This is a genomic window from Leptolyngbya sp. FACHB-60 (genome assembly GCF_014695775.1).
Lineage (GTDB): Bacteria > Cyanobacteriota > Cyanobacteriia > Phormidesmidales > Phormidesmidaceae > Nodosilinea.
Map to the genome: position 1 here is coordinate 1 of NZ_JACJOX010000034.1, position 56,416 is coordinate 56,416.

The 56,416-nt window shown below is 54.6% G+C and carries 44 protein-coding genes and 1 pseudogene; 27 read left to right on the forward strand and 18 right to left on the reverse strand.

Features of this window, described 5'->3' with window-relative positions:
• Both H6F57_RS13800 and cas12k read right to left on the reverse strand, forming a co-directional pair.
• Positions 1-188: IS630 transposase-related protein (locus H6F57_RS13800; RefSeq protein ID WP_190624969.1), on the reverse strand; the 188-nt coding region annotated here is incomplete at its 3' end.
• Between the two features lie 57 nt (positions 189-245).
• On the reverse strand, positions 246-1,601 hold the full coding sequence (cas12k, locus tag H6F57_RS13805; RefSeq protein ID WP_190626331.1) for a type V CRISPR-associated protein Cas12k: 1,356 nt from the start codon (positions 1,599-1,601) through the stop codon (positions 246-248).
• A 1,070-nt stretch (positions 1,602-2,671) separates the two neighbouring features.
• Here cas12k and H6F57_RS13810 point away from each other — a divergent pair.
• From H6F57_RS13810 to H6F57_RS13830, 5 genes are all read left to right on the forward strand, one after another.
• Positions 2,672-4,747, forward strand: coding sequence for a site-specific DNA-methyltransferase (locus H6F57_RS13810; protein WP_242024849.1), 2,076 nt, complete (start codon positions 2,672-2,674; stop codon positions 4,745-4,747).
• 81 nt (positions 4,748-4,828) lie between these two features.
• Positions 4,829-5,644, forward strand: coding sequence for a hypothetical protein (locus tag H6F57_RS13815; RefSeq protein WP_190626332.1), 816 nt, complete (start codon positions 4,829-4,831; stop codon positions 5,642-5,644).
• Between the two features lie 53 nt (positions 5,645-5,697).
• Positions 5,698-8,883, forward strand: coding sequence for a DEAD/DEAH box helicase family protein (locus tag H6F57_RS13820; RefSeq protein WP_190626333.1), 3,186 nt, complete (start codon positions 5,698-5,700; stop codon positions 8,881-8,883).
• Between the two features lie 439 nt (positions 8,884-9,322).
• Positions 9,323-10,537 carry a hypothetical protein gene (locus H6F57_RS13825; RefSeq protein ID WP_190626334.1) on the forward strand — a complete coding sequence of 405 codons (1,215 nt, stop codon included), beginning with the start codon at positions 9,323-9,325 and terminating at the stop codon, positions 10,535-10,537.
• Positions 10,538-10,849: 312 nt separating this feature from the next.
• Positions 10,850-12,352, forward strand: a complete 1,503-nt coding sequence (locus tag H6F57_RS13830; protein ID WP_206753717.1) for an ATP-binding protein — start codon at positions 10,850-10,852, stop codon at positions 12,350-12,352.
• Here H6F57_RS13830 and H6F57_RS13835 read toward each other — a convergent pair whose 3' ends face one another.
• Together H6F57_RS13835 and H6F57_RS13840 are read right to left on the reverse strand one after the other, a co-directional pair.
• Complete coding sequence (locus tag H6F57_RS13835; protein WP_190626335.1) at positions 12,353-15,568, reverse strand: UvrD-helicase domain-containing protein; 3,216 nt, start codon at positions 15,566-15,568, stop codon at positions 12,353-12,355.
• Positions 15,555-18,332: a PD-(D/E)XK nuclease family protein gene (locus tag H6F57_RS13840; protein ID WP_190626336.1), complete on the reverse strand. Its 2,778-nt coding sequence runs from the start codon at positions 18,330-18,332 to the stop codon at positions 15,555-15,557. Before H6F57_RS13840 ends, H6F57_RS13835 begins: the two co-directional genes overlap by 14 nt.
• A 287-nt stretch (positions 18,333-18,619) precedes the next feature.
• Here H6F57_RS13840 and H6F57_RS13845 point away from each other — a divergent pair, with 287 nt between their 5' ends.
• The 4 genes from H6F57_RS13845 to H6F57_RS13860 all read left to right on the forward strand — a co-directional run bounded on the left by H6F57_RS13845 (position 18,620) and on the right by H6F57_RS13860 (position 23,497).
• A complete protein-coding gene (locus tag H6F57_RS13845) occupies positions 18,620-18,820 on the forward strand; it encodes a hypothetical protein (RefSeq protein WP_190626337.1) in 201 nt (66 codons plus the stop codon).
• 133 nt (positions 18,821-18,953) lie between these two features.
• Positions 18,954-22,718 (forward strand): HEAT repeat domain-containing protein, encoded by a 3,765-nt coding sequence (locus H6F57_RS13850; RefSeq protein ID WP_190626338.1) that lies wholly within the window; start codon positions 18,954-18,956, stop codon positions 22,716-22,718.
• Between the two features lie 147 nt (positions 22,719-22,865).
• On the forward strand, positions 22,866-23,129 hold the full coding sequence (locus H6F57_RS13855; protein WP_190626339.1) for a hypothetical protein: 264 nt from the start codon (positions 22,866-22,868) through the stop codon (positions 23,127-23,129).
• 32 nt (positions 23,130-23,161) lie between these two features.
• On the forward strand, positions 23,162-23,497 hold the full coding sequence (locus H6F57_RS13860) for a CU044_2847 family protein (RefSeq protein WP_190626340.1): 336 nt from the start codon (positions 23,162-23,164) through the stop codon (positions 23,495-23,497).
• A gap of 113 nt (positions 23,498-23,610) precedes the next feature.
• Here the strand turns inward: H6F57_RS13860 and H6F57_RS13865 are convergent, their stop codons facing one another.
• Positions 23,611-24,210, reverse strand: coding sequence for a ribonuclease III domain-containing protein (locus H6F57_RS13865; protein ID WP_190626341.1), 600 nt, complete (start codon positions 24,208-24,210; stop codon positions 23,611-23,613).
• A 25-nt stretch (positions 24,211-24,235) separates the two neighbouring features.
• Positions 24,236-24,397 (reverse strand): hypothetical protein, encoded by a 162-nt coding sequence (locus H6F57_RS13870; protein ID WP_190626342.1) that lies wholly within the window; start codon positions 24,395-24,397, stop codon positions 24,236-24,238.
• A gap of 171 nt (positions 24,398-24,568) precedes the next feature.
• On the opposite strand from H6F57_RS13870, the gene H6F57_RS13875 reads away from it, so the two are divergent.
• The 3 genes from H6F57_RS13875 (at position 24,569) to H6F57_RS13885 (ending at position 25,917) form a co-directional block, all read left to right on the forward strand.
• Positions 24,569-24,931 (forward strand): hypothetical protein, encoded by a 363-nt coding sequence (locus H6F57_RS13875; RefSeq protein WP_199289661.1) that lies wholly within the window; start codon positions 24,569-24,571, stop codon positions 24,929-24,931.
• Positions 24,928-25,239: a helix-turn-helix domain-containing protein gene (locus H6F57_RS13880; RefSeq protein ID WP_190626343.1), complete on the forward strand. Its 312-nt coding sequence runs from the start codon at positions 24,928-24,930 to the stop codon at positions 25,237-25,239. Before H6F57_RS13875 ends, H6F57_RS13880 begins: the two co-directional genes overlap by 4 nt.
• Positions 25,240-25,338: 99 nt before the next feature.
• On the forward strand, positions 25,339-25,917 hold the full coding sequence (locus H6F57_RS13885; protein WP_190626372.1) for a hypothetical protein: 579 nt from the start codon (positions 25,339-25,341) through the stop codon (positions 25,915-25,917).
• A 126-nt stretch (positions 25,918-26,043) separates the two neighbouring features.
• On the opposite strand, the gene H6F57_RS13890 is transcribed toward H6F57_RS13885, so the two are convergent.
• From H6F57_RS13890 to H6F57_RS13900, 3 genes are all read right to left on the reverse strand, one after another.
• Complete coding sequence (locus H6F57_RS13890; RefSeq protein WP_190626344.1) at positions 26,044-26,553, reverse strand: TniQ family protein; 510 nt, start codon at positions 26,551-26,553, stop codon at positions 26,044-26,046.
• 2 nt (positions 26,554-26,555) lie between these two features.
• Positions 26,556-27,371 carry an AAA family ATPase gene (locus H6F57_RS13895; protein ID WP_190626345.1) on the reverse strand — a complete coding sequence of 272 codons (816 nt, stop codon included), beginning with the start codon at positions 27,369-27,371 and terminating at the stop codon, positions 26,556-26,558.
• Between the two features lie 149 nt (positions 27,372-27,520).
• Entirely contained in the window at positions 27,521-29,053 is a 1,533-nt protein-coding gene (locus H6F57_RS13900; RefSeq protein ID WP_190626346.1) for a Mu transposase C-terminal domain-containing protein, read from the reverse strand.
• A 778-nt stretch (positions 29,054-29,831) separates the two neighbouring features.
• Between H6F57_RS13900 and H6F57_RS13905 the strand changes: the two genes are divergently transcribed.
• Positions 29,832-30,425 carry a DUF1517 domain-containing protein gene (locus H6F57_RS13905; protein ID WP_190626347.1) on the forward strand — a complete coding sequence of 198 codons (594 nt, stop codon included), beginning with the start codon at positions 29,832-29,834 and terminating at the stop codon, positions 30,423-30,425.
• A gap of 597 nt (positions 30,426-31,022) precedes the next feature.
• Positions 31,023-31,352 (forward strand): hypothetical protein, encoded by a 330-nt coding sequence (locus H6F57_RS13910; RefSeq protein ID WP_190626348.1) that lies wholly within the window; start codon positions 31,023-31,025, stop codon positions 31,350-31,352.
• Between the two features lie 241 nt (positions 31,353-31,593).
• Here the strand turns inward: H6F57_RS13910 and H6F57_RS13915 are convergent, their stop codons facing one another.
• The 3 genes from H6F57_RS13915 to H6F57_RS13925 all read right to left on the reverse strand — a co-directional run bounded on the left by H6F57_RS13915 (position 31,594) and on the right by H6F57_RS13925 (position 34,790).
• On the reverse strand, positions 31,594-32,076 hold the full coding sequence (locus tag H6F57_RS13915; RefSeq protein WP_190626349.1) for a hypothetical protein: 483 nt from the start codon (positions 32,074-32,076) through the stop codon (positions 31,594-31,596).
• A 127-nt stretch (positions 32,077-32,203) separates the two neighbouring features.
• Complete coding sequence (locus H6F57_RS13920) at positions 32,204-33,511, reverse strand: tetratricopeptide repeat protein (protein WP_190626350.1); 1,308 nt, start codon at positions 33,509-33,511, stop codon at positions 32,204-32,206.
• Between the two features lie 121 nt (positions 33,512-33,632).
• The gene (locus H6F57_RS13925; protein WP_190626351.1) at positions 33,633-34,790 is read right to left on the reverse strand and encodes an aminotransferase class V-fold PLP-dependent enzyme; all 1,158 of its coding nucleotides are present in this window, start codon (positions 34,788-34,790) and stop codon (positions 33,633-33,635) included.
• Between the two features lie 7 nt (positions 34,791-34,797).
• On the opposite strand from H6F57_RS13925, the gene H6F57_RS13930 reads away from it, so the two are divergent.
• A complete protein-coding gene (locus H6F57_RS13930) occupies positions 34,798-35,382 on the forward strand; it encodes a hypothetical protein (protein WP_190626352.1) in 585 nt (194 codons plus the stop codon).
• On the opposite strand, the gene H6F57_RS13935 is transcribed toward H6F57_RS13930, so the two are convergent.
• Positions 35,379-37,469 carry a diguanylate cyclase gene (locus H6F57_RS13935; protein ID WP_190626353.1) on the reverse strand — a complete coding sequence of 697 codons (2,091 nt, stop codon included), beginning with the start codon at positions 37,467-37,469 and terminating at the stop codon, positions 35,379-35,381. The genes H6F57_RS13930 and H6F57_RS13935 overlap by 4 nt on opposite strands.
• A 486-nt stretch (positions 37,470-37,955) precedes the next feature.
• Here H6F57_RS13935 and H6F57_RS13940 point away from each other — a divergent pair, with 486 nt between their 5' ends.
• Positions 37,956-39,368, forward strand: a complete 1,413-nt coding sequence (locus H6F57_RS13940; RefSeq protein WP_190626354.1) for a Rieske 2Fe-2S domain-containing protein — start codon at positions 37,956-37,958, stop codon at positions 39,366-39,368.
• A 71-nt stretch (positions 39,369-39,439) separates the two neighbouring features.
• Here the strand turns inward: H6F57_RS13940 and H6F57_RS13945 are convergent, their stop codons facing one another.
• On the reverse strand, positions 39,440-40,204 hold the full coding sequence (locus H6F57_RS13945) for a DUF2993 domain-containing protein (protein ID WP_190626355.1): 765 nt from the start codon (positions 40,202-40,204) through the stop codon (positions 39,440-39,442).
• A gap of 492 nt (positions 40,205-40,696) precedes the next feature.
• Between H6F57_RS13945 and H6F57_RS13950 the strand changes: the two genes are divergently transcribed.
• The 5 genes from H6F57_RS13950 (at position 40,697) to H6F57_RS13970 (ending at position 46,096) form a co-directional block, all read left to right on the forward strand.
• Complete coding sequence (locus H6F57_RS13950; RefSeq protein WP_190626356.1) at positions 40,697-42,037, forward strand: DUF4912 domain-containing protein; 1,341 nt, start codon at positions 40,697-40,699, stop codon at positions 42,035-42,037.
• Positions 42,038-42,193: 156 nt separating this feature from the next.
• A complete protein-coding gene (locus tag H6F57_RS13955; protein WP_190626357.1) occupies positions 42,194-42,925 on the forward strand; it encodes a 2-phosphosulfolactate phosphatase family protein in 732 nt (243 codons plus the stop codon).
• 173 nt (positions 42,926-43,098) lie between these two features.
• Complete coding sequence (locus tag H6F57_RS13960) at positions 43,099-44,526, forward strand: NAD(P)/FAD-dependent oxidoreductase (protein WP_190626358.1); 1,428 nt, start codon at positions 43,099-43,101, stop codon at positions 44,524-44,526.
• A gap of 271 nt (positions 44,527-44,797) precedes the next feature.
• Complete coding sequence (locus tag H6F57_RS13965) at positions 44,798-45,526, forward strand: 16S rRNA (uracil(1498)-N(3))-methyltransferase (RefSeq protein WP_313933583.1); 729 nt, start codon at positions 44,798-44,800, stop codon at positions 45,524-45,526.
• Positions 45,527-45,640: 114 nt separating this feature from the next.
• Positions 45,641-46,096, forward strand: coding sequence for a Fur family transcriptional regulator (locus tag H6F57_RS13970; protein WP_190626360.1), 456 nt, complete (start codon positions 45,641-45,643; stop codon positions 46,094-46,096).
• Positions 46,097-46,174: 78 nt separating this feature from the next.
• On the opposite strand, the gene H6F57_RS13975 is transcribed toward H6F57_RS13970, so the two are convergent.
• From H6F57_RS13975 to H6F57_RS13990, 4 genes are all read right to left on the reverse strand, one after another.
• Positions 46,175-46,786, reverse strand: coding sequence for a hypothetical protein (locus tag H6F57_RS13975; RefSeq protein WP_242042958.1), 612 nt, complete (start codon positions 46,784-46,786; stop codon positions 46,175-46,177).
• A gap of 16 nt (positions 46,787-46,802) precedes the next feature.
• Positions 46,803-48,302, reverse strand: coding sequence for a cryptochrome/photolyase family protein (locus tag H6F57_RS13980; protein WP_190626361.1), 1,500 nt, complete (start codon positions 48,300-48,302; stop codon positions 46,803-46,805).
• A 147-nt stretch (positions 48,303-48,449) separates the two neighbouring features.
• Complete coding sequence (locus H6F57_RS13985; RefSeq protein WP_190626362.1) at positions 48,450-48,776, reverse strand: DUF3082 domain-containing protein; 327 nt, start codon at positions 48,774-48,776, stop codon at positions 48,450-48,452.
• Positions 48,777-48,909: 133 nt separating this feature from the next.
• On the reverse strand, positions 48,910-50,358 hold the full coding sequence (locus tag H6F57_RS13990) for a YdiU family protein (RefSeq protein WP_190626363.1): 1,449 nt from the start codon (positions 50,356-50,358) through the stop codon (positions 48,910-48,912).
• A 209-nt stretch (positions 50,359-50,567) separates the two neighbouring features.
• Between H6F57_RS13990 and H6F57_RS13995 the strand changes: the two genes are divergently transcribed.
• The 6 genes and pseudogenes from H6F57_RS13995 to H6F57_RS14020 form a co-directional block, all read left to right on the forward strand.
• Entirely contained in the window at positions 50,568-51,269 is a 702-nt protein-coding gene (locus tag H6F57_RS13995; RefSeq protein ID WP_190626364.1) for a 2,3-bisphosphoglycerate-dependent phosphoglycerate mutase, read from the forward strand.
• A gap of 96 nt (positions 51,270-51,365) precedes the next feature.
• Positions 51,366-51,551, forward strand: coding sequence for a hypothetical protein (locus tag H6F57_RS14000; protein WP_190626365.1), 186 nt, complete (start codon positions 51,366-51,368; stop codon positions 51,549-51,551).
• 209 nt (positions 51,552-51,760) lie between these two features.
• On the forward strand, positions 51,761-52,906 hold the full coding sequence (locus H6F57_RS14005; protein ID WP_199289662.1) for a HAMP domain-containing sensor histidine kinase: 1,146 nt from the start codon (positions 51,761-51,763) through the stop codon (positions 52,904-52,906).
• 421 nt (positions 52,907-53,327) lie between these two features.
• Positions 53,328-55,058 carry a diflavin flavoprotein gene (locus H6F57_RS14010; protein WP_190626366.1) on the forward strand — a complete coding sequence of 577 codons (1,731 nt, stop codon included), beginning with the start codon at positions 53,328-53,330 and terminating at the stop codon, positions 55,056-55,058.
• A gap of 76 nt (positions 55,059-55,134) precedes the next feature.
• Positions 55,135-55,659: a phosphate-starvation-inducible PsiE family protein gene (locus tag H6F57_RS14015; RefSeq protein ID WP_190626367.1), complete on the forward strand. Its 525-nt coding sequence runs from the start codon at positions 55,135-55,137 to the stop codon at positions 55,657-55,659.
• A gap of 88 nt (positions 55,660-55,747) precedes the next feature.
• Positions 55,748-56,302 (forward strand): annotated as a pseudogene (locus tag H6F57_RS14020) (MBL fold metallo-hydrolase); the annotation flags it as partial.
• Positions 56,303-56,416: the final 114 nt, after the last annotated feature.

The window sequence follows — 56,416 nt, forward strand, 5'->3', positions numbered from 1 at the left end:
TTGTGGCTATGGCCCTGCTGGTAACCTTGCTTCGGGGCAACCTCCCCATTGCCGCGATACTGGTTGTGCCATTCCGTAAGGGTGCTACGGGCAATGCCCAGCAGTTGACTGACGGCAACTTTGGATTGGCCTGACTCAATCGAGGCAATCACTTTCTGGCGCAGGTCAAGGCTGTAGGGAGCTGGCATCACTATAGTCCTCTCGATATCCTGTCATTCTGCCTGACCGAACCCTTATACGGATTGCTATAGCACCTCTTGGGTGAGGGCATTGACAATAGCAACCGTAGCGGGCTTGTCTAGGCCCATGCTGACACCTACCAGAATGTCTGCCCTGGGTTGATAAGGCGGGCGGCTGGGGCGGGGGTAGGGCGTCTGTAGCCGCTCAATAGTGGATTCTAAACGTCGCACGTAGCCCTGTTGGGTTTTGGAGAGGGCTGCCTTGGTGTTCATGGATTCCAGCTTAGTGGCGGTCTTGGCAGCTTTGTCTGTGATTACCTGCTGGGTGCCTTCTAAAGTCCACAGGGCGGTGTCTACAGTGCAAGACAGGTTGAGGTGGTAGCAGTTCCAAGGCTCTGGTTGGTCTTGATGCTTTTTAGAAGGAATCCACGACAGCCGGGCCGCTCGCAGGGTAAAAAGACTGGCTGAGTGGCGATCGCCCCCTGCCTTTTTAGTCTCTTGATCTACCCAAAACCGTTCAAACCAGGGGTAGTGAGGCTTGTCGCAGTAAATCTTGAACCTATACTGGCTGACGCCTTGACCTTGAAAGCTCACCAGTAAGCGGCCCTGTTCATCCCTTGACCAAACAAGGCTTTCGGCAGTTTCGTAGATGATGGGAAAAGGGAGGGTAGCAGATTCGCGTGTAAGTGCTTGGTGCCAGGCGCTGTAGCTCTCATCATCTAAGGGGGGAGCTTGGATGCTCTGGACGAGGGCTTCGGCCCGGATGTTGCCAGTTAAATCGCGGCCTTTGGGGAGGCTAGCCTTAAGTTGAGCCCCTAGCCGCTGGATAGTAATTTCGGCTTTTTGGTAACGCTTTTCAAGAGCTTCTAAGTTTTCTATTTCAGGTTCTAGTTTGGCGCTGCGCTTGAGAAGATAAGCCAGGGCATTTTGGCGCAGGGCTTGTTTGGCCTTGCCATATTCCTGCAACAAGTGTTTGAAGGGGTCTAGATCCTCGACGGTTTTGAGGATGCGAGCTGCGGTGGCCTGTAATTTCTCCAGGCTGCACTTGGCGTTATCGGCCAGAGCGGTGTCGGGTTGGAGAATATTGAGCCAGCGGCGTTTGCCCTCTAGCCGCCACTGCTTACGGCGTTGCAGGCTGAGCCAGCTTTTGAAGGTATAGGTGACTTGCTTTTGGGCTGAGATGTAGTACCAAACAGGTTGATTGCTGAAGCGAGGGTCTTGCTTGAGGGTGTCGATGAGCGTTTTGGCGGGGGCGTTAGACAGGTTGCCCCGGCGCTGCCAGGTAACAAAGTCTGGATGCTGGGAAATCTGGCGGAGAACTTCATTAATGAGTGGGGTGTTGCGCTCGGCCATGAGGTGCCAAATCGCTTTACGGGTGGCTTCTGGGGCAACTAGACGGCAGCGAATCGTCTTTAGACTCATTAGTTTACACGTACTACTCGGCGCTGTTAGTTTAGCGTTTCAGCGAGAAATTACATAGGGCCTGTTAGCTAGGTCAAGGTCTGTAGACATGGCTCTAGAGGCTTTTCAACTAGGGGACAGCGAGGGCGCAAGTGGAATACTTTATTTTTTGTGACGACTTTGTAACGGCATGACGCTAGATTCCGAATAAATACCCACATGCGTGAGCAGCCTATTAAATTAGGGGCATCCTGAAATCGGCTGGGCTCAACGAAAAATAGGCTAGGGCTATACCTTAAAGCCCCGGTAAGACAAGTCGAGCCCCACATGCCAGACAGACAGCCCAAGACGGAGAACGACGCCGTCCTCGGCTAGTAGATATTTAGGAATCATGCTCAATGGCCCGATCAAAGCCCCGGAAGCTGCCAGAAAACTACAAGCACCCCGAAGCAGATAGCCTTTTACGGCCCGATGTGGGCACCCAGCCACAGTTTCCTAAGAAGAAGCGCAAGCCGCCTCAGACATATCGTTACGACTCGTCGCTATCGCCAGCGCTAGATTGGGATGAGAACCCCGCACGTGAGCAAGCTGAATCTCATATTGCTGACATAGAACAGCGACTATCTCAAATCAGTATGAGGTTAGCGCAGCTAAAGTCATTGAACCTGAAGGAAATTGAGCAAGAAGATTTAGAACGCCAGTTGCGTGATTTACACCAACAAGTTTTAGAGCATCTGTCTAGTGCAAACGTAGCACTTAGCAACCTCAAAAATATGAGCCAGCCGTTCCTCAACTGGGCGGGCAAGGCGGAGCGGCTGTCGTTTGAGGTGCCGACGCTGCCGCTGTTTATCCATGAACGGCTTTCGACTAAAGCGATTATTGAAACGCTGCTGGGCCATAAGAAAGGCGGCAACCAGCTTAGTCTGTTTGAACTGTTTGGCGACCCGCAGCACTCGATTGTAGACCAGGCACTAAAAGCCTACGAGCACCGTGACAAGTGGATCAATCGCATGATTTTGGGCGACTCGTTGCAGGTGATGAACTCACTGCTGGAGTATGAGGGTCTGGGCGGACAGATACAGATGATTTATATGGATCCGCCCTATGGGGTGAAGTTTGGCAGCAACTTTCAACCGTTTGTGCGTAAGCGAGATGTAACACACAACGACGATGACAATATGACCCGCGAACCAGAAATGGTGCAGGCATATCGAGATACGTGGGAGTTGGGATTACACAGCTATTTGACTTATCTGCGTGATCGGCTGCTGCTGGCAAGGGATTTATTAACGCCCAGCGGCAGTGTTTTTGTTCAGATTAGTGACGAGAATGTTCATCATGTTAGAGAACTGATGGATGAGATTTTTGGAAAGGAAAATTTTTGCTCGTTACTGATATGTCGGAAAACAAGTGCGTTAAATAGCCCACTTGCAAAAGTAAATGTTATACCGGCTAGTGCCGATTTCTTGCTTTGGTATTCTCGCGATAGAAGCAAGTTAAAATATAAGCAGCTTTATATTGAGAAAAAATTAGATGGAGATGGTGGGGATCATTATCGACAGGTTGATTTACCTGATGGAAGCTCTAGGAGTCTACATCCAAAGGAGATTGCCAATCCTAATCTCTTACCTCCTGGTTCTAATATTTTTCAGAATGACAACTTGATTTCTCAGGGCTACTCTGAAAAACTCTCTCGGACTTTTGAATATGAAGGAAAAGTTTTCTCTCCGGGAAATAACTCTCATTGGAAAACAACGATTGAGGGATTGAAAGTATTAGCGCAAAGAAACCGACTATCCATCACAGGGAAAACACTCCGATACAAGAGGCACTTTAATGATTTTCCTGTCATGATGGTGAATTCTATTTGGGACGATGTTGGGGCAGATCAAAATAAGGCATATGTTGTACAAACTCCAATAGCGATTATCTCTCGCTGCCTCCTCATGACCACCGACCCCGGTGATCTTGTTTTAGATCCAACCTGCGGCAGTGGCACTACCCCCTATGTGGCTGAACATTGGGGCCGTCGTTGGATTACTGCTGACGTTAGCCGAGTGCCTCTCGCTCTAGCGCGGCAGCGCCTCCTTACCGCTACCTTTCCCTATTACGTTCTCAAAGATGAAGCCCGTGGCCCTGCGGGAGGTTTTGTATATAAACGTAAGCAAAACCGCAAAGGCGAAGAAGTCGGCGGCATCGTTCCCCACATCACCCTCAAAAGCATTGCCAACAACGAACAGCCTGATGAGGAAGTACTGGTAGATCGCCCAGAAAAAGACAACAACTATACTCGCGTCACCGGCCCCTTCACCGTTGAAGCCGTTATCCCTACCCCCATTGACGCTGACACTGACACTGACGATGAAATCGCCCCTGCCAATGATGCCTCGCTGTCCTTTGACGATCGCATGCTTGAAGTGCTGCGCAAAAGCCCCGTGCTGCGGCTAGAAGGCAACCGCACCCTAGACTTTCAGCAGGTACGCAAACCCGCTAAAACCCTATATCTCTCTGCCGAAGCTCTGGTCAAAGCCAGCGACAGCCACTCCCCTAGCCTAGAAGACGTGGTAGACGAAGCCCTAGAGCACAACAGTGACAGGCTACCGCTGTCGCTCAAGCCCGTGGCCTTTGTCTTTGGCCCGGAAAATGGCCAAATTGTAGAGCGCACCGTCTACGAATCTGCCAAAGAAGCAGCGGCCAAAAATTACAGCCACCTCTACGTTATTGGCTTTGCCATTCACCCCAATGCCCGCCGACTGATCGACCAGTGCGACGACATTGTGGGCATACCTGCCACCTACGTGCAGGCCACCCCCGATCTGCTCATGGGCGATCTGCTCAAAAACATGCGCAGCAGCCAGATCTTCAGTGTTTGTGGCCTACCCGAAATCGCCGTCCATGCCGCAGAACATCTAGAAGATGCCCCCCGCTACCAAGTCGAGCTGCTGGGCCTAGATGTGTTCGACCCCGGCACCATGGACACCTACCACCGAGGAGCTAATGACGTACCCGCTTGGTTTCTCGACACCGACTACAACGGCCTCTGCTTCCACGTCTGCCAAGCCTTTTTCCCTCGCACCTCCGCCTGGGATCCTCAAAAAAGCCCTCAAAGGCACCTACGAAGATTCCGTGTGGGAGCACCTGTCCGGAACTACCAGCGCCCCCTTTGAAGCAGGCGACCACCGCCAGGTCGCAGTCAAGGTCATTGATGATCGCGGCAACGAATTGCTGGTGGTTAAGGAGCTAAAACCATGAATGACATACCGATTGAAACTGGTTTTTATATTTCTTATCAACAGTCATCTGTAGATGAGAAAACATTAGAGAATCTTCGACAGACTTCCTTCCGATTTGGCCCATTAGAAGAACGTTCTTATGATTCAAAATCTGGGGCTATAGACTTAGGTGGCATAGTCACTTTTGGGCTTGGAGGCTTGATGACTTTAACGGCTGCAACTTTTGTTCGCCAGCCTATCAACGAATTTATGAATGGCTTTTGGAATGAGCTTTTAGGCGAAGGCTTCTTCAAGTCTAAGGGTGCCGACGCAGCAGAATTTATCAAGATGATTGCACCTAGGATAGCTAGGACCCAAAAGCTTAAGATCGATTATTATTTGTACGAACTATTTCAAACCGTTGTCTTTAATCAGCTTGACAATCAAGGTGCATACGAAATCTATCAAGAAGTTGATGTTAATGGAAAGTACATCACTTTTTTTGTTGTCTTAAATCATTATGATATGACAACGGATTTGATTCTGAATTTGTCTGACTCTTTCCTTAAGGCAGTAGCTTATCTTAGGAATCATGGTATCCCAAACGACAATCCTGGAATAGTACAGCTCTACCCTGACTGGGAATCATGCACATGGAGGTATCTTTTCATCCCTTCTAATAATGCTTTTGGCAAATTCATTGATACTTATATAGACTTGACTGATGGAAAAATTTATTCCATCAATTCACCGCGTGATTTCGTTGAAAGATTTAATGTTAAGCCACAAGATAAGTTTAAGTTAATTATCAGCCCAAGAAATGGCGATCAATTTCTTCTCGATGACCTTTAAGTAATTTGATAATTCTTTGTGGCTCTTTGAGGCCGTAATTCTTATTTGGCACCATGACCTACGAAGTCGATACTCCCATCCTCAATTCGCCCTTTGACAAACCAGACCGCTATTGGTTTATCCGCGAAGGCGAACCACCTCATCTCCGCGATGGGCGGCGGCCTTCCATCGTCTATCCACCCAGAGATCAAACCAAACCCTGGGATACCCGCAACGACATCCTTAGCCCCTGCAAAGAGCTGCCCTTGGGCCATGAGCATCGCGGATTTGACAACGCCTACCTAATGGCCCTGGTCAACCAAATTCGCGATCGCCTAGACGAATGGCGGGCCGAAGGCTACCCCGGTGTCACCCGCACCACCCTAGAGCTGCTGACCCTATGGAATGATCCTGACCGCGCTACCCGCCTGTTCTTTGCCCAGCGAGAGGCCGCTGAGGCCGTTATCTTTTTGACCGAGGCTCGGCCTGACTTGCGCCAGGGCATTAACGTGCCCACCGATGACCCCACCGAGCAGCAGTGGCAAGACGGCATTCGCGCCTTTACCCGCTACGCCTGCAAAATAGCTACGGGTGGCGGCAAAACCACCGTCATGGCCATGCTGGCCGCTTGGAGCATTCTCAACAAAGTCAACGATCGCGGCGATGCCCGATTTTCTGACGTAGTGCTGATCGTGTGCCCCAACGTCACCATTCGCGATCGCCTGGCCGAACTCAACCCCGACCTGGGCGAAGCCAGTCTCTACCGCACCCGCGAACTGGTGCCGCCCCACCTGATGGATAGCCTGCGGCGGGGGCGCGTACTGGTGATGAACTGGCACATGTTTGAGCGGCGCACACCCCAGACCGCCGGTGATGCCCCAGCCAAGGTGACGCGAGTAGGCGTACAGGTACAAACCACCGAACTCATTCGCATTGGCGACAAAAACACTACCGCCCGAGGTCGTCGCTACCTCGACCTCGACACCTACCGCAAGCAAGTTGCCCTGGGGCAACTGCGCGTTGCCGACGGCGGCGAAGACTACGACACCCAGGGCAACCTCAAAGCAGCCAAGGTCGTTTCCTTTCGCTACCTGGAGAGCGAAACCGCTTGGATCAATCGTATCCTAGGGCGCGAAGTGGGCGGCAAACAAAACATTCTGGTGCTCAACGACGAAGCCCACCACGCCTACCGCATTCACCCCGAAGAGAAAGACGACGACCAGGCCGCCCTCTGGGAAGATGAGGCCGAAGAAGACGAAGACTACCAAGTACAGGAAGCCACCATCTGGGTAGAAGGGCTCGACCGGATCAACAAGCTGCGGGGCATTAACCTCTGTGTTGACCTCTCCGCTACCCCCTACTACCTCAGCCGCATGGGGCGCAATGCCAACAAGCCTTTTCCCTGGGTGGTGTCAGACTTTAGCCTAATGGATGCGATCGAGGCGGCGCTGGTCAAGGTGCCTCAGCTCGCTGTGCGTGATAGCACCGGCAAAGACGTACCCGGCTACTTCAACATCTGGAAGTGGATCATGGAGCAGATGAGCACCAAAGAGAGGGGCAGCAATAAGGCCAACCCCAAACCAGACTCAGTACTCAAACACGCCCAGCACCCAATCACTATTTTGGGAGCCGAGTGGGCGGCACTAACGGAAGAATGGGCCAACGACCCTGAGCGAGAAGATCCACGCCCGCCTGTGTTTATTGTGGTGTGCAAGAATACTGCGATCGCCAAGACCATCTACGAATGGTTGGCAGAGAACAAGCAGGCGTCGAATATCTCCCCTTGTAAAATCCCTCTCTTTCGCAATACCGAAGACCGGGTGAACACCATTCGCGTCGATTCTAAAGTGGCCCAGGAGATGGAATCTGGAGCCTCAGCCTCCGATGAAGCCAAGTGGATGCGCCTTACCCTCGACACCGTAGGGCGTATGACCTGGCCCAGCGATCGCCAGGGTCGCCCCATCTACCCCGAAGACTTTGAAGCCCTCGCTCAAAAGCTCAAGCGGCCTCTGCACCCGCCTGGGCGAGATATTCGCTGTATTGTCTCCGTAGGCATGCTCACCGAAGGCTGGGACTGCAATACCGTTACCCACGTCATCGGCATTCGCCCCTTTATGTCACAACTGCTGTGTGAGCAGGTAGTGGGTCGAGCCTTGCGCCGTGCCGACTATACCCTCAATGACAAAAACCAGTTTGAAGAGGAAGTAGCCAAGGTCTTTGGAGTGCCCTTCGAGATCATTCCCTACAAGGCCAACCCCAATAACGCTAAACCCAAGAAGCAAAAGCGGCACCGAGTCTATGCTGTGCCTGGCAAATCCCAATATCGCATCGAGATTCCCCTAGTGCAGGGCTACACTCAGGCAGTCAAAAACCGAGTGCGGGTTGATTGGGATTCCGTTAGCTCCCTAGAGCTTGACCCCTTTAACATCGCCCCCGAAGTTGAAATGAAGGCCACCATCCCCAATAACCAGGGCCGCGCCTCCCTCTCTGGCCCCGGCAAGCTAGAGAGCGTTAACCTCAACCCCTTCCGCAAGGGGCGGCGGTTCCAAGAGCTGGTGTTTGACCTAGCCAGCACCCTCACCAAAACCTACATGGGCAGCGGCACCTACGAGGCCCCCGCCCATGTGCTGTTTCCGCAGTTGAGGACGATCTGCGATCGCTACCTGCACGAAAAGGTTAAACCCATCAAACCCGCTGACATCCTAGACGTGTTTCTGTCACCTTACTACGGCTTTGTGGTCGATCAGCTCACCCAGTCCATTCGCCCCGACACCGACGAAGGCGAAACCCCAGAAGTCCCCAAATACGAAACTCATCGGGGCCTTTGCACCACCGACGATATTGACTTCTGGAGCAGCAAATCGGTTCGAGATGTTATCCATTGCCATGCGAACTACGTAGTAGCCGACACCCACCAATGGGAGCAGGCAGCGGCATACATCATTGACACCCACCCTGGCACCGCAGCCTTTGTCAAAAATGAAGGACTGCGGTTCACCATCCCCTATCTGGGCAAAGACGGCTACCCTCATGACTACATCCCCGATTTCATCATTCGCCTGAAGACCGACGAGCCCCACCACTTCATCCTTGAAACCAAAGGCTGGGACCCTCAGCGAGACTTAAAGAAAGCAGCAGGTCAGCGCTGGGCTGCTGCCGTTAATGCCGATGGCCGCTACGGTCACTGGCAATATGAGATGTGCCAGCTCAAAGATGTCAGGCAGCTCATGGACGAAGCTTGGGAGATAGCAAAAGCCTAGAGCACAAAGATTTAAGGGGACGTTGCTGTACCTAGAAGACCTGGTGGCTCCAAATCAATGCGTAACTCCTCAGTAACCTGCTCAATGTCGGCGGGTGACAGGTAGTTCAGCAGATAAGCTACTAAGTCCTCTTGCCTGTTTTGACCAGAAACCATGCGGTAGACGGTTATAGAGCGTTTCAGCGCCTCTAGACGTTCGCTATCCCGGCTAAGGGGGTAGTTGGGTACTTAGCAAATCAGATCAAGATTTCTTTACACAGAAAATACTGATTGTTTCCGTATTTTTAGTTCGAGCAAGGGAAATATTAAAGAGGACATACTCCTTCAGATCGCCGAGCAAGATCACGTGTATTGATTTTGGTGAGAAGTAAATAGTAGGTCGTATCTCATGCTCAGGTGGAAGTAATCATAACTGAGAACGTTTTTTGGGGCTAGGTTATATGACTCGATCTGCTGATTACACAATTAAAGGCTTTCTATACCAATTTCATCAAACTATATTTGAAATTTTAGGATCAGAGGATGATCACCAAATTACAGTTGAAGGCATAATTGAAGATATTGATATTACAACGCCTACAGGTATTACAGCAATACAGTGCAAGTATCACGGCTCAAGTGGGAATTTTCAAGTAAGCACTATCTATAAGCCTTTGCTACAGATGCTTCAGCATTGTTGCGAAAATCAAAGTAGCGATATTAGATATGTTCTGTTTGCTCATTTTTCAATAATTAGTGATCCACCACCAAACATTGGCAAAGCTGAGTGCGAGAGTGCTCTGAAATCGACAAATAAAGATCTTAAAAAGTATGTTGACAAAATTTCTTCTGCCATTAATATTGACAATTTTCTAAGCAGATTCGAAATGAGATTTGGTCCTAGTTACGATATTTTAGTACAAAAAGTTAACGATGCACTCAGAGCAAATGGCATCCCTGAGGATTCAATTGAGACACTTGCCTATCCAAATGCAGTGAATGCTATTGCTGCAGTCAGTATCAAGCATGATCCAAATGAACGAAAAATCACTAAGAAGCAGTTCCTAGAAAACTTAAAAGAAATTCGCCAAACAGCCATCACTCAGTGGACAATGGCTCTAAAATCAAAGGAAAAGCTGCTTGCTGCTAAACGCAAGCAGCTTAAGACCAAGTTCGATGCCAATAAGTGTCGTCGTTACTTCATAATTAATTCAAAAAGCATAGAAGACTTTGATGATGAAATTGTAAAATTTATTAGAGGATATCGCAACAAATATCACTGGAAGACAGCACATTTAGAGACACCTCTAATCTGCCTTACATGTGAATATAATGATATCCAGGGAATACAAAAGCGCTTGCATCTACAAAAAGTAATTGCCGAAGATGGTTATATCGGTGGCTCTTTTGAAGAAGGTAGATTTTTCCGAGAGCCACTTCGAGGCAAGCCTGTAAGCGGAGTTGCCGCCCCTGAGTTTCATTTTCGAATTATTAGTTGGGAGGATAACCAAAAAAATGGCAACGTATTAAATAAACAAAAAGGTCAGTATTTGTTTGCTTTAGGTGAGATTGAAATTAGTTCTCTCGATATACAGGATGTCGAAGTAGAGCTTTTACGAGGAATGAACATGAAAGAGTTTCAGTATGTTATTGGCTTAAGTGATTCACATGAATGAAGTTAGTGAACATACCAATAGGATTGGGCAAGTCGTATCCTGCTCCCCTGGACTGATAACAGTTTTTATAGAGAGTCTAGAGATTTTTGAAAAACATAAGCCATTACTCCAAATCGGAAGATATTTAAAAATTCAGCAAGGAAATAACGATTTTACTATTGCTGCAATTTGCAATGTTCGGGAATAATAATCGCAAGTCAAGAACCTGAACCCTCCTGGCAGTTTCAAATAGATTGTCAGGCAGTTGGAACGCTCGTTGACGATAAAGATTTTGAACGATCTAGTATACTTTTACCAGTCCCAACAGAGCCAGTGTTTGTTGCAGATGAGGATACTTTAGACAAAATATTTTCAGAAGATAATAATTATCAATTTCCTCTTGGCTATTTGTCTTTAAATCAAGCTATCCCTTTTAAAGTTGATGGAGATTGTTTTTTTAGTAAACATATAGCTGTTGTTGGCTCAACTGGGTCTGGAAAATCTTGTACAGTTGCAAGAATTCTACATGATGTGGTCGGCATAGGTGAGAAACAAAACCGAAATCTTGGTAAACAAAATAATTCGCACGTTGTAATTTTTGATATTCATGATGAATATACATCAGCGTTTCAACTTGCTGATGAGCAGTCATTCAATTTAAATCGGCTAGATGTCGATACTCTAAATCTTCCATATTGGCTAATGAACTCGGAAGAACTAGAAAGTATTTTTATTGAAAGCAACGAACAAAATTCTCATAATCAAGTTAGCCAGTTCAAACAGGCTGTCATCCTCAACAAGGAAAAACACAATCCAGAAATAAAAGAGGTAACATATGACATGCCTATTTATTTCTCAATTGAAGAGGTCTATCGCTATATTGAAAATATGAATCGAGAGGTTATAGGACGCCTGCCCAACGAAAACAAGCCAAAACTTGCTGATAGCACTTTAATCAGTGATCGAAAAGATTGCTATTTTGACGTAATACATGATTTTGCAACACCAAGCCAAGCAAAAGAGTCAAAGGCAAGTATTGGGCCATTCAATGGTGAATTTAATCGTTTTGTATCCCGTTTGGAAACAAAGCTATCGGATAAGAGGCTTCGCTTTCTACTTCAGTCCGAAAAAACTGATGGCGAACTTTGTAAAACCTGTGACTTTGAGGATATTACAAAGCAGTTTCTAGGTTACTTAGATAAATCAAATGTCACTATTGTTGATTTGAGTGGCATTCCTTTTGAGGTATTGAGCATCACAGTAAGCCTTGTATCTCGTTTGATTTTTGACTTTTGTTTCCATTATTCCAAACTGTGTCATGACAGCGGTGGTCTGAATGATATCCCTGTCATGATTGTTTGTGAGGAGGCCCATAACTATATCCCTCAAAGAGAAGATGCAGCATACCGTTCATCTAGAAAATCACTGGAAAGAGTGGCGAAAGAGGGAAGGAAATATGGATTAAGTTTGATGGTTGTAAGTCAAAGACCATCAGAAGTATCTGAAACAATTTTTGCTCAATGCAATAACTTTATTTCTTTGCGATTAACTAATAGCGCCGACCAGAATTATGTAAAACGATTGTTTCCCGATAATTCTAACGGCATTACTGATATCCTTCCAAATCTTGCTCCTGGAGAATGTATTGTTGTAGGAGATGCTGTTTTACTTCCAGCAGTTATACAAATGCCACTGCCAGATCCAGAACCTAACTCTCGGAGTATTTGTGTGCATCAGGAGTGGGAAAAACCTTGGAGAGACATCACATTTTCAGATGTAATCAATCGATGGAGGAAGGAAAACTCAGATACTTCTCTTTCTGATGCCACAGAATAATTACATATCTGCTAAGCTCCAATCGCTCTCGCAAATCCCAACATACGGACAAATTCCGCAACTAATTTTAGAAGGTTTAGGGATAAAATCGCCTTTGACCAGTTTTTTAGCAAGGACAGATGCCTGAGATTTAAGGTTATTGAGTGCTGCGGAGTCAAAGGTATATATGTGATTGTGACGTAGGTAGGCGAGATGAGCGTTGGGTTTGTCTATAGCTTGGCTGTAGGCCCAGAGCTGAAACTGGTGGTGCTCCGGGTGCATAGTTTGGTCAGTTTTAAAATCGAGCACAAAATCCTCACCCACCAAATCCACCACGCCGTTGAGGGTGAGGTCGCCCAATGTAAGTGAAACTGGGTGTTCCCAATGAGTCGCGCCTGCACGATAGGCGGCATAGACCGGGAGTTGGCGAAAGGCTTGGGCTAGGCTCAGCGCTTCTGCAACGGCGGTTGATGGTAGGTGGGGAGCATACGTGGCCAATGGCTCGGCCTGGTTAATGCCAAGTTCCAGAGCTTTGTGGGTGAGCTTGCCTAACTCCATACCCATGTTGGGAGTGCCGTTGCCGCTGGTGTAGCCGGGGTGGCCATCCACATGGCGAAACTTAAACCGCAGGGGGCAGATCGCGTAGTCGCTCAGTGCTGTAACGGGAAGTTCGGCAAAGCCCGCCCTGGCAGGGTAGAGCATGATCTGCTCGGGCAGGGGTGGAATGATAGGGGCCACCGGGGCGACGGGCTGGGCTAGGGCTGGCGCAAAGGGTATAGAAGCAGGAGTAATCAAACCCTCTAGCCCAGGCTGCAAAATATCGAGGCCACCACCAGCTGCTTTAGCAGCGGTGAGGATGAGGCGATCGCGTACCCGAGTCAGGGCCACATAGAGCACCCGCTTACTTTCCTCGCTGTCAGCAGCTTTCTTGCGCTGCTCCAGCAGAATGTAGAGGGCCGATTTTTGGCGTTCGCTGTCCTCATCCTCTAGCTTGAGGGCCACCCCCAGCTCGGGGTCGAAGCGCACCAGGGGCGAGTCGGGGCGCGACTGGCGAGCCAGGTCGGGCACGATCACCACTGGCCACTCCAGCCCCTTGGAGCCGTGAATAGTCATCAGGCTGACGGCATTGCCTCCGGCCAGGGCGGGGCGAGGCACCTCGACCTCGGCAGTCTGCAACCGCTGAAGCCGACGGATGACGGCCAGCGCGTCGAAGCTATCCGATTCGAGCGATCGCACCAGTTCCCCAAAGCCCTGCCAGTCGGCCAGTCGGCGATCGGCACCAGGCAGGTTGGCGATTACAGCAGTGTAGCCGGTGAGGCGATCACCAATTTGCAGCAGCCGCGTCGGCGCTTCAGTGCGACGGGCAATCAGCAGCTCACCCAGGGTTTCTCTAGCGCGGCTCAGGTCTGGGTCGGCACTGTCTCGCAGGTGCTTCCACCAGCCCGTTTTCTTTGGCAGGGTTTGGGCAAAGGTGTAGAGGATGGTATCGCTGACCGCAAAGAAGGGGCTGCGCAGCACCACCGCCAGGGCCAAACTATCGGTGGGGTCCGCCAAAAACCGCAGCAGCGCCCCGGCATCTTTGGCTTCGCGGGTGTCGAGCAGGTTGCCGCCCCCGGCTTGCAAAACAGGGGTGTCGCGGGCGGCGATCGCATTGCCATACAGCTCCAACGGCCCCCAGGTGCGCGACAAAATGGCGATGTCCTTAGGCTGAATATCTCGCAATTGCCCGCTGGGTTTGTCGTGGACTTGCAGCTTGGCCGACAGCATGTCCTCCACTAGATCGGCGATTTTCTGGGCTTCCACTCGGCGGCAGGCATCAGCATTGGTGTCGATGCCCTTGTCTTTCTGATATTCCTCATCCACTGTCACGGTGAAGAGCTGGATCTCTGGGTTTGGCTCCAGGGTTTCCTGGCGGTGGGCGTCGAGGGGCTGGTGCAACTCGGCCAGCACGGGGGCAAACACCTGGTTGATTTGGGTGATTAGAGCTTGGTGGGTACGAAAGCTAAGACTGAGTTCTACCGAATCATTACTGGGGTGAATGCGGCTCTGCCATGCCTCAAACACCCGCACATCCGCCTGCCGAAAGCTGTAGATGGACTGTTTGGGATCGCCGACGATAGTGAGGGTGGCGTTGGCGGTGAGCGTTTCGAGTAGTTGCCCCTGGATGGGGTTGGTGTCTTGAAATTCGTCGATGAGGAATACCTGCCAACGTTGGGCGTAGTAGTGCTGCACAGCTGGGTCTGCCAGGGCTTGCAGGGCGTGAATTTCTAGGTCGTTGAAATCCAAAACTCGCTGCTGGTACTTGGCCTTTTGTAGAAAGTCTCTCACCCAGACAAAGGCCCCGCGCAGGTTGGGCAGTAGGGCATCGGTTTGGTCGTCGCAGGCGTTAGGTTCCAGGGTGATCAGTCCGGTTTTGATCGCCTCTCGGGCCAGGTCGCGCAGCGCGGCGATCGCCCCTTTCACCGCATCCAATACATCTTTGCCACCCCAGTTCTTTTGGCTACCGACGTTGATTCTCAGGCTGTCGAGAATATCTAACGCCTGGGCGGCATGGCCTTCTTCAAACAGGGCGATCGCCCCCAGTGCTGCCAACCGATGCTCCTCTAGTTTGTCGCCAGGGGCGGCGTAGGCTTGTAGGGTATGCTTGCTGCTCAGCCAGTCCGGGTGCGATAAGAATTCCTCTAAGGCCTGACGTTGAATGCGCTCCACCCAAGGCAGCCAGTCGTTGCGGCCTTTCTCTAGAGCCTGGGCAGCGGTGAGCGGGTCGGCTAGCAGCGCCTGCAACACGTCTCGCATGAGCGAGTAGGGAAGGCCCAGGTAGAAGTAGCTGGGCAGTTGGGCCAGGGCATCGGCAAAGACATCGGCCTGCCAGATCGGGCTTTCCAGCTCATCCTGCACGGCAAAGTCGGGGGGCACGTTGGCGATGGTGGAATGCTCCCGGCAGATGCGAGCGGCCAGGGCGTGAAAGGTGCTGATCTGGGCGGCTTCCAACTCGGCCAGCAGGTCGGGGCGATCGCCCATAGAAGTAGCGATAGTGGAGCGGATGCGCGATCGCAGTTCCGCCGCCGCTTTCTCGGTAAAGGTTACGGCCACAATTTGCAGGGGCGAAAATCCCTGCTGCAAAAAGTACCGATAGCGCTCCGAGAGCATGTGGGTTTTACCGGTGCCCGCCCCTGCCATAACCGCCACACTCTGAGGACTGTAGGCGGCGCGTTCTTGCTGTTCAGTCAGTCCCATGGGTAATCTCCTTACGGCTGAGGCGGTCGCCCTGGCGACACAGGGCATCAAAATCGCAGTAGGTGCAGGCCTTTCGTTCCGTGTCGGGCTGCACTGGATAGTGCCCCGTTTCTAAATGGATTTTGCAGCGCTCAATGGCGGCAGGCAGTTCGTGCTGGGGGGCCTTCGACGAGAGCGCAATTTTTTCCCTGCCGCGAATGGAATAGTAGTAGGCATCAGCAATGAGTTCATCAAACCGGGCTGGGCCAGCGGCCTCCCGGTAGAGCGGGAGCTGGAGATCGATACAGGCTTTGCCGGTTTGGTCTTTGATGCCGAGGGGGCGGCTTTTGCCGGTTTTGTAGTCGATTAGCACCAGTCCGGCCTCAGTGCGATCAATCCGGTCAATGCGGCCCCGCACCTTGAGGCCGTGCCATTCCCCCTCAAAGTCGCCCTCCAGCAAAACAGGCTCTGCCCCAGTGGGTAAAAAGTTGGGGTCTTGTAGGGCCAGGGCCAGAATTCGCAGATGTTCTTCTCGGCGCAAGGTCCAGGCAGGAAGAGTGGGGGAAATGAGTTCGCGTTCGGCGATCGCGAACGCTGCGTGCAGCATCCCTGGGTCGGCTACCTCCAACTCTGGGTGCTCGCCCCACGCGGCCAGCACTAGCTCCAGCACCCGGTGGTAGAGTTGGCCGATCTGGCTGGGGTTGAGGTCGTCGTCGGTTTCCTCCGGTGGCCCCAGCTTCAGCAGTTTGTTAGCAAACCAATTGAAGGGGCATTGGCCTAGATTCCGTAACTGCGACACGCTAAAGGGCCAGTTGCCATAGTCGAAGGGAATGCCGATGACGCCGTCGTACTCGTTGGCGGCGGCGCTGCTCTCGCGACCCTGCTCAACGGCATAAGCATGAACGGCAGCCAGGAGCACCGGATCTTCGGTTTGGGAGCTATGGCGCAGGACAGTGCGGCGATGTTCTTCGGGGCTGGCGATCGCGGGGACTGGCGGTTCACTGGGTTTCAGCCCCAATTGTGCCAGGTAGGGGCTGGGCAAGAGTTCCTTGCGCCCCTCCAACTGGGGATAGGAAAAGACCACGGCGGTGGTCACTGTTTGCAGCAAAAAGTAGACATTCAGCGCCTCCCGCCGAGCCATTTCGGCGGCGCTGGGCAGCATGACTTTTTGCTGGCGGAGCTGCTGCCGTTCAAAGAAGTCGAGCAGTGGGTCGTTGCCGATCGGAGCAGGCAGCACGCCCTCGGCCATGCCAATGACAAATAGGTGGGTATACCTGGCCCCCACTACCGAGCGGGGGCTGTGCAGCTCGACCCCGCCGCGACCCGGCTGGGCGGGTACGGTCAAGCTATCCAGCAAGTCCCGTAACTCCTGGCGAAACTCGCCCCAGTTGAGGATTTCCGCTTCGGGTTCGGCCAGTTCCCTCAATGCATCGCGGAACCGGTTAAACGCCACGCTCTCCCTCGCCCAGCGGGCGCAGCGGCGACGCAGATCAAACCGGCCCAAAATGCTTTGCCACAGCTCTACCCAGGTGTCGCGGCGGCGGGCTTGGTTGATCTGGGCCAGCAGGTCGAGGTCGAGATCGAGGTGGTCTTGGGCTAGGGCTTTCCAGGCGGCAAAGTCCTGGGGATATTGGCGGCGGGCGGTGGCCCAAAAGTCGCGATCGGGGTTGCTGGCTAGGACATGGCTGAGTAGCCGTGCTGTGCCCTCGAAGGGAAATTTGGCATCGAGCACGTCTACCAGCAGATTTAGCCAGGTTCCCAAGCGAGTGCTTAGCAGCGGGGTTTGGTAGAGGGCTCGTAGGGGCACACCGTACTCCCATGCGATGTCGATCAGCTTGGGGCCGTAGGCGACTTCGTCTCTGGCGACAATGGCGATGTCGCGGGCGAGGGTGCCGTCGTTGAGCAGGGCTTTGACTTGGGCCAGAGTCCCTCGCACCTCTGCTTCCAGGGTGCTGTAGGCGTAGGAGGTGGTGGCTCCAGAGAGACCAGGTTTCTGCGTCCCATTTTGCTGTCCCTGCCCCAGCTCACCGCTAGAAACCCGGTCTCTGGCCCCGCAGAAAACTTGGCTGAGCGATTCCCCCAAGGCGAAGTTCCCAGGGTTCTGCTCAGACTTGGCGTCTACGTTCTCACCCCCGTTAGAACTCTGGGATCTGGTATCCAGTTCACCAGTGACCTGCCAGCCTTGCTCTACCAGCCAATCCACAGATGTTTGGCTATCGGCAAACAGCGGTGACTCTGCGATCGGCAAAAACAGTACGCTTTCGTCGGCAGCCAGAGCATTGATCCAGGCCAGCTCATCGGGGCGAGGCTGAAAGTAGCCGTAGATAAGCAACTGTTGGGGGGGAACCTTGCTCTCTGCAGCTTGCCAGTAGAGGTCTGCCCCATCAATGAAACCTTGCTCACTCAGGGCAGTTTGATAAGCCTTTGCAACGTCGAGAAGCTGGGCGATGCGGGGAGAGGTGGCTGTTACCGTAGAAAGATTTGGGCTGCTTTGGAGGAGCGATCGCACCCCCGGCATCCAGGCTCTGGCGGTACCCAGCCCATCTACCGGCTGCGCAAGGTCTTGCACCACTTGGCGAAATAGCCTTTGAGCTGTGCGGTCAGGGGCGATTTTCTTACCTCCAGACTCTACAGCCTTGATCGCCAACTGGCGTAGAGCCTGGTGTTGCGCATGCAGTGCCCTAGCCGCCAGCCGCGATGGGGTAACGAGTTGAGAGCCAGGCCGCTTTGACCATTCCAGGGCAGTGGCATAGCTATTGCTGTGGGTTAAGACAAATCTTGCCATGCCAGTCTCTCCAATGTTCCGCCGGGCAGCAGCTGTAAACTGGCCATCAAGACGCTGTGCTAGCCCCACACCACATCACTATGAAAGCTAAGTTTCGTAAGTCTTCTTAGCTTGCCCAGACTGATCGGGGAAAAGTTCAGGCATTTCAACAAAATCATGATGGTAACTTCACCATCCACCGCCACCCATACACGCTTACAAGCGCATGCTGCACCTTCCTACACCTGGCCCTGAATATCGCTAAGCCGGGCGAGGTCGATCAGCTGGTCCCGATTACCCACATCAGCGTGCTGGAAGCAGAGGCGGGCTATGGCGTGGGCGAAAAAATCTGCGAATTTGAGACTGAAGCCGGTGCCACTGCGATCGGAGATGCGCTGAACCCTGAGACGATCGAGGAGGTGGTTGTTTTCGCGGTGGAGGGGTTGGCCTCGTTTTTTAGGTCAATGGATGACGCGGCAGGGCAACCGCCCTTTGCGGAGCCTAGCTAGCCAGAGCAAAAATTGGCACTCGATGGAAAGGGGGCCTTTGGGGGAGGATATAACTGAAGGGTAGCTTCGGCCCAAGCTGGATAGGTCGGGCAGGAGCTAACAGACAAGGCCTCTGAAAGTATAGAGCGCTGATATGCCCCAGCGGCTGGATGAACTCCTGCAAGATTGTACGGTCAAGATTACGGTTCCTGGCGGCTGGGGGACGGGGTTCTTTGTTGCGCCGGGGTTGGTTTTGACCTGTGACCATGTGATCAAGGCGCTGGATGCTAACGCTCGGGCTCTGATTGATCGGCAGCAGCGGAGTTTTGCTGAGGCGGCGGTGGTGGAACGGCGGCCTCAGCTTGATTTGGCGCTGCTGCAATACTCACCCTTGCCCGATGTCGAGGTGCCCTGTGTTTATTTGGGGGAGGCGTTTCAGCCTCGGGACGATCTGTACACCTATGGCTATCCCGATAGTTTTCTTCAGGGGACGTCGGTAACGGGTGTGTGTGAGGGCTCAGCGACGGAGAATGGCTCGGAGTTGTTGGTATTTAAGCTGGCCCAGGTGCGTCCGGGATTGAGTGGTGCGCCGCTGCTGAACTGGAGGACAGGCCAGGTTTGTGGGATGATCAAGTTTACGAAGGATCGCACCATCGACCTGGGCGGCGGTGCGATTCCCACTCGGGTGATTTTGGAGCAGTTCCCGCAGCTGCGAGACCAGCAACGGCAGTTTCACCAAGCCAATTGTCGTTGGCATGACCTAGTTACAAAGCCACAGGGCGAAGTTGACTTTGAACCCTACTTGCAGGCTCTCACAACGACCTACCACAACTGGTGGACGCACTACACACTGACAGATGCTACTGGACGCATTGCAGCACCGAAGCCCGAAGGCGCTTCACCTTTTGACTTTGGTCTGATGGTGAAGGCCGCCGTAAAGGAAACGGATGGTCCTGGCTCTGACCCGAAATCGGAGGAACGAGAGAAAATTGAACGGCTGCCGGTGCTGGAAGGGATTCGCAAGTATGCCGACAACCATGTGCTTCTGGTAGGTCGCCCTGGGTCAGGTAAGTCCACAGCGTTAATTCGGTTGCTTCTGGAGGAGGCTACCCAGGCATTACAGCAAGGCGAGGGCCAGGTCCCTATCCTGGTAGAGCTGCGTTACTGGAATACTTCCATCCAGGGACTGATTCAGGGGTTTCTGCAACGGCATGGTCTGAAGTTAAATGACTCTACCCTGTCCAAACTTCTGGGCCAAGGACGATTTTTGCTGCTGATCGATGGGTTGAATGAGCTGCCTTCGGAGAGCGCGAGAACTCAGCTTTCAGCCTTTCGGCGCAACCACCCCAAGGTACCGATGATCTTCACTACGCGAGATCTGGGCCTGGGTGGTGACCTGGGGATTGAGAAGAAACTGGAGATGCAGCCGCTAACCGAGCCGCAGATGAAGGATTTCATTCGCGCCTATGTGCCCCACCAGGCGGAGTCGATGCTGCGGCAGTTGAATACTCGCCTGCGGGAGTTTGGCCAAACCCCGCTGCTGCTATGGATGCTGTGCGAGGTGTTTCAGCAGTCGCCCAATCGGCAAATGCCCACCAATCTAGCAGAGGTATTTCGGGCGTTTACGACGATGTATGAAGACAGCAGCGTGCGGAAGCATGAGGTGGCGTTGCTGAAGGGGGATGTGCGACCTTTGAGCGATCGCCGCCTGTGGAAACCAGCTCTGATTGCCCTGGCGGCCCTGATGATGCAGGGTAAAACCCCGGTCGATTTTCGCCGAGTGATTCCTCGCGCCGAAGCCAAACGCAAACTCGGCAAAATCTTTGCCAAGGAGAAATTCCCCGTTCGCGACATTTTAGATGACCTACTCAAATACCACCTGCTGCAAAACCGCACCACCGACCAACTCGAATTTGGCCACCACCTCATCCAGGAATATTACGCGGCAGAATATTTGTTGGGCCAGCTGCCAAAGCTAAGCGATGAGCAACTCAAGCGCGACTACCTCAACCTTTTGAAGTGGACAGAAGCGATCGCCCTGATGCTATCGCTAGTGGATGACGAGCCTCAAGCACTCCGGGTGGTGAAGCTGGCGATGGATGATGTGGATTTAATGTTAGGAGCAAGATTGGCTGGGGAAGTAAAGCCTTTACTCCAAACCAAAACGATAGGCTGGCTTGATAGTTGTGAGTTTCCAACACGACTTAAGGTTCAATGTTGGGCAATGAGCCACAGTCAGGCGGCCATCCCCGGCTTGTTGAAAGCCTTTGAAGACCGACACTTCTTCGTTTGTTTGAATGCGGCCGAAACGCTAGGGAAAATCGGCGGTGAAGCGGCCATTTCCGGCTTGTTGAAAGCTTTGGACAACCAAAAGTATCATGTTCGTAGGGTTGTGACCGAAGTATTGTGGAAAATCGGTGGTGAGGCGGCCATTCCCGGCTTATTGAAAGCCCTAGAAGACCAATCCTCCAATATTCGGGGGAGCGCAGCCTATGCGTTGGCGGAAATCGGCAGTGAGGCGGCCATTCCCGGATTGTTGAAAGCCCTGGACGACCCAAACTCTGATGTTCGTGAGAAAGTGGCCTATGCGTTGGCGGAAATCGGCAATGAGGCGACCATTCCTGGCTTTTTGAAGGCCCTGGACGACCCAGACTCTGATGTTCGTGAGAGAGCGGCCTATCCGTGGGAGGAAATCATCAGTGAGGTGGTCATTACCGAATTGCTGAGCGACCTTGAAGACCAATCCCCCGATGTTCGTAAGAACACGGCCTATGTGTTGGGGAAAATTGGCAGTGAGGCAGCAATTTCTGGATTGCTGAAAGCCCTTGACGACCGATACTCCGATGTTCGTGGGAGTGCAGCCTATGCGTTGGGAGAAATCGGCGGTCAGGCAGCAATTCCCGGATTACTGAAAGCCCTTGACGACCAATACGATTATGTTTATAGGACCGCAGCCTATGCGTTGGGGAAAATCGGCGGTGAGGCAGCAATTCCCGGATTACTGAAAGCCCTTGAATATCCAGACTCCGATGTTCGTAGGAGTGCGGCTCATGCGTTGGGGAAAATCGGCGGTGAGGCAGCAATTCCCGGATTACTGAAAATCTTTGAAGACCCAGGCTCCTATGAAAGTATTAGTGCGACTTCCGGTATTCGTAGGAGTGCGGCCGATGCATTGGGGAAAATCTGCGGTGAGGCAGCGATTCCCGGCTTGCTGAAAGCCCTGGACGACCAAAACTATAGTGCTCGTGAGAGCGCAGCCCATGCGTTGGGAGAAATCGGCAGTGAGGCAGCCATTCCCGGCTTGTTGAAAGCCCTGGACGACCCAAACTCCTTGGTTCGTGGGAGTGCGGCCGATGCGCTGGGGAAAATAGGCGCTGAGGCGGCCATTGCCGATTTATGGCAGTTGCATTTTCGGCAACCAGAAGATCACCTGGAGAATGCGATTTCTGCTATCCAAAACCGCCGCCAATTCTATAACCACGAAATCTGGCAAGCCTATCTAGCAGGCAAGCAGGGCGATAGCGCTCCCAGCCAAAGCGATAAAACAATCGAAAACACAGTAATAATCAAAGCTGTAGAGCAACTAACAATCATGAGCGACAAATCACCCGTTTTTAATCAGCAACACGCAACGATCGGTGTTAATTATGCAGCAGAAGGCAGTCAACAAGACTTCACTCAGCATATCCACGCCCCAGAGCAAAATTTTGAGATTCTTCTAACGGGCTACAAACACTTCATCGACGAACTCCAGCAACAAAATCCCCACATCACCAACGAAACCGCCATCATTCAGACCATCGATATCGAAGCGAGACGCATCGATACCCGCTGGCAAAACTTCCTCAATCTCAAACGTCTGTGGAATGGCGGTAAAAAAAGCAGCCATCAAAGTCGGCGAACACTTTGTCGAATCTAATCCCTGGGGCAAAGGCGCGATCGCATTTCTCGAAGGCGTCAGCGAGGACGTGAAGTAAAGTCATTGAACTCAGCGGACTCAAAAACATGTAAATTACCATCGACTTACTCACCAATCTGTTCAGCATCTGCGCTATCAAGGCTGGTTATGATTGTCGCCAATGTCACCTGCTACCACCTCGAACTTCAGCGTGCCATAGAGCGACCCCAATCCGGCGAGGCCCGCGTTATTCCCATATTGCTGCGCCCTGTAGACTGGCAGGGTGCCCCATTCAGCCAGCTTCCCCTCCTGCCCAAAAACCACCAGCCCGTCACCACCTGGCCAAACCAAGACCAAGTCTTTCAGGAGATTGCCGCAGGTATTCGCGAAATCGCGCTTGAATTGAGGCGCAACGCCCCAGCAACAGGCTAACCATCCAACAACATCCCCAAGGAGACCTCTAAATGAGCTTCTCAGACTCTCGCAGCGACACCGTGCCAGTACAGCTCCCTAACGGCGCAACCGTCAAATTTGAGGTTACCCAGACCGGGCGAGAAGACGTCAGTTTTGATCCCAAACAGTTTCAGCCCGTCGCTGATGCGATCGAGGGGGTCGTACAAATGATTGCCACCCCCATTCAAAAAGCCAGACCCAAAAAAGCGACGGTGAAATTTGGCATGGAACTAGCCATCGAGTCAGGGCAGCTGACTGCTGTGATTGTCAAAGGGGCTGGCAAAGCCAACCTAGAAATCACCCTAGAATGGGAGCGATCAGATAAGGTTGAGCCACGAGTCAGCTAGAGACACTGGTGCAATACTGGACTGTCCAGCTCACCTTATCCCGTGGGGTAGACAAAGTGGTGCTTAACCTGCGTTGAATTTCACGTCGAATAGTAAGTGGTCTAAAACCCAGCTTAGTCATTGCCATCGCTGGTTGAGAACAAAATACCGAAAGAGCTTGGTAGACCTTGAATCTCAGCATAATCATCCCCCGTTACCAACGTGGGGTCTTCTTCATAGTCCTCAACAGCTTCCTCAAAAAAACGGTTACAGAGCCACTTAGCAACCTTACCAAAATCGCGGTCAGCATCCAAAAACAGTACACCTACAACCGCCTCAAACATCTCTCCCCATACGCCAGGCTCATCCTCAGGAGGTTTCCGGTTTTTCCGATTCCAGGAAGAGCTAACCTCGGGTAAGCCAAGGGCGATCGCAAAGTCAGCCAAGGAAGGTCTATCCACTAGATATTGTCGATAGTCATCAAAATCTTCGGGAGTTAATTCGCGCCTGGTGCTATAGAGAAGATCCGCCAGAATGGCATCTATCAGCATGTCACCCAAAAAAGCAAGACGGCGGTATTCTTGCTCGATCGTGACTTGCTGGCTGGGCGGCAGTCCCGACTCATTGATAGTGCAGGGATCCGTAAGGGCGATTTTAAGCAACTCGTCACTGTGAAAATCGGGAAACGCGATCGCACGCTTAGCCTCTTCAAGCTTGATCATGATGGCAGGCATCGATAAAAGTCCTTGCTGGGTTCACTCAACCATTCTTCCCAGTGGACTCCCTCGCTTCTAAAGCCTCCCCCAAAAGCATTTCAACCACAAATGTAAATGATCGCTGCTCTCTATCTGCGATCGCCTGAATGGCTTCCCTCATCGGGTCTGGCAGGTAAATGCTGGTCTGGCGCTTTTGGGTAGTCATAACCGCTCTATCTAGCTCTAGAGCAAGCCTAGGTGAAGCGTTGCGATTAAGGGTAATCTAATCTAGAGTAGATTAAACTAATATAGATAAGCATATCCGCTAGTTCAAGTTACCTCAGCCTTGTTGAGTAGCCAGGCTAACCTTCGCCAGCACCCAGGAACTGCTCTCCCTATGGCTCAACCCTTTCCACACCAGCGATCGCATCAGCTTCATCTCATCTATCGAGCCGTCGGGTATGCTCTCAAACCTGGTCACTTGCACCTCCCGCCAACGACTAACTTACCTGCCGCATTTCCCCAGGTCGAAGCGCCCCACTTTCACTACGGCGATCGCCTCCGCTGGACTCCCCATGGCGACGCGACCGATTGGGGCCTGGTCATTGGCCAGTTCTACAGCTTTGCCCCCCACAGCCGCCGCTGGCAGTGGTGCTACCTGATCTGGCTCAATCCTGGTTCTCCCAGTGCCACCTGGGTCAGAGCCGATATTGCCTGGGAAGACGACCTCGAACCCCTTGACGAGGAGTCTATCCGATGAATCCCCGCCCCCTTTCTCACCGCGAGCAGCGCCTAGTCGAGCGGTACAGCTACTGCCAATTGGGCATGACGCCCCAGCGGTTTTATGCGAAGTGGCAGGTGAGCCAAGAAGACATGGCCGTGATCTGCTCCCGGTCGGTCTCGACAGTGCGAGGCTGGTTTCGCAAAGGTCGCAGCTATCGCCGCCCCACCCCTGTAGACCTTCGCCATCTGGCCCTGATGGATTTTTTGCTCGACAACTTTGACCAAATTCCAGCAGACCTACGGCAGGCTCTCTGCACCACCGAGCAGGAAGACAATCATACTTAACCCAAAATTGTCAATATCACCGTGCTCTGTTTTGGCGAATCTCCCCGGGCTAGGGTGGCATCAATTGCACTGCATTGATGCATCGGGGAGGACATTCATATGAGCCAAGGGTACCGAATCATGGCCGATATCAAACATATCCAGGCGGCGCTGGCAACGCTAGGGCAAGGCTCATACCGTCTGCAAAAGCTGCCTCGGCAGGCTGTCTGGCTCGTTCACGGTAGAAACAGCAAAACCTACCGACTGACCTTCCAGCCAGCCCCGATCAACGCTTGGACGCTGCATCCTCCTGATCGAGAGGCCTCTGAGCTGTTGGGCAAGATAGAGCAGGCGTTAAGGTCCAGCGCTGCCAGTGCCGGAGAAAGCGGGCAGTCTTACCCAATGGATTCTGTCAGCGAGCAGGAGATCTACCGTTTAGAGAGCCAGCAGTACTCTTCATCTGCGGCCTACGAGGTGGAAGCTCCCACGGCCTACAACCAGCTGCTCCGTCCCTGGTGCGTTGTTCAACTCCTCCCCCACATGCAGCGACGCACCGTAGCCCGGTTTCGGCGGCGCAATGATGCTGATGCCCATTTGAAAGCCCTGCGGCGGCTGAGCCCTTCAGCTCAGTACACCGTTGTTTTTGATCCAGCTCCATCCATCCTCTGCATAACCCCCAAGGAGCAGCGAACTGGGTGAGGTGCCGGTACTTAACTCTACTGCCTCAAAGGGCTTCGCTAAGCCCTTTGAGGCATTCCTCTAAGTGTACTGACCCTAGCAACGCCAACAGATCTCTGAATGACTGTCAAATGCTTCTTATAGAGGCTATTTGCCTATAATCTGTTTCTGGAAGTCGGCCATATCCGCAAACGCAATGCCACACCTTAAGCAAATGCCCGCAGCCCACTCGGCAGGTATGGGGAAGGGACACTTGCAGCAGGGACAGCGGGCCAACAGAGTCAGCCCATGCCGCTCACAGTACTGAGTAGCCTTGTACTGCCAATGCGATCGGTGATACGGCTCGTCACCATAGCAGGCTGCACAAAGGCGAAGGGTGCCTATCTGCATCGGTTCTTGGGGTAGCAGCGCCTTTAGGGCTGCCTGACTAGCCCCAGTGATCTCAGCCAACCGTTGAAGCTGCCTCTCAGAGGGAGATGGGGTGTAGCGCAGCTTGCGCCAGCGTCCTACCGCAACAGTACCAGCAGTGATGTGCTGAGCAAGGGCATTGGGCGTAATACAATTCACCGCACAATAACGCCCCAGAAAATGACTAAAGCTTTCCCCGGCAAAAGGCTCTAGCTGAAAGTGCCATTGATGACTCTGCTCAAATTCCATATCTAAAACTGAGCCGCCACTTCCTGAAGCCGTTCATAGCTGATCTTAGATTCCCCTTCAATCAAAGCTTTTCTAGCCGCCCTACGCAACAGCTCATCCATCTTGCCAATACATCGTCCCGTAGCACTCTCAATCAAACTAAAAGGCTTCTTAGCAGTCAGGCTTGATGCCACTGGAAAGCGAATTACAGTAGCTTCCCAAAGCTCTACCAGATCCTTTAACTCAGCAGATAAAACCCGCCCATACTGATAGCGAGGATAACGCCTTTGTACCTGCTCATCCTGGCAGATAAGTGCATCCAAACGATCAGTTCCAATCAGTACAATAGATTTTACGACCTCGGCTTCTTCAAGATACTGCATCTCGCCTAATGCATCTCTTTTGAGGTGATTAGCCTCATCAAATAGCAGAACAGATACCTTGCGACTAGTCAAAGTCTGACGAGCACGATTCCGAAGAAGGCTAATATTACCCTTGGTGTATGTAAAACCCAAAGCCTTCAGCACCTCCTCATAAACTCCCTTCGGTGTACAGTTTGGTGGCAAAAGAACATACACAGCATATTCATTGGTGGAGATGCTCTTTAGCCGTCTAACATAAGCCTTTGCTGCTACAGTCTTCCCCACTCCGCTATCTCCTACTATGCGAGAGCAGGCATTGCCTAAACGGCACTCTTCAAGGTATGTGTGACAACCTTGAACTTTAGGAAGATCGAAGTAGGGTGTTTTGGCAAGTCGCTCTAATTCCTTTTGTGTTTCAGGTGCTAATTCAGGCAGAGCCCCTAGTGCAGAGGCAACTTGATTGGCTTCTCGGCTCATAATTTTAGTTACTCAAATAAATCATCTTGATAAGATACTTGCAAGCTAAGAAGCGGGTTAGCCCTAGGCTTTAGATCTTCCTCTTGGGTATCGGTAGGGCTATCCCTCAAATCCTCCATGGAATCAGTAAGGAGCTTTTTGTTTTCTTTCTAGGCTACCTTACGTCTTTGGCGAAGCGTCTTCTTCGGCTTATCGTCTTGCTTTTCAAAAAACTCAGAGATATTTGTAGAGGTTACTACTGTATTAGAGAGCTTCATTGCTTTCTTGATAGCCTGCCACTCCTTCAAAGACCGACGCTCAAATCCCTCTAGTAGAGGAAAGCCCCTAGCCAAAAACTCCTCTTTATTATGCTCAATTCGGTAGATATAAATGACTCCAAGGTTGTCAGGATCATACCTCAAAGCCATCTTTTGACCGGCATATCCAGCCAAGTATTCTCCTTTATAAACAATATCCTCAAAGCTAATATGGCCACCTCTTTGCACTTTACGGGTAGCCTGCTTCAGTAAGCAAACATCCAATTCCCGTTCACTCGGCAACGTAGGACTGTGTAGCAAACCAGCCTCCCAACGTTGATATCGATTTTGCCTAGTTCTATCATCAATGCTTTGGTTGTACTGATGAATAATATATCTCACTAAACCTTTCTGAACTTCCTCTAAAGTGAAGACGGCATACTGCTCAGCACCCTTTGGACGCTCTTGTACATTTGAGCCTTTATAGCCTTCTAGTTTTGACCAGACCTGATCATTAAGCGTTCTAAAAAAACGCTCCACGATTCCACCTTCCGAGGGACGAGAGCGGTAATGCCAAGTAAACCCAAGCTGTCCTGCTACCTGCTGAGCATGATCAGACCTAAAATCTTTGCCGTTGTCTGTATAGATATGCTTAGGTAAACCATAAGTTCCCCACTCAGCTTTTAAGTCATAGCTCGCAGAGTATCGCTTAGGTAAAATGGCTTGGCGCAAAGCCAGGGTAACTACCTTAGAGCTAGGAGCGTCAAAGCCTAAATGAAAGCCTACGATACAGCGTGAATAGGAATCTACTACGGTAGTCAACCAAGGGCAGCCTAGCAAATTTCCCTCTTGATCAACGAGTAGGATGTCGGCAGGCGTATGGTCAATTTGCCAGACTTGATTGCTTGCTTCCGGCTTCAGTTCCCCACCATCCTTAATACTAAGGATTAAGGTTTCTCCTTGCCACCCAGGTGTTCTAATTGACTTTTTATTTTCCTCAGCTTCGTACAAAGGTTTGAGTAAATCATAAATTGTGCTTTGAGCAGGAGGCTTTAACCCTAGATCAATAGCTTTTTGGCGAACATGCTTATACACGTCCTTTCGATTAAGCCTTTTCCCATTACGATTACGGTTTTTGAACAGCTTCGTGGCACAATTTTGTAACTCTGGATGTATCCGAGACTTGCCCTTATCAGCACGGGTATCGTCTGCTAAGCCAATCAACCCTTTCTCATACCACTGCCTTTTGTAACGATGTAAGGTTCTTTCACTGACTCCCAGCTCCGCCGCTTCGGTTCGGAGCCTATCACCATATTCCTTTCTAGATGCACATGGCTCAAGGAGCCGCATGATGGCATCAAGCCTCTTTTGCGCAGTAGGGCTTAGTTCAACAGGAAAAACTACCTGTTCATCAAGGTTTGGGGTCTCTTCAGACAAAGTATCCATAAACCGACACCTAAATCTGGAATTCGCTGGAAAACGACACTTAGTTCCGGAATGGGCTGAATCAGCAGTTTTGGGTTCCTAGAATCCGATTAAGCGTATCCGTCGCCTCAAACCGTTGATTTGCTGTCGATTTAGTACAATTGAACTAATAATACTTTAGTGACACTAATTCTGTAAAGTGTCATTTATCTCTGGAACGTACAGCTGCGGAGTTGTGGGCTTAGACCCTGTCCAATTTTATGCCGTAGGGGTAAGACCGGCTCATTCTAGGGCACATCCACCTGAGGATGTTCTTTTGCTGAGGGTTGAGGCCTATTTTAGTATCCCTAGGCCAGTCTTTGTTTGACTACCTACATTTAGCGATCGCCAAGCAGCAAATGAAGCTTGATTAGTAACTTCGTAAATTTGATTGGTAACTTCACAAGCTTGGCTGATAACCTTGCAAGCTTGCGAAGTTGTGAATGCGATCGCAGTGGTCACTACAGCATTGATGGGGATGACTGCGGTAGTAGATGAGGTAAGGGGAGCGATCGCCGTAGCCACTTCCGGCAGTACCAGGATAACCTCGCAACGCTAAGAGAGTTTATCTAGGAAAAATCCTCCTAAAGAACGCAGCTTGCATCCTATTTAGTCTTGCGTAACGAACCAGCCAACCCCCTGTTGAGTTATCCGCCTAAACTATGGTAGAAACCACCCCATCAATCAGCCTTTAGATCAAGAACATCGTGAATTTGGCTATCTAGAATAGAGCTTGTATGCCTTTCTTGATTAAATTGCCATGGGTTTGCGCGATCGCTTCAGTCAGATTAGCGGACAGACCCGCTTTGTCGTGTGTCGCATTTTTGTGCATCTCTCAGGCCGAGAAGTAGCACCACTTCTCGGTGTGCTCAATCAAACAGCACGTAAAGCAATTAATTCAGAAGGTGATATGCAAGTGTTGGGCGAGCAACTCGTGCAGGTTTGTGAAAGCTTGCTAGAGTATGAAACTTTTTGGCAATCGGCAGCCAACGAAGGAGATGTTCTTTGGGATGAGGGCGATGCTGGAGATTACGTCAATGAGCTATTTACTGACTCAGCTGGACGTTATGGTAGCGAAATAGGGTCTGCCCCCAATAGAAGTGAGGATTTCGCAATCCCCGTAACACAAAATGTGGTTGTCATGCTCACAGTTGCTTGTGAAGGCGAAGTGCCTGAACTAGAAGATAATCTAGCCGACATCACTGCATTGAAATCAGGCTTAAAAGCTCTAGTTAATTTGAACTATAGAGGGACTTTGAGAGCAATTCAGATACATTTTTCTCCTGCTCAATTGGGAGACGAACTCACATCAGACCAACTGATCGAAAGTTTCCCTGAACTCATTCCGCTCTAGTTTTTCTGATTTACAATGCTTCTCCCTTAACTAAAATGATGCGTAAACTTTCTGCTTCTTTATTGGCATTAACCCTAGTGTTGTCGTCGGTTGCTTGCACTAGCCTAGAAGGTTACTCCACTTCGCAACCAGCACCGCAACCTCCGCAAGAAACAACTGTCCCTGTTGCTGCCACCTCAATTACAGACGGCGCTTATCCTGTGCAGCAAGCCACCTACGATGACAGTTCGGGTGAATACAGCCTAGTATTGCTCAACACTGCGCCTGAGCAGTCGATGTTTCGCAGCGCCAATTTGCCATTAGCACGTCTAACCGACGAAGAAATTTCTGCGGGAAAATCGAGTGAACTGCGCGTTGAGAACGGACAACCGGCGCTGTATCTGACGTCCGACTTTCGCATTGAATATGTTCACAACGTTACTGAAACTCAAACCGATCCGCAGACTGGACAGGAAGAGGTCGTCATTGTTCGTCGAGAGCCCAGCTTTTGGACGCCATTTGCAGGAGCATTAGCCGGTCAGGCGGTTGGCAATTTACTCTTCCGTCCGCAGTACTACATGCCGCCAATTTATCGACCGGGTGTAGCTCTAGTCGGCCATGGCGGTTATGGAAGAAGCTATAACGAAGCCGTTTCGCACTATCGGTCACGCCACCAAGCACCTCCTGCTGAATATCGGAACCGTCAGTTTCGGTCAAGTGGCAGGCTACGCTCGCCTGGTACTACTGCCCCACGCGTTAATACCAATAGACCTTCAGGCAATGGCTACGGCAACAGTAATCTGCGACGTAATAACCGACGAAATGAGCGTGCTCGGCCTTCAGGTGGTAGTTTTGGTAGTTCACCACGCCGCTCGGCCCCACGTCGTAGCTCTGGTCGCAGACGGCGGTAATAGCTTAGTGCGATCGCGATGGTCACTACAGCATTAATGGGGATGACTGTGATAGTGGACGAGGTAAAGGGGCGATCGTAGCCCCCACTTCGACAATTTTCCTCACTCAACCCGCAGATTCCCCCCGCAAGGACTCGCCATCGGGCAGCAAAATCTCGGCGTCGCGAAAGATCAGGGCAGTCATAACGGATAACGTTGGCTAGCTCGTTCAGCTTTAGCCTAGCGAGAAACCGGAGCAGCAAGCGTTTAGGCCACCGGGCTAAACTAACGTGAAGGCGTCAAGGCCGAGACAAGGAGCTTCTTCTAATGGCGGCGGCACTGGTGCCTGCGATCGCCCCCCAAACCACGGTCGCCACCAGGCTGAGAGCAACGGCCCGAGCATCGATCGAGTAGTCAGTCACGTCGCCGCTGCTTAGCCCAATCATGCGGTTGAGCGGCACCACAACCAGCGCCAGATAGACCAACCCCACCGTGCCGCCGCCTAGGGCGGCCCCTCTGGCCAATCGTCGCGTTGTGCCGCCTAGGACACCCCCCAACCCTCCCAGCCCAGCGGATAGCCCAAAAAATATCCAAGCCGGATAAGAGGACACTAGGACAGGCAAACTAACGCCCACGTGATTTCGAAAAAACGGCCCGCCCCAGTTAAACACATAGTAAAAAAAGAGCACCACAATTAGGTATTGGCCGACGCCACCCACCAAGGCCCCGACCGCGCTGCCCAGCCAGGGGCGTTTGCGGCTTGCTGAAACCTGTTTTCCCATAGTATTTGGCTCAAGGGTAGAGGGAAACTCACAGCTACCGAGTCGGTGTGGTTGACTAGGGCTGCGTAAGTTGAGTCAGCTGGGATTGACGGTTACTTCAGGCTCATTGCTGCGATCGCATTGATGCCTAGAGCGGGCGCGATCGCTCGGATTTGCGGCTATCCCACGACAGCTCTAGTGCTTTGCGAAAGTCATCCATGGCCAGGGCGGCCCCATGGCCCAGACGAATATTGGTGTGGCCGCGCCCGATATAGGCTTCCGCCAGGGAAGGGCTGATCTCGATGGCGCAGTTAAAGTCGTCGAGGGCTAGCTCCCACTCGTCGAGAAAATAAAGGGCGTAGCCGCGATCGCAATAGGCCATGGCATCGCTCTCATTTAGCTCCAGGGCACAGTCAAAATCAGCGATCGCTGCTGGGTAGTCTTCTTGGCGGCTAAACACGCGGCCTCGGTTGGCCAAGATGCGGCCACTGTGAGGGTTGAAACGCAGGGCCAGGGTGTAGTCGGCGATTGCCCCCTCCATGTCGCCCACCTGGGCCCGCAGCAGCCCCCGGCTGTCGTACAAGTCAGCCAGGCGAAAGCGCAGGTTGAGCGGGGTGTCTTCGCTCAGAGTGGCGTCGGGGCTGTCGAGGGCCAGGCCCACTAGAGTCTGGTTGTAGGAGCGGTCTTGCAGCTCGGGGTTGAGCTCTAACACCGTGGTGTAGTCATCGATCGCCCCCTGAAAGTCGCCTAGCTCGTGGCGCAGCATGCCCCGATTGATGTAGGCCTCGGCATAGTCAACCTGGCAGTCGAGGGCGCGGTTGATGTCGAGGGTGGCCTGGTAGGTGTTGCGCAGCTGAAAATAGGCCACCGCCCGGTAGTTGTAGGCTTCGGCGTGGTGGGGCTGGCTCTGCAACAGCCGAGAAAAGTCGGCAACAGCAAACTGGTAGGCCTCGCGACGGTGTTCGGCCAGGGCGGCGATCGCCCCCTGTTTGAGGTAGGCCAGCCCCCGCCACAGCAGAATTTTGGCGAACTTGGGCTGCTCTGCTAGCACCACCGAGAAGTCTGTGATCGCCCCGCCGTAATCTTCTAAATCGAGCTTGATGCGGCCCCGGTTGGCGTAGGCTTTCACCGACGCAGGTTGAAGCTCTATGGCCTGGTCTAGATCGCCCAAGGCCTCGCCCAGCTGACCCGCCAGCCGGTGGACGCTACCCCGGTTGATGTAGGCATTGGTGAAGGTCGGCTCTAAGCGCAGAGCAGCCGAAAAGTCGTCGATAGCAGCCCCGTGGCGACCCAGGTCGCGATGGGCACAGCCTCGGTTGTAAAAGCCCTTGGCACAGGTACCATCTAGGGCTATAGCCTGAGAGAACTGGGCGATCGCCGCCTCAAAATAGCCCAAGCGGGCTTGCTCAATGCCGGTTTTGAGAAGGTCGCTAAGCTGACGCGCTTGAGTTGTCATAGGCCTGCCGGGGAATTTAACACTACGCGGCGTAAATCGAATCTGGGCAATGCTCTTGCCGATGCCCCTGAACCCCAAAGCTAATTTCCATTATGCCCGATTGAGTCAACCGTGGGGGTACTCAAATCTTTGCCTGACGCAGCGCCTGCACCGTGGTCACCACCCCAGCTGCCACCTGGTCAATCTCAGCGGCGGTAGTAAACCGCCCCAGGCCAAAACGCAGCGACGCGTAGGCCAGGCCATCCTCTCGCCCCAGCGCCTTGAGCACAGGGGAAGGGGCGGTGCTAGCGGTGCTACAGGCCGCCCCCGATGACAGCGCCACGATCCCCCGCAGCCCCAGCAGCAGCGCCTGGCCATCGACTCTCTCAAAGCTGACATTGAGGTTGCCGGGCAGTCGCTGGGTGGCATGGCCGTTGAGATGTAGGCCACCCAGGGGTTGCAGACTATCCCACAGGCGCTGGCGCAGCGCCACCAGCCGAGCCGCCTCTGCCTCCAGTTCAGCCAATCCCAGCTCCACCGCCTTGGCAAAGCCGACGATCTGAGGCGGATACAGGGTGCCCGACCTCAGCCCCCGCTCGTGTCCGCCGCCGTGAAGCTGCGGGGCCAGAGGCACCCGCGGCCGCCGCCGCACGTAGAGAGCACCGGTGCCCTTGGGACCATAGACTTTGTGGGCCGTCAGCGACAGCAGATCCAAGTTCATGGCCTCTACGTCGAGGGGAATTTTAGCAATCGCCTGGGCCCCGTCGCTGTGAAAAAAGACCTTGCGATCGCGGCACCGCGCTCCGATCTCGGCCAGGGGTTGCAGCACCCCGATCTCGTTGTTGGCTGCCATCACCGACACCAGCACGGTATCGTCACGAAAAGCCTTCTCTAAGGCATCAAGATCCACTAGCCCATCGGGCTGCACCGGCAGGTAGGTGACCTCAAAGCCCAGGGATTCAAGATACCGACAGGGGTCGAGCACGGCGCTGTGCTCGGTCTGCACTGTAATGATGTGTCGCCCCCGGCTAAAGCAGGCTTCGGCAATGCCTTTAATCGCCAAGTTGTTGGCCTCGGTGGCCCCGCTGGTAAAGACAATTTCCTCAGGGCTGGCGTGAATGGCAGCGGCGATGGTTTCCCTAGCCTTCGTCACCGCCGCCTCGGCCTCCCAGCCGTAGGCGTGGGTGAGGCTGGCGGGGTTGCCAAAGTGCTCGGTAAAAAACGGCAGCATCGCCTCCACCACTCGCGGATCTACCGGAGTCGTGGCGTGGCAGTCGAGATAAATCGGTCGATGTACCATAGGCTCTATGAATACTCCCAGTCACCTGATTCTCAACCTGGCCCTGCTGCGTCGCCCGGTGACCCCGGCCATGACCTGGCCGATCTTGATCGGTGCGCTGATTCCCGATGCAGCCATGTTTGTATTCTACGGCTGGGCTCGCTGGCAGGGTCTGCCCGAGCAAACTATCTGGGGCGAGGCCTACTACAGCCAGCCCTGGCAGGCCATCTTTGCCGTGGGCAACTCCATGCCCCTGGGGCTGCTGGGGGTAGCGATAGGCTATAGCCTCAGGCGGTCCTGGTTTGGCCCTTCGCTCGGTTTTTTGGGAGCCAGCATGGTGCTGCACCATCTGGCCGACCTGCCCCTGCACCATGACGACGCCCACCAGCACTTTTGGCCCCTCAGCTCGGTGCGCTTCATTAGCCCCGTCTCTTATTGGGATGTAGACCACTTGGGCCGTTTGGGAGCCACGATAGAACTGGTGCTGGTGCTGATCGCCAGCGCCTACCTGCTGCCCCGACTCAGCTCGAGGTTTAGCCAAGCACTGCTGGGGGTCACGGTAGCGCTGACCGCCGTGGCCTACAGTGCACTTGTGCTCGTGCCCCTAATCTAGTACCGAGGTCTAAACACCTGGTACTGATTGCGGCCAGCGTCTTTGGCGGCGTAGAGAGCTTGGTCGGCAAGTTCTAAAATGGCCTCGGCTGGGCTGTCGGGGGTAGGGGTTACGGTAGCAATCCCAAAGCTGAGGGTGATGGTATCGCCGCTGGGGCTGGCCCCGTGGGTCAGATCGAGGGTTTGCAGGTGATGGCGCACCAGCTGCACTACGCGAATGGCCCCGGCAACATCGGTATCGGGCAGCACCAGGGCAAACTCTTCACCACCGTAGCGGGCGGCGAGGTCAGCGGGGCGACGAACGCCGAAGCGAATGGCGCTGGCAATCTCCACCAGACATTGGTCTCCCGCAGCGTGGCCGTAGGTGTCGTTGTAGGGTTTGAAGTAGTCGACATCGGCCAGCACCACGCTCAGCGGTTTGCGCTCTCGGGCCAGTCGCTGCCACTCTTGTTTGAGGTATTCATCGAGCCAGCGGCGGTTGGCCAGCTGCGTAAGGCTATCTACCTTGGAGATGCGATCGAGTTCTTCGTTAACTGCCTGGAGCTGGCGGTATAGCTCGGCCTGGTGCAGAGCCGTATTGAGCTGATCGGCGAAGTGTTGCAGCATGTTGGCCTCAAAGGGCTGCCACTGGCGGTGTTCACCGCAGGCATGAACCACCAAAATGCCCCACAGAGGCTGGCAATTCTGGGACGGATACTCGTTTCGAGTCGGTTCCCGAACGCTTCGCGAATCGCCCCCAAAGGGATGGGCAATGGGCGCAATCATCGCCGACTTAACCTTGATAGCTAAGAGAAACGCGGTCACGTCGGGAGACCAGGGCTCTGCCGGAATGTCATTGACGATGTAAGGCTGCCACGTATATAGCCTCTCCAGGTATGCAGCAGGCAGTGGCCCGGTCGGAATCAGGCTGTCGGTGATGGTGGCGTAGTCGGGGCTGGTCGCCTGCTGGGCAATGCGGCGATCGCCATTGGCCAAGATCTGAAAAATCACCGCTCGGTCGGCATTAAACACTGTTTTAATGCCGGCTACCGTGGCACCCAAAATAGTTTCCAGGTCGAGGCTTTCGCGCATGCGCGCCGTCAGCATGCGCAGCAGCTGCTCTTGCCCCACTCGGCGACTGAGGGCAGCCTCGGTGGCCCTGAGGCTGGCCTGCAACTGTCGGCGCTCGGTGCAGTCTTCGGCCCAACCCACCATATAGCGGGGTTGATTTTGGTCATCGTTGACCACTTGCACATGAGCCTGCACCCAACGCACGTCACCGTTGGGGCGCACAATGCGATATTCCCGTCGCACAGAATTGCCATCAAACTGTCGCCCTAGGGAAGCCTGCACCCGAGACAAATCGTCGGGATGCACCTGCCGGAGCCACAAGCTGGGATTGCTATAGAGCAACCCTGGATCATGGTCCCAAATGCGTTCGTAGGCTGCGCTGACGTACAAAAACTGGCCCGACACCGCATCGCGAATAAACAAGACCTGCTCGACGTGGTGGGTAAAGAGATCAAACAGCTGCTCAGTTTGGCCACGGACAGAAGAAGCCTGGAGCTGCTGTTGCAGCCCATGTTGATAAACGCCCTGGCCCAGGTGGCGAGCCACATGCACTAACAAATTACGGCTTGATAAGTTCCACGAGCGGGGGCTGCGGCAGTGGTGGGCAATCAGTAGGCCCCACAAGTGGTATCCCGCAAAGATCGGTACCGCAAGAATGGCCTGCACCTGCAGGCGACTCAACAAGTCGGCGTAGCAGGGGGCAAGAGTGCCCTGTTGCACATCGGCCACCAAGCTCAGCTGGCCTCGGCGATCGCGCTCCTCCCAGCCATTGGCAAAGCAGGATTCGCTAATTCGCTCGCCCCGCAAAGGCTGCCAAGGGGCATTCACCGACTCGGCGATGACAAAGCCATCGTGGGGAGACAACACCTGATAGACCACGACCCGATCGGTGTCGAGCAGTGGACGCAGCCGATCTACCGCTTGTTGAAGCAATACCTCTAGCTCACCGCCCGCTGCCGCCGTGTCGCAGATTGCAGTCACCGTGTCTAGAATCTGCGCTTGACTAATATCGGGCTGGGGGAGGGATTGGCGCGTCATGCGTCAGCCATAGCAAGAGAAAAGCAATGATATTTGGCAAGCCACGACCCGCCATTAACCTTAGCCGCTGCACGGTGGGTCTCACCCATTAGCTATACAAAAGCCCCCACCCCGATTCCCGACTCCCGCTCATGGGAAAAGCCCAGCTGAGCCGAGAAACATTTTTTTCTAACCCTAGCCTAAGAGTCACGCCCTGACGAATACCAGACTTGCTCTAACCCTGTGCCAAAAGCTGAAGCATCTCACCACCAAAAAGGCACTTAATCGAGATGATTTGACTTCAAATTAAGGCACAGCGGCTAAAACAGCTTGGGTAAGCCTACCGAAATCTAAGAAATGGCTCACATCTAGCGATTCTACCCTTTCTTGGGGTTCTGGCTACCCCAAACGCGATCGCCCTAGGCAAGGATCACCGATGCAACCCAGCCCCTCACCCCAAAAATATTGCAGAATGTAAAGAGAATGGTTTACCCCCGGGACTAGCCCATGACATCCCTTGCGATCGCTCCCCAGTCTGTGGTCACCGCCGCTTTGCCCGCCGGCGGCCCCGACCCCGCCCGGTTTGACTGGGCCGAGGCCTGGTACCCCGTGGCCTATGTAGAAGACCTCGACCCGGTGCAGCCCACTCGCTTCACGCTGCTCGATCGGGGCATTGTCATCTGGTGGGATGCCAAGGGCCAGGCCTGGCGAGTGTTTGAAGACAAATGCCCCCACCGCCTCGCCCCCCTATCCGAGGGCCGGGTCAATGAATCTGGCGAGCTAGAGTGTCCCTACCACGGCTGGGCGTTTTCTGGCGACGGTGCCTGCACCCACATTCCTCAGCAGGCAGCTGAGGCCAAGGCGCATCAGTCGGGTCGGGCCTGCGCCGTCTCCATGCCCACCGCCATTCGGCAGGGGCTGCTATTTGTCTATCCCGGCAAAGTAGAGCATGCGCCCCAAGTTGAAGTGCCCATCATCGGCCCACTTGAGGATGAGCCCGAGGGCTGGGTGGTGCTCAACACCTTTCGCGACCTGCCCTACGACGCCCTCACCCTGCTCGAAAACGTGCTGGATGCCAGCCACATTCCCTACACCCACCACAAAACCGTGGGCAAGCGAGAAAACGCCGCCTCGATGGAAATGGATGTCTTAGAAGCAGGAAAACAGGGATTTCGAGGACTTTGGCCCGAAGGCCCCCGCAAGGGCACGCTGGGCACCCAGCACACCACCTTCGTCGCCCCGGCGTTGATGTACCACGACCTCACCTCAAAGCAGTTTGGCCGCACCCTGACTGTGGTCTATGCCACCCCTATGACCAAGGGCAGGTGCCGGTTGTTTGCTCGCTTTCCCTTTAAGTTTTCGTCAAAACTGCCCGCCACAGTGATTGGCCTCACGCCCCGCTGGTACAGCCACATTGGCAATAATGGCGTGCTCGAAGACGACCAGATTTTTCTGCATCTGCAGGAGCGCGAACTGGAGAAAGCCAACCGCACCTACGCCCAAGCCTGCTACCTGCCCACCCAGGCCGATCGCTACGTGCTAGCCTTTCGCAACTGGGTCAGCGACTTTGAGGCTGATCCCTTTCCTGGCCAAACTCTCGAACCGGCGTTGAGCCAAGTCGCGCTGCTCGATCGCTACCACTCCCACACCCAGCACTGCAAAAGCTGCCGCACAGCTCTGAACCGCATTCAAACCCTACGCTGGGGGCTGCTGGGGGTGAGTGCGGTGGTCTGGTCGCTGCTGCCGATCGCGATCGCCACGGGTAACTTCACCGGCCTTGCCGCTATCCTGCTGGGTCTGCTGCCTTTATCCACCGCTGCGGCCTGGGCGGGCCTGGGCATTCTAGAACGTCGGTTTTATGAAGGCCGGGCGATTCCACCCCGCAACCTGCCCGAGAAAAAAGCCAAGGCTAGAGGTTGATTGGCACGGAGAATGTCTGGCCAAGCAAGGCCATCGCGCTCGGTCTTTGCCGGCAGCCTGGAATGTCTAGGCTAATCGGCTGGAATAACTTGCACCATACCCACCAGGTCAATGCCGGCGGGGGTCACTGCTAGCTGGCGAATATCGACCTCTGACCCCAGGTCGAAGGCAATCTCATCTAATGCGATCGGCGACTGCGGTTCTCCGATCGCTGGCACCACCCTAGCCACCGGCTGCTCTAAACACAGCCACCGGCCATCCCGCATCGCTAACCCCAGGCTTAGCTCCAGGGCGTCATCGCTAAGGGATGCCCCTGGCCAGCGCAGCGTCATGCGATCGCTCGCCAGAGCAATATCAACTTCAGGGGACTCGTTGCCGTCCCCCAGCCAGCTCACTAAGGGAATCTGCTTTTCGGACACTGCTCCGGCCAGCAGTTGCTTTAGCACATCACGCAATCCCTGGCCCAGCAGCGGAGAACCCAGAGAAGCGCGCAGATCTTCGGCTAGCACTGTCACCTGGCCATCAACAGGAAAGGGCTGCAACAGCCGCAGTGGCTTACCCCGCAGCACCTGCGGCAAATTTACGCGAATATCCGTAGCCTTGACGTCGGCCTGACTGACGTGCAGCCCTTGATACACCGCCTGGCGAGCCGCCAGCGTCACTCCCGGCAGGTAGCCGCCTAAAATTTGGCGATCTTTGCCGTCGATCGCGAACTCTAGCCCCTCCAAGTGGTCGAGCTGGGTGTGCAGCCACAGGCGAATGGCGGGGGGCAGCAGCCGACTGATGATGCGGCTGCCCTTCGCGGCGTCGGCAGAATTGGCAGGGTCAGAGGTCATAGGCGAACTACAAAGAACAAGACTCAATGATTCTGGGCGCGCTTCTGAGGAAAGCCAACGTCCCGACCATCACATCCCCAAACTCTAGCAGGGGATGTGTCGCAGATTGGAGCGTGAGCTGGTGGCGAAGCGATCGCATCCCCCCACCCTTCCCATCCGCCGCCAAAGTCATGGTTCCCTGACGCAATAATACGCACGGGGATCAATTTGTCATGAATTCATGACAAATTGATCCCCGAACCCCTACTCTCTCGCTAATAGAACCAGAAAAGCCTTGCCAGGGGCTTGATCCCAGCGGTAGTTTTTGTCATGCTACATGGCAACGGTTGATCCCCACCTGAACCTGAAGCCCGGCAGCTAGGCAACGAGATTCTAGCCGGAGTATCCTGATCCCGATCGCGGGATCGGTAGCGCACTCCCGCTGGCAGCTATCCCCTTCGGCCTGTCGTGATTGATCGTCTGTCATCCTGGTCTCTATGAGGAGAGTGCTTTATGTCTTCCCCCCGCCCACCCTTAGAAGAAATGACCCTGCGGCAGCTCCGCAAAGTGGCCAGTGAGTATGAGGTGTCCCGCTACAGCCGCATGCGCAAGACCGAGCTAATTGAGGCGATTCAAGCTATTGATGTCAAGCGCGGTTTAGGGGCAGCACCAGTTTCTGCCCCAAAGGTGCCAGCGGTAGTACCCGCTACGGTCGGCGCTACCGCTGGGGCGACTCCCGCCCACACCGCTCCAACTCCGCCCCCGGTGGAGGTGCTGGCCACTGTAGATGAAGGTCTGGCCGACTTGCCCAGCGGCTACGGCGAAAGCCGCGTTGTGCTCATGCCCCGTGACCCTCAATGGGCCTACTGCTACTGGGATATTCCCCACACCCACAAAGACGAACTGCGGCGGCAGGGGGGCTCACGGCTGGCCCTGCGCTTCTACGATGTCACCGATATTGATTTTCTGCGCCAAACTCCCCACAGCTTGCAGCAGTACGAGTGTGACGAAATGGCGCGGGAGTGGTACATACCCATTCCGGTGAGCGATCGCGACTACGTGGCCGAGATCGGCTATCTCTGCAACGATGGCCGCTGGCTGGTGCTGGCCCGCTCCCTGCCCGTCCACATTCCCCCCGTCTACCCCTCCGACTGGGTCGAAGACCACTTTGTCACCGTCGATTGGCAAGCCGACCTGCGCGGCAAGGCTGTAGCGGCGCTCAAGCACCCCAGCCAGCGCGCCGCCGAAAGCACCAGCGCCATCTACGACGAAGTCTATGCCATGACCCAATCCACCGAGGCCCAGCGGGTCGACGGGTCACTCTTTGGTTCCATGCAGCATGTACCGGGTTCCATGGCACCCGAAAAGGCCGTCAGCTCCTACGTGTTTCCCTCCGGAGCCGGGCTGTGGGCCATTCCTGGTGCCGCAGCTGGGGTGCCTACCATGTCGGGCATTGGTGCCTTTAACGAACTCACCATGTCGGGGGCAGGGTTCAGCGGGGCAGGGTTTACTATGTCCGGCGCTGGGCTGACCATGTCAGGGGCGGGCTTCTCGGCCTCTGCGCCGCCCATTCGGCCCCGCAAGTTTTGGCTAGTGGCCGATGCCGAGCTGATTGTCTACGGAGCCACCGAACCCGATGCCACCGTCACCATTGGCGGGCAGCCGATCAAGCTCAACTCCGATGGCACCTTCCGGTTCCAAATGTCGTTCCAGGACGGCAACATCGACTATCCAATCATGGCGGTAGCGGCGGATGGCGAGCAAACTCGCGCCATCCACATGACCTTCGATCGCGCTACCCCCTCGCGCCGCACCAACACCAAAGACGAAGCAATGTTGGAGTGGTTGCCCTAGGCTGCCTCGCTTAACGGCAGAATCACAAGTTAAGGAGCGTCCCTAGGGGTGCTCCTTTTTTTGCGAAATGCGACAACTCCCCGCATAGAATGAGTTGTTACCCCCCGCCTGGCGACCCCGATTTCGATCGTTAACCCCTAAGTAAATTCCTAAACCGTGAAACTATTTCTATTCCATACTCCTGAAGAAGTGCCTGAGCAGGGTGCACCCGACTGTGCGATCGCCATCGACGTGCTGCGCGCCACTACCACCATGGCGGCAGCCCTGGCGGCAGGAGCCGAGGCAATTCAAGTGTTTAGCGACATTGACGACCTGCTCACCACCAGCGAAACCTGGCCCACCGAAAAACGGCTGCGAGCGGGCGAACGGGGCGGCGGCAAAGTTGAGGGCTGCGACTTAGGTAACTCGCCGCTCGATCACTCCCCAGAACTTTCCGGCGGCAAGCGCCTGTTTATGAGCACCACCAACGGCACCCGCTGCCTCAAGCGAATCGAGCATGCCCCCACGGTGATCACCGCCGCCCTCACCACCCGCCAGGCCGTCGTGGATTTTTTGCTCGCTCAGCAACCTGAAACCGTTTGGCTCGTTGGCTCCGGCTGGGAGGGCACCTATTCCTTAGAAGACACAGTTTGTGCTGGGGCCGTCATTCACGGGGCGATCACCGCCACCGGGCAGACCTTTAAGGATTTGGCCGGGAATGACGCGGCGATCGCCGCCGTCAGCCTTTACCTACAGTGGCAAGACCAGTTGCTCGACCTGATGCACTACGCCAGCCACGGCCAGCGCCTGCTGCGCCTCAACAACGAAGCCGACTTGCAATACTGCGCCCAGCTCGACGTGCTCAACATCGTGCCCCGCCAGCATGAGCTAGGCGTGCTGGGGCTATAGGTGATAGCTGGGAAAAAAGTACTCCTCGAAATAATCTTCCTGGTTCGCTTTTCCTCTCCAGCCTTAGTTTCCATTTGAGGTTGTCTCAGCCAGCCCTCAGAATTTTTGCCTATGCTCTAGGGAAACTAACCTGAATAAATCCCTACCAGCACTCCCAGGGCAAGGAAACTACCATGGCCGTTAACTACGATTTGGTCATTATTGGCGGCGGTTCTGCCGGGCTAGTCGCCGCCAGTGCCGCTGCCCAGCTCAAAGCTAAAGTCGCCCTGGTCGAACGAGAAGACCGCCTTGGCGGCGACTGCCTGCATTACGGCTGCGTGCCCAGCAAATCCCTCATCCACGCGTCGCGGGTGGCTCATGAAGTCTCGCGCGGCCCCGAGTTTGGCGTTTACGCCCAGCTCGAAAAAATTAACTTTCAGGCGGCCCTGGGCCATGTGCATCGGGTGATCGACACCATTCAGGTGCACGATTCCACCGAGCGCTTTGAGTCGCTCGGGGTCGAGGTGATCTATGGCAAAGGCGAATTCACCGACTCCCGCACCTTTACCGTCAACGATCGCGCCCTCAAGGCCCGCAGCTACATCATTGCCACCGGCTCGCGCCCGGCCAACCCCAATATTGAGGGGCTAGAGGAAGCGGGCTACATCACCAACAAGACGGTGTTTTCCCTCAAGCACCAGCCGCAATCTTTAGCTGTCATTGGCTCTGGCCCCATTGGCTGTGAGCTGGGCCAGGCTTTTGCCCGGTTGGGCACCGAGGTCACCCTGATCGGCGGCCAAGACCATATTCTGCCGAAAGAAGAGCCCGAAGCCGCCGCCGTGGTGCAGGCGCAAATGGAGAAAGATGGCGTCCGCATGCTCAACGGCACCCGCGCCCAGCGAGTTGAGGTCATCAACGGCAAAAAGCACGTGCACACCACCCATGGCACCGTGATCGTTGACGACATTTTGCTGGCGGCGGGCCGGGCACCCAACGTCGATGCGCTGAACCTAGAGGCCGCTGGGGTCGCCGTGGGCAAGGAGGGAATTACCGTGAACCCCAAGCTGCAAACCACCAATTCTCGTATTTACGCCGCGGGAGATGTGATTGGCGGTTATCAGTTCACCCACGTAGCGGGTTATGAGGGGGCCGTGGCGATGCAGAACGCCCTGCTGTTGCCCACCAAAACTGCCGATTATCGGGTCATACCCTGGGCCACCTTCACTGACCCTGAGTTGGCGCGGGTGGGCCTGACCGAAGCTCAGGCCCGCGATCGCTACGACGATGTGTACATTCTTAAGCAGGACTTTGCCGGAGTCGATCGCGCCCTAGCCGAGGCCTCTAGCCAAGGGTTTGGCAAGATCATCACCCGCAGCAATGGCGAGATTTTAGGGGCGCACCTGGTTGGGCCCCATGCCGGAGAGCTGATTCACGAAATTGTGCTGGCCATGAGTAACAACCTCAAGGTCGGCGCGCTGACCAGTATGATTCACATCTACCCCACCCTGGCGGAGGTGAACAGCAAGGCAGCGCTTCAGCTGACGAAGCAGAAGTACGCCAAAAATCAGCGCCTTCAGGGCGGGCTAACCAAAGTATTTGGGGTGCTGCGCTCCTGGGGCTAAGGTGGAACAGAGGGATGAAACGCCCACAGTCCAAGAGGTAGCGCCAACGCCTAGGTAAATACCGAAGAAAACTTGGAAAAGCTTCACATAAGGCTTATTCTTTCTTTACGTAGGTTCGCTTACATTAGTCATAAGCCGCTAAGGCTTCTATAGGGTACGTACTATACTGAAACATCTAAGAACTAGGGCCTCCAGCTTTCGAGCTGGGGGCCTTAGTTTTTGGGGTTCACGGTATAAGGGTTAAGGCGGTTGACAAGAACCAGGAGAAGCGGTGCAGCGATTAATGGTTGAGCCTGATCAGGTGGTTGCTGACCAGCTTTGTCTGAGCAGCAACCAGCAGCATTACTTGTATCGGGTGCTGCGACTGGGGGCTGGGCAGCAGTTTGTGGCCCTCGACGGCCAGGGGCAGCAGTGGATCGCTACGCTGACTGCCAAATCGGATGTAGCGACGATCGCACCCCTTGCCCTGCCATCCTCGGCTACCCAAATCTCGGTTACTCTGGCGATCGCCCTACCCAAGGGCAGCGGCTTCGACGATGTGGTGCGCCAGACTACCGAGTTGGGGGTGAGCACACTACAGCCGATCATTAGCGATCGCACCCTGCACCAGCCCAACCCCAAGAAGCTAGAGCGCTGGCAGCGCATTGCCGCCGAAGCCACTGAACAGTCGGAACGGCTGTTGCTGCCCCAGATCCTTCCCCCTGTGCCCTGGCGAGACTATCTCAAGCGGTCGAGCGAGGGAAATCGATGGATCTGCGTGGCGCGAGGCGATGCCCCCCACCTGCTGGCGGTGGCTCAGGCGAGCGATCCCGTCCGTCCTGCCGTGGTTGCCACCGGGCCAGAGGGGGGCTGGACTGAGGCTGAGATGGAGGGAGCGATCGCAGCAGGTTTCCAGCCAGTTTCCCTAGGGCCTCACATTTTGCGGGCCGTTACGGCTCCACTGGCCGCGCTTACCCTGGTCATGGCCGCCCATGCCCTAAACGAATTTAAAGACATCTAAAGCAGTCTTCGGAGTCATTCTCAATAACAAAAAATTATTGCAAATACCCCAAAAAGTTCGCTACTATTCTCATTAAGGATCAGTTATTGAAATCTAGCGGGGAGAGACCAGGCCATGGCTGCTTACACTCCATCAGCCCTTAAAGCCGAACTCAACGAGCGCGGCTGGCGCATGACTCCCCAGCGAGAGACCATGCTCAAAACCTTCCAAAATTTGCCCGAAAGCACTCACCTTAGTGCCGAAGATCTGTGCGGCATGCTGGAGAAAGAAGGTGAACCCATCAGCCTCTCCACCATTTACCGCAACCTCAAGCTGATGGCGCGCATGGGCATTTTGCGCGAGCTAGAGCTGGCCGAGGGCCAAAAGCGCTACGAGATCAATCAGCCTGCCCCCCACCACCACCACCACCTGATCTGCGTGCGGTGCAACAAGACCATCGAGTTCAAAAATGACTCGGTGCTCAAGGTGGGGGCCAAAACCGCCGATCGCTCCGGCTACCACATTTTGGATTGCCAGCTGCTAATCCACGGCATCTGCCCCAGCTGCCAGCGATCGATTGTGCCGATTTAAGGGGGTATGAGGTGTAGGGTTCAGGGTTTAAGGGCTGTGATCAGCCCTAAACCCTGAACCCTTATACCTTGCACCCGTCTAAAGCACTTCGTGGGTGTATTTGTGCTGCTTGACGTTGTCGTTCTTTGAAATTTTGCGCTGGCTGTTGAGCACCCGCTTTCTCTCGGTGGAGTAGTTGAGATCGCGGCGCAGGGTGCCTACAGGAACTAGCTCTGTCGCGGCGGGCCGAGATTGGTAGGTGCGGGCGGCGGCCAGGATGCGCTCTTCGTAGTCAGAGCAGGGTTGGGCGGGGGCCGCAGCGATCTCGGGTAGTTCCAACGCTAGGGCTTGGGCCATGGTGGTGCCACAGATGGCGCTGTAGGAGGTTGGCACCCCTTGAATTACCGATTCTAAATAGGACGACGGAATCGGCTCAAGCACCTGAATCTCGATAGTCTCGCCCTCTTGGCGCAGGTAGCAGGTGGCCAGGCCCACCACCAGGTAGCTGTCAGCTGGGACGGTGTCGGCTGGGGTCTGAGGTGCAGTTTGAACCATGAAAATACCGGGGATTTTAACAAGGAAAAGCAGTGTGATGATCGGCAATCGGCCCTTAAGGGGCGATCGCCACAGGGTGAAATTACGATCCACCCCTCGAATCTGCATTTTAGCCCCAGGGCCAAGGGGGCTGCGATCGCCCTTCCAAACCGTCACAAAACACAACTTCTGGTTACCGATGGGCCGCGTGCCACTCCTGGGCCTGCTGGTGGATTGCCGCTAACTCCTCGTTATCCATCCGGTCTAGGTTCTTGATAATAAAGCTCATGCGGCCCTGGGCTTGCAGCTTGTTGCGGTGGCGATGGAGAAAATCCCAGTAAAAGTAGTTAAACGGGCAGGCGTCTTCCCCGGTGCGCTGTTTGGGGTTGTAGCGGCAGCCCTTGCAGTAGTCGCTCATTTTGTTCACATAGTTGGCCGACGAGGCGTAGGGCTTAGAGGCCAGCAGCCCGCCATCGGCAAACTGGCCCATGCCAATCACATTGGTTTGCATTACCCAGTCGTAGGCGTCGATAAACACCGCGTGAAACCAGTCTTTGACCTCCTGGGGCACAAACCCAGCAATCAGCGAGAAGTTGCTAAGAATCATCAGCCGCTGAATGTGGTGGGCATAGCCGGTGCGCTTGATCTGGTCAATCACCTGGTGCAGGCAGTTCATCTCCGTCTCGCCAGTCCAGAAAAACTCGGGTAGGGGCTGGCGGTGGTCAAACCAGTTGCGATCGCCATAGTCGGCATCAAAGTGCAGATACAGACCACGCATGTACTCCCGCCAGCCCATCACCTGGTGAATGAAGCCCTCTACGCTGTTGATCGGCAGGTCATGCTCCGCCAACGCCGCCTCCGCCCGTTCTACCACTTCTAGCGGGTGCAGCAGGCCCAGGTTCAGGTAGGGCGAGAGCAAGGCGTGCCACATTGTGTCCTCGCCGGTAACCATCGCATCTTGGTAGGGGCCAAAGGTCTTGAGCCGCTCTGCAATAAACCCATCTAGCACTTGCAAAGCCTGCTCGCGGGTGACGGCCCAGCAAAAAGGAGTGGCCTCGCCAAAGGTCAAAATCTCTAACTTTTCTACCCGGTCGATCACAGCCTGGGTGGTGGCGTCAGGCTCAAACCAGTGAGCGGCCGGGGTATTGAGCTTGCCCTTGGGGGGTTTGCGGTTGTCTTTGTCAAAGTTCCACTGGCCACCCAGCGGCTGGTCGCCTGTCATCAGCAGGTCAAAGCGCTGGCGGCCTGCACGGTAAAAGCTCTCCATCAGCAGGCCCTTGCGCTTGTCGGCCCAGGCGTTGAAGTCCTTAGCCGGCCAAAGAAAGAGATTGTTGTCGAGAATCACAACCTTGCAGGGCAGATCTAGCCCTTGCAACCAGGCGGTGAACGGATGGTCGGTAGCATCCATCAGCCGCAGTTCGGTAATGCCCTCGGTCCTAACCCAGGCGCGCAGGGCAGTTGCGGTGTCGTTGGCGATCGCGTAGGTAACAGCCCACCCGGCCTGCTTAAGTTCGCCGGCAAAGTGGCGCATCGCTGACCACACCAGCACCAGCTTTTGCCTGTGGTAAGAGCGCTCCTCAGCAAAGGTTTGGGATTCTATGAACAGAACTGGGGCGTCTTTGCCCTCACAGCTGGCTAGTGCAGCCTGATTTTGCCAGAGCTGATTACCCAGTACCCAAACCCCAATGGTCATTTGTGCTGCGTCCTTAAAACCGCCTGCTTCATTGTTACGCAGGTTGCCAAGAAGCAAGGACTCAAGCACGTGGGATGGCCGTCTCGACTGTTCCAGATCGACGGGATGCCCAACCGACAAACCGTGGATTTAACCAAAGCCTGATGCCTAATCTCGCAGGGTGGAGGGCCGTCCGGTCAGGCGCTGAAAGAGGAGCTGAACGCCCAGCAAGAATATCCCCAGGGCCGCTAGCCCAAAGATCCCAGCCCCCAGGGCAGCCATGCCAACGACCAGGGTGCGCACCGCCGATGAAATATTCACCACCGCTGGGTTGTCGGACAGCACGGGCCGGGCGGCAAAGTTAGCGGCGATCGAGAGCATCATGCGGTAGGCCAGCATAGCGATGGTGCCTGCGACAAAGGAACCGCTAAAGCACTGGAGAATCTTGCCGGTGGCAGGAGGAGCCAGGGGGCTAGAGGTAGGGTCGTCAGTCATAGGAGTTAAGTTACTCAAAACGTTTGTATCTCATTTTACCTAGGGTCGGTCATGCCCTACCCCTGCCAAAAGAGATGGGGAAAGTTCGTAGGGTGGGCAATGCCCACCATCCTCGCGGCCAGTACTAGAGAGTCTAGTCTTGCCCAAACGGAAACTGAATCTTATTCAGCAAGTCGTAGAAGGGTTGCCAGTTGTCGTCGGTCGTGATGGGTTCCCAGATCGCCTCAATCTCGGGACGCAAAAGTACGGTGGAGGGGTTGGTGCGTTGCAGTAATGAGGCAACATCTGCCATCTTCTCTGCATCAAGGCTTTGCAAACAGCGATGGTAGGTCTGTCGCCAGGTTTCAAGCGGAGCCGCCGCCGCCGAGTCAGAGGCTTGCAGCACGGTGCTAAAAATTTGGCTGATATCGTCGCGCCAGCCGATGGAGAACTGCTCGGTCAGCCCCAGGAAGAAATCGTGATAACCCACTTCTACAACGCTTAGCAATTCAATGGTTTGGCTGACTAAGGTACTAGCCAGATCGCCCGTAAGGGCTTCAAAGCCCAATTTGCGAAGCATGCGCTGCTGGTAGTAGGCTTCGTAACGCTCTTTGAAGGGCTCCAGAGCGGCTTCGAGATCGGCTTCGGGCATGATCAGCTTGAGGGGCTTTTGCAGCGCCTTCAGGTTCATTTGGCAAATGATCGGCTGGTTGCCGTAGCTGTAGCGGCCGGCATAGTCAAAGTAAGCGGCGGTGAAACGGGGGTCGTAGCCGTCAATAAAAGCGAAGGGGCCGTAGTCAAAACTTTCGCCTGTGATCGACATGTTGTCGGTGTTAAGCACAGCGTGACAAAAGCCTACCGACATCCACTGGGCAGCGAGGCGGGCAACGCGATCGCACAGTTCTCCATAAAAATGCAGATACCGCTCCTGGGTATCGGTAAACAGCCGCGCCTCGGGGTAGTAAATATCGATCACATGCTCCAGCAGCTTGGCAATCAGGTCGGGGCGGTTGTGGTATTCCAGCCGCTCAAAGGTGCCAAAGCGAATGTGCGATTGACTAAAGCGCACCAGCACCGACGATCGCGTGGGTGAAGGCTCATCGCCGCGCCAGAGCGCTTCCCCCGTTTCGACCAGGCTGAAGGCGCGGGAGGTATTTACCCCCAGCGCATGGAGCGCTTCTGCCGCCAACACTTCGCGCACACCACCCTTGAGGGTAAGCATACCGTCGCCGCCGCGCGAGTAGGGGGTGGTGCCAGAACCCTTGGTGCCAAAGTCGTAGAGGTTGCCATCGGTGCCGCGCACCTGGCCGTAGAGAAAGCCCCGCCCATCGCCCAGAAAAGGGTTATATTCACCAAACTGGTAGCCGTGGTAGCGCAGAGCCATAAATGGCTCTCGCCCCTGAAACTTGCCAAAGGCTTCGGTAAAGTTGTCGTCGCTAACGGTGGCCGGGTCAAGGCCGAGTCGCCGCACGACATCGTCGTTGCGAAATCGGAGGATGTGCTGCGGAAATTTGGCGGCAGCGACGATGTCGTAGTAGTCATCCCCTAGAGACTCTAGGGCGGGCAGATAGTCGAGGGCAAGCAGGGGATTGGCAGCAGTCATAAAACTGAAGTTAAGCGAGGGGACTTTAGCAACAGGAGTATTACTAAAGTATTGCAAAAAATTTTGCAGGTTGGCATTTTGAGAGCCTTGCCCCAAAGCAGCGAGCTGTCGCCAGTGCCGATTTGGCTGTGCCCCGTCAAACATCTCTAAAGGCTACAAAGGAAGGATACTTACCCTTATGGATAGTTTCTCTCCCACGGGCCTGCGCTATGGCTAAACTGATTTTGATACGCCATGGGCAAAGCCTGTGGAATGCGGTCAACAAATTCACCGGCTGGGTCGATATCCCCATGAGCGAGCGGGGGCGGGCGGAGGCGACGATCGCATCGTGCAAACTACGCGATGCGGGCTACACCGTCGATATCTGCTTCACTAGCATGCTGATTCGGGCGATCGAAACGGCGATCGTTTGTCTGACCGAGTGCGATGAGGTGTGCGGTGGCCGCCTACCCTACATCTGGCACGACCCAGCAGAACCCGACTGGCACGGCTGGGATCGCCACTTTGGCGAACCCGACAAAGAACTCAAAATCATTCGCTCCCCCGCGCTAGACGAACGCTACTACGGCGATCTACAAGGGTTGAATAAAGCCGAAATGTCGCTGAAATTTGGGGCGCAGCAGGTTCACCTCTGGCGGCGATCCTTCAATGTGCGACCGCCAGGGGGCGAGAGCCTGGAGGACACAGTAAAGCGCACGGTACCGTTTTTTGAAGCAGCGATTTTGCCAGAGCTAAAGGCCGGAAAAAATGTGATGGTGGCCGCCCACGGCAACTCGCTGAGATCGATTTTGATGGTACTCGATCGCCTCAGTGAAGAGGCCGTGGCCAGCCTAGAACTGGCCACGGGTGTACCGATTATCTATGACGTAAATGCCGAAGGCGTGTTTACCAACAAAGTAATACTGGTGTAATAAAAACCACAGCCATCGCGTAGGTTGGCTGACGCACTAGCAAACCCCAACAAAACCCAATCGGTGTTGGGTTCCACTGCGTTCTACCGAACCTACGTGAACACTATTGCGGACAGCACTAAGATTTTCGAGTTCTGCGTGGATACCGTTCTGCTGAACGGCTTAATGGATGGATGTATTGGTGCGATCGCTCCCCCGTCAACCTTGGAGCCAGGGGAAGGCCATCGCGCGGGTTACACCTGCCAAACTCCCCCACTGAGTCAGGGCGATCGCGGCTGTTAGCAATACGTGCCGCCTTCCGAATATTGAGTCTGTGAAGTGGTTACAGTGAATTCTTTCTACCTAATTACCCTCTAGGTGCAGTTAGGCTGACGTATTTCTACTTGCTCACCCCCCTGCTCACTCCTATAGAGACATCGAGCTGATATCTTTTTGACCGCCCCCAGCGGTATCATGCCTCTATTCTTGAGATGTTCCCAACGGAAAAATTGATGCGGCTGGCAGACTTCATTCTCGGGAACATCGAGCCCATCCTCATGGAATGGGAAGCATTTGCGCGCAGCCTCGCGCCTGGGATGAAAATGACCAAACTCGCCCTGCGTGACGACGCCGAGGGAATGTTGCGGGGGGCTGCCCTAGACATGCAGACTGGCCAAAGCCCTGCCCAGCAGACGAGCAAGTCTAAAGGTCACGGCGGCGCTGGTGGCGAAGAGAGCGACCCGCTCGACCACGCCTCGGTACTGCACGGCGCGGCCCGCTTGGGCTCGGGCTTTGACATCATGGAGGTCGTCTCCGAATACCGCGCCCTGCGCGCCAGTGTGCTCCGCCTATGGCGCGCGAGCCGCCCGCAGATCGACATCAACGACCTCGACGATATTACCCGCTTCAACGAGTCGCTCGATCAATCGCTTGCCGAGGCCATTGGCAGTTACACCGATCGCGTCGAGCAGTCGCGCCGCATGTTCCTAGCGATCCTCGGCCACGACCTGCGCAACCCGCTGAGCTGCATCAGCATGGCGACACAACTTGTCGCGCGCACCACAAATCAAGACCCAATCTCTGCCCAAGCGCTGTCGATCATCGAGAAGAACACGGAGGTGGTCACGCGGTTGATTAGCGACCTGATCGACTTCGCCTCAACAGGGATAGGCAGCGCCATGCCGCTAACGCGCGATGCGGTCGATCTGGAAAAACTTTGTCGCAGCGTCTTCGAGGGATTCTCCCTTGTCTACCCGCAGCGCACCCTGCGCTTTCACCCCGCTGGCGACCTCATGGGCGACTGGGATGCGGCCCGACTTCGCCAGGTCGTCTCTAACCTCATGGGCAACGCAATTCAGCACGGGTCAGCCGAGGGACCGGTGGAACTATCGATCGCTTCAGACGGGTCAACCGTGGTCTTGAGCGTGCATAACGAAGGGCCGCCGATCCCACCAGAGATGCTAGCCACGCTCTTTGACCCGCTCATGCGCCACACCATGCAAGAATCGACAGCGGGGCGGGTTGCGGGCAGCATCGGGTTGGGGTTGTACATCGTGCACGAGATCGTCGTCGCCCACGGGGGCACGGTAGAGGTCGTTTCAACAGTGCAGGAAGGCACAAGGTTCACCGTCCACCTGCCGCCTGCCGTGCCCGGTTGAAGGCGATCGTCAGTAAGCGTAAGGTGCGTCGGTTCCACCGTTTTGGATATTCTCATTCCCCTCTTTGACCGCAACGCACCATCTCACCCATGAAATGTTGTCCTGCTATGTCTGGCTTAGGATCATGAATCATCCAGGCCAAGACTAGCCAATGGTTTCAGGAGCCGCAGCCGTAACAAAATTTTAGAGCAAGCCTTTGGGGTATAGAAGCTGCGTCCCTAGGGCAGCTCAAACAGCGCCACAACGGAGGGGAGACCTCAAACCTTGAGACCACTCAATGCATTTGCAAGATAAATAAGAATGCATATTTCTATATAAATCTCTAATGAGTTGGTTTTGAGATTGACATTTTACAAATCTTGTCATGTCGTCAATCATTGAGAGGTGTCAAGCCAAATCTCAATGAGGATAGATAGGCTCCATGGTTTCCCTGGTTGATTTCCCCTTGGTAGGCGCTCCTGCGGGGCGTCTGACGGTACAAACCACAACCATTGCCCCCGATTCAACCGCCCTGCGCTGCCTGGACTGGGATCGCGATCGCTTTGACATTGAGTTTGAGCTGCAAAACGGCACCACCTACAACTCGTTTTTGATTGAAGGCGAGCAGACGGCGCTGATCGATACCTCCCACGGCAAGTTCAAAGACTTGTACCTGGATGCCTTGAAGGCGATCGTTGATCCCAAAAAAATTGATTACCTGATCGTCAACCACACCGAGCCCGACCACAGCGGACTGATTGCCGACCTGTTAACCCTGGCTCCTCAAATCACGGTGGTGGCCTCTAAGGTGGCGATTCAGTTCTTGCAGAGCCAGATCCACCGCTCCTTTGCGGCGCAGATGGTGAAAAGCGGCGATCGCCTGGATCTGGGCAACGACCACGAATTGGCGTTTATCTCGGCCCCCAATCTGCACTGGCCCGACACCATGCTCACCTACGACAGCGGTACCCAGGTGCTCTACACCTGCGATGTGTTTGGCCTGCACTACTGCGACGACACCCTCTACGACGAGACCCCCGCCCTGCTGGAAGCTGATTTTCAGCTTTACTACGACTGTTTGATGGGGCCAAATGCCCGCTCGGTGCTAGCTGCCCTCAAACGCCTTGAGCCGTTCCCAATTGGCCAAATCGCCACCGGCCACGGCCCCCTGCTGGGCCACCATATCAGCAATTGGATGGGGCGCTACCGCACCTGGAGCGAAGCCCAAACCAAGGGAGAACCCTTTGTGGCGGTCTTTTATGCCGGGGAGTACGGATACAGCGATCGCATTGCCCATGCCCTGGGCCAGGGGTTGACTAAAACCGGCACCGCTGTAGAGCTGGTGGATCTGCTCGATACCGATATCCAGGCGGTGCGAGAACTGGTGACCACAGCGGCTGGTTTGGTTTTGGGTATGCCGCCTCAAATCGTTGTTGGTCTAGAGCCCATCCTCAGCACCATTCTCGCGACCGTTCACCCTAAGCAGGCGATCGGGCTATTCGAAACTGGCGGCGGCCAAGACGAACCGATCTTTCCCCTGCGCAACCGATTTCAGGAACTGGGGCTGACTGCCGCCTTTGAACCCATTTTGATTAAAGCAGCTCCCACCAAAGTCACTGACAAACTCTGCGAGGAAGCCGGTACCGACCTGGGCCAGTGGGTGAATCGCGAGCGCAGCGTGAAGCCCGGTCCATCTCTCGATGCAGGGCTGGATCAGGCACTGGGTCGACTCAGTACTGGACTCTATATCTTGACCACCCAAAAGGGCAATGTCAGCAGCGCCATGCTGGCCTCCTGGGTCATTCAAGCCAGCATTCAGCCTCCCGGTATTGCGATCGCAGTAGCCAGAGACCGCGCCATTGAATCCCTTCTGCACAATGGCGACACCTTTGTGCTCAACGTGCTGGAAGCCGGCAACTACCAGCCTTTGATGCGACATTTTCTCAAGCGCTTTTCCCCTGGGGCCGATCGCTTCGAGGGCGTCGCCACCTACGCCGCCGCCAATGGCTCTCCGATTTTGGCCGAATCTCTGGCCTACCTGGAATGTACCGTTACCCATCGGCTGGAAGCTGGTGACCACTGGGTCATCTACTGCACCGCCACGGTGGGTCGGGTGGCGAAACCCGATGGGCTGACGGCGGTGCACCACCGCAACACCAGCAATCACTACTAAGGAAACTCGGCCTTATCTACGACCCGAGACATCCACTCTCTCACCGATTCACTCACCCCTACCTTTGGCAATTCCTATGCAAAACCTTCCCCACTCTTCCCGCTGGGCTACCTGGTTCAATGGCAGCACCGTGGTTCGTATGCTTGAAACCGTTCAAGACGTGATTGTAATTTCGCTGTGCATTGGGCTGTTCAGCTTTATGGTGATGCAGCTGCGCGAGATGTTTCTCTCCCTGCTGCCACCGCTCGATTTCCCCCATGTCACCTCTGACATTCTGTTTTTGCTGATTTTGGTCGAGCTGTTCCGGCTGCTGATTATCTATCTGCAAGAGCATCGGGTGTCGATCGGGGTTGCGGTCGAGGTGTCGATTGTGTCAGTGCTGCGAGAAATCATTGTCAGAGGAGTGCTCGAAACGCCTTGGATTCAAGTGCTGGCTAGCTGTCTGTTCCTCGTGGTGCTGGGTGGGTTGCTGGTCGTGCGGGCGTGGATTCCGCCCACCTTCGATGGCGTTGACCCGGAGCAGCAGGTGTCTCGCCGCCATCGCATTCGCTTTGCCAACGACATAAGCGCCGTGGCTGCCGCCCATGCCGAACCTGACTAATCATCAATCACCCTAGGCACAACAGGTTTTATCGCCTAATTGAGGCCTGTGCCCGCTTAACCTATGACCTTTCTTTGGCCTGCCTGCCATGACTGTCTCTCTTTCTGTTCCACCATCCAGTCCAACCCCATCGCGCCCTAGAGATGTTCAAGTTGTTGATCTCGGGTTACAGTCTCAGGTTTTGCGATCGCGCACTTGGGAGCGACTCAAATTTGAAGTGGAGTATAGCCTCCGCCGTGGCACAACCGCGAATTCCTACCTCCTTCGCGGCGACAAAGTAGCGGTCATTGACCCCCCGGGGGAATCGTTCACGGCCATCTATATAGAGGCACTAACCCAGCATGTCGATGTCAGCACCATTGACACCATCATTGTCAGCCACGTCAACGCCAACCGCATCGCCACGCTGACTCGGTTGCGGCAACTGGCCCCCCAGTCTCAGATTGTGTGTTCAAGGCCTGCCGCGAACGCATTAAAGTCTTCCCTGGCCGATGCCGACGAAATTTTGCGCCCGGTCCGCTCCGGGGATACGCTGGATTTGGGTCAGGGGCATCGGCTGCAGTTTATCTCTGTGCCTACCCCTCGCTGGCCCGATGGGCTGTGTACCTACGACCCGGCCAGTCAAACCCTCTATAGCGATAAGTTATAGCTATGGCCAAGGTGATTAGGACGTAGCCTAAGCAAGGGAGTCTCATTGTAAGGAGTGAAATGGCCAAACCCTACAGCCTTGATTTGCGTCAGAAGGTCATCGACGCCA

Excerpts from the sequence above, each read along its gene's own strand:
- cas12k (WP_190626331.1), bottom strand. The coding sequence starts at position 1,601 with ATGAGTCTAAAGACGATTCGCTGCCGTCTAGTTGCCCCAGAAGCCACC.
- H6F57_RS13810 (WP_242024849.1), top strand. The coding sequence starts at position 2,672 with ATGGATCCGCCCTATGGGGTGAAGTTTGGCAGCAACTTTCAACCGTTT.
- H6F57_RS13815 (WP_190626332.1), top strand. The coding sequence starts at position 4,829 with ATGAATGACATACCGATTGAAACTGGTTTTTATATTTCTTATCAACAG.
- H6F57_RS13820 (WP_190626333.1), top strand. The coding sequence starts at position 5,698 with ATGACCTACGAAGTCGATACTCCCATCCTCAATTCGCCCTTTGACAAA.
- H6F57_RS13825 (WP_190626334.1), top strand. The coding sequence starts at position 9,323 with ATGACTCGATCTGCTGATTACACAATTAAAGGCTTTCTATACCAATTT.
- H6F57_RS13835 (WP_190626335.1), bottom strand. The coding sequence starts at position 15,568 with ATGGGACTGACTGAACAGCAAGAACGCGCCGCCTACAGTCCTCAGAGT.
- H6F57_RS13840 (WP_190626336.1), bottom strand. The coding sequence starts at position 18,332 with ATGGCAAGATTTGTCTTAACCCACAGCAATAGCTATGCCACTGCCCTG.
- H6F57_RS13850 (WP_190626338.1), top strand. The coding sequence starts at position 18,954 with ATGCCCCAGCGGCTGGATGAACTCCTGCAAGATTGTACGGTCAAGATT.
- H6F57_RS13855 (WP_190626339.1), top strand. The coding sequence starts at position 22,866 with ATGATTGTCGCCAATGTCACCTGCTACCACCTCGAACTTCAGCGTGCC.
- H6F57_RS13860 (WP_190626340.1), top strand. The coding sequence starts at position 23,162 with ATGAGCTTCTCAGACTCTCGCAGCGACACCGTGCCAGTACAGCTCCCT.
- H6F57_RS13865 (WP_190626341.1), bottom strand. The coding sequence starts at position 24,210 with ATGCCTGCCATCATGATCAAGCTTGAAGAGGCTAAGCGTGCGATCGCG.
- H6F57_RS13870 (WP_190626342.1), bottom strand. The coding sequence starts at position 24,397 with ATGACTACCCAAAAGCGCCAGACCAGCATTTACCTGCCAGACCCGATG.
- H6F57_RS13875 (WP_199289661.1), top strand. The coding sequence starts at position 24,569 with ATGGCTCAACCCTTTCCACACCAGCGATCGCATCAGCTTCATCTCATC.
- H6F57_RS13880 (WP_190626343.1), top strand. The coding sequence starts at position 24,928 with ATGAATCCCCGCCCCCTTTCTCACCGCGAGCAGCGCCTAGTCGAGCGG.
- H6F57_RS13885 (WP_190626372.1), top strand. The coding sequence starts at position 25,339 with ATGAGCCAAGGGTACCGAATCATGGCCGATATCAAACATATCCAGGCG.
- H6F57_RS13890 (WP_190626344.1), bottom strand. The coding sequence starts at position 26,553 with ATGGAATTTGAGCAGAGTCATCAATGGCACTTTCAGCTAGAGCCTTTT.
- H6F57_RS13895 (WP_190626345.1), bottom strand. The coding sequence starts at position 27,371 with ATGAGCCGAGAAGCCAATCAAGTTGCCTCTGCACTAGGGGCTCTGCCT.
- H6F57_RS13900 (WP_190626346.1), bottom strand. The coding sequence starts at position 29,053 with ATGGATACTTTGTCTGAAGAGACCCCAAACCTTGATGAACAGGTAGTT.
- H6F57_RS13905 (WP_190626347.1), top strand. The coding sequence starts at position 29,832 with ATGGGTTTGCGCGATCGCTTCAGTCAGATTAGCGGACAGACCCGCTTT.
- H6F57_RS13910 (WP_190626348.1), top strand. The coding sequence starts at position 31,023 with ATGGCGGTTATGGAAGAAGCTATAACGAAGCCGTTTCGCACTATCGGT.
- H6F57_RS13915 (WP_190626349.1), bottom strand. The coding sequence starts at position 32,076 with ATGGGAAAACAGGTTTCAGCAAGCCGCAAACGCCCCTGGCTGGGCAGC.
- H6F57_RS13920 (WP_190626350.1), bottom strand. The coding sequence starts at position 33,511 with ATGACAACTCAAGCGCGTCAGCTTAGCGACCTTCTCAAAACCGGCATT.
- H6F57_RS13925 (WP_190626351.1), bottom strand. The coding sequence starts at position 34,790 with ATGGTACATCGACCGATTTATCTCGACTGCCACGCCACGACTCCGGTA.
- H6F57_RS13930 (WP_190626352.1), top strand. The coding sequence starts at position 34,798 with ATGAATACTCCCAGTCACCTGATTCTCAACCTGGCCCTGCTGCGTCGC.
- H6F57_RS13935 (WP_190626353.1), bottom strand. The coding sequence starts at position 37,469 with ATGACGCGCCAATCCCTCCCCCAGCCCGATATTAGTCAAGCGCAGATT.
- H6F57_RS13940 (WP_190626354.1), top strand. The coding sequence starts at position 37,956 with ATGACATCCCTTGCGATCGCTCCCCAGTCTGTGGTCACCGCCGCTTTG.
- H6F57_RS13945 (WP_190626355.1), bottom strand. The coding sequence starts at position 40,204 with ATGACCTCTGACCCTGCCAATTCTGCCGACGCCGCGAAGGGCAGCCGC.
- H6F57_RS13950 (WP_190626356.1), top strand. The coding sequence starts at position 40,697 with ATGTCTTCCCCCCGCCCACCCTTAGAAGAAATGACCCTGCGGCAGCTC.
- H6F57_RS13960 (WP_190626358.1), top strand. The coding sequence starts at position 43,099 with ATGGCCGTTAACTACGATTTGGTCATTATTGGCGGCGGTTCTGCCGGG.
- H6F57_RS13970 (WP_190626360.1), top strand. The coding sequence starts at position 45,641 with ATGGCTGCTTACACTCCATCAGCCCTTAAAGCCGAACTCAACGAGCGC.
- H6F57_RS13980 (WP_190626361.1), bottom strand. The coding sequence starts at position 48,302 with ATGACCATTGGGGTTTGGGTACTGGGTAATCAGCTCTGGCAAAATCAG.
- H6F57_RS13985 (WP_190626362.1), bottom strand. The coding sequence starts at position 48,776 with ATGACTGACGACCCTACCTCTAGCCCCCTGGCTCCTCCTGCCACCGGC.
- H6F57_RS13990 (WP_190626363.1), bottom strand. The coding sequence starts at position 50,358 with ATGACTGCTGCCAATCCCCTGCTTGCCCTCGACTATCTGCCCGCCCTA.
- H6F57_RS13995 (WP_190626364.1), top strand. The coding sequence starts at position 50,568 with ATGGCTAAACTGATTTTGATACGCCATGGGCAAAGCCTGTGGAATGCG.
- H6F57_RS14005 (WP_199289662.1), top strand. The coding sequence starts at position 51,761 with ATGCGGCTGGCAGACTTCATTCTCGGGAACATCGAGCCCATCCTCATG.
- H6F57_RS14010 (WP_190626366.1), top strand. The coding sequence starts at position 53,328 with ATGGTTTCCCTGGTTGATTTCCCCTTGGTAGGCGCTCCTGCGGGGCGT.
- H6F57_RS14015 (WP_190626367.1), top strand. The coding sequence starts at position 55,135 with ATGCAAAACCTTCCCCACTCTTCCCGCTGGGCTACCTGGTTCAATGGC.